Source organism: Saccharopolyspora sp. NFXS83, assembly GCF_026241095.1.
GTDB lineage: Bacteria > Actinomycetota > Actinomycetes > Mycobacteriales > Pseudonocardiaceae > Saccharopolyspora_C.
Genome location: NZ_JAPFGB010000030.1, coordinates 1 through 55916 on the forward strand (window position 1 = coordinate 1; position 55916 = coordinate 55916).

Below are 55916 nucleotides of genomic sequence, written 5' to 3' on the forward strand. Positions count from 1 at the left end.
GCGAGGAAGCCGCTGAGGTTCCGCCACCCGCCCCCAAAGCAAAAAGACCCCGACCCCCGCAGACGTGCGGACCCCCGGCCCGGTTCGGGGCAGGGCCGGGGGAGCCGCGCCCCGTGCGGTGTCCACCGCACGGGGCAGGAGTGGGTGGCCGGTTCGGGGTCGCACCGTGAGGCGGTCCGTAGGTCATCCGGGCCGCCCGCCACCAACTCCTATAAACGAGAATGCCGGGTCTAGCTTCTGGTCGAAGCCGTGCGATTACCCGAGTACTACCTAGCCCGTCCGAGTGATCAGGACGCGCAGGATCAGGGATGGTCGGTCGCGCGGTCGGCCTCGCGGCGGGCGGCGGCGAGCTTGGCTCGGCGCCTGCGCAGCACGGCGAACGCGCCGGCGACGACGATGCCCGCGACGGCGAGCAGGGTCAGCGGTCCGCCGACGGTGCCGTACATGGGGGAGGACGGTTCGTCCACGTCGGCCGCGGCCTGCGGTTCCGGTTCGTGCTCGGCCTCCGACGTCGGCGACGGCTCGGTCACCAGCTCGCCCACCGCGGCGTCGCGCGGCAGCGAGAACCCGTAGTCGAGCAGGTGCATCGTGTGCTGGGACTGCTTGACGGGCTTGTTCTCCCCGCGCATCAGCACCGCGACGAGCCGCCTGCCGTCGCGTTCGGCGGCGGCGATGAAGGTGTGCCGCGCGTCGTCGGTGAAGCCGGTCTTGCCGCCCAGCGCTCCCGGGTAGTTCCACAGCACGGCGTTGTCGCTCTCCACCGGGATCGGTGGTTCACCCGGTTTGCCGGGCAGCTGGATCTCCCGGGTCGCCTCGGCGCTCGCGAACTCGGGGTGGCGCATCGCGGTCCGGAAGATCAGCGCCAGGTCGTAGGCGGAGGTGCTCATGCCCGGACCGTCCAAACCGGATGGTGTGGCGGTGCGGGTGTCGTGCGCGCCGATCTCGGCGGCGAGCGCGTTCATCTTGTGGACGGTCTCCTCGACGCCGCCGAGCTTCATCGCGAGCGCGTGCGCGGCGTCGTTGCCGGACTGCATGATCAGCCCGGCCAGCACCTGCCGCACGGTGTAGACGACGCCGGGTTCGAGCCCCACCCGGCTGCCTTCCTGGTCGGCGTCGGCCTGGGTGGCGATGATCCGGTCGTCCAGGGCGAGTTCCCGGATCGTCACCAGCGCGGTGAGCACCTTGATCGTGGAGGCAGGTCGGTGCCGCGCGTGCGGATCGCGCGCCGCCACGACCTGCCCGGTGTCCAGGTCGGCGAGCACCCAGGACTGGGCGGCGACCGGGTCGATCGGCGCGGGCGGAACGCCGGGCGGCCGGACTTCCCCGCATTCGGCGAGCCGCGGGCCGCCGACGGGTTCGTCGGGGATCGGCAGCGGTTCCGGGGCGGGCACGCCCGGCGGCGGCACCTCGGAGGTGTCCACGGCCGCCGGTGGCGCGGCGGCGTTCGGGCAACCGCCGCCCGGTGCCGCGGGGGCGGCCGTCGCGGTCAGCGGCACGGGCCCCAGCAGCAGGAGCGCGGCGCATCCCGCGACGGCGAGCCGCAGGCCCGTCGAGCTCGGCCGGTGGTCCGAAGGCGATCTGCGCCGATCCGCGAACGATCCCGCTTCCGAGGCATTCGGCAGGAATGCCGGATTCCTCGGCTGAGACGGGGTTGTGCGGACCGGGGCGACCGGGCGGTGAGCTCTCACGGGCACGAGCTCAGGCTAGCGAACGCGGCGGCGCGATGATCCCCGGTCCGCGGAGATCATCACGAGCCGCCCCGGCGGAGCCACCGCCCGGCGGACCACCGGGCCGCGCCGGGAGACCTGGCCCACCTGCGGGCCGGGGCGCTCGAGCCTGCCACCAGGGCAGGGTGATACTGGGCCGCGTGACGTTCTCCCGCCGTACCGCCCTGTTCCTGCTCGCTTTCGGCGTCTGGTCCTGGTTGTTGTGGCCGACCTTCTTCCGCAACATCTGGATCAGCGAGAACTCCTGGCAGGCGGGCGCGCCCACGCCGTTCCTCTACGTGCACTTCGCGATCGCCGCGGTGTCGCTGGTGCTCGGCACCGCCATCGGCGTGCTCGGCTGGCGGGCGTTCCGCGCGACCCGCGGCTGAACGGTTCGCGCGCGGTCAGCCCGCCCGCGGTTCGCCGCGCAGCGCGGCGAGCGTCAGCACGTCCCCGCCGACCCCCCAGCCGCCGTCGGCGACGTCCTCCACGAGCACGAGGGTGGTGGCGCGGGCCCGTTCGCCGTAGATCTCGGCGTACAGGTCGGTGACGCGGTGCACGAGCCGTTCCTTCTGCTCGGCGTCGAGCGATCCGGCGGGCACCTTCAGGTTCGCGAACGGCATGGTCTTCTCCTCCGGTCCGTGGATCACTCGCCGTGGGGGTCGGCGGCGTTGAGCGCGGCCACCACCTGGTCGTAGTCGCCGCGCGCCTCCCCGTAGCGGAGGAACTTCACCCGCTCGACCAGGACCTCGCGGGCTTCGGGCTGGGATTCGAGCAGCGCGACGACCTCGTCGGCGAATTCGTCGAGCGGCATCGCGTGCGGGCTCTCCTGGTGGCCGGGCAGCAGTTCGGTGCGCACGGCCGGTGGTGCGAGCTCCTGCACTCGCACGCTGGTGTCCGCCAGCTGCAGCCGCAGCGATTCGGTGAGCATGTGGATCGCGGCCTTCGACGCGTTGTAGCTGGGCGTGGCGCGCAGCGGGGTGAACGCGAGCCCGGAGGACACGGTGAGGATGGTGGCGTCCGGCCGCGTCCGCAGGTGCTCGATGAACTCGGCGATGAGCCGGATCGGGCCGAGCACGTTGGTGGCGATGACGTCTTCGGCCGAGTCGAGGAAACCGGCGGGCGCGTGCCAGTCCTCGACGCGCATGATCCCGGCCATCGGGACGAGCACGTTGAGGCCGGGGTGCCGCGCCAGCACCGCTGCGGACGCGTCGCGGATGCTCGCCGGGTCGGTGGTGTCGATCGCCGCGGTGTCGATGCCGGGGTTCTCGGCGGCGATCCGCGCGAGCAGTTCCTCGCGGCGACCGCCGATGATCACTGTGTTGCCCTTGGCCTGGAGGCGCAACGCGAGGGCGAGGCCGATGCCGCTGCTGGCGCCGGGGATGAAGATGGTGTTGCCGCTGATGTGCATGCCACGAGTCTCAGCGGGCGGCGGTGCCACGTGCAGAGACCGGTCATCGGGGGATCCGCGGTCCCTGGTCGGCGCCGTCGGCCGGGGCCATGCTGGTGGCATGGACCGCGCCGAGCTCGCCACTTTCCTGTCCCGCCGCCGGGCGGCGTTGCGCCCCGCCGACGTCGGCCTGCCACCGGGTGCGCGCAGGCGCACTCCGGGGTTGCGGCGGGAGGAGGTGGCGTCGCTGGCGGGGATGTCCACGGACTACTACACCCGGCTGGAGCAGCGCCGCGGCCCGCACCCCAGCGCGCAGCTGCTCACCGCGCTGGCCAGGGCGTTGCGGCTGACCGACGACGAGCGGGACTACCTGTTCCGCGTGGCCGGGCACAACGCCCCGACGTCGGTGGTCGCTGCGACGCACGTGGCGCCCGCGCTGCTGCGGGTGCTGGACCGGCTCGACGACACTCCGGCGCTGATCCTGTCCGCGCTGGGGGAGACGCTGGTGCAGAACCGGTTGGCGGTCGCCCTGCTCGGCGACCGCTCCGGCTACACCGGGCTGTCCCGCAGCGAGATCTACCGCTGGTTCACCGCCCCGGAGCACGAGCGCCGGATGTACCCGGAGGACGACCGGGCCCGGCAGAGCCGCGCGCAGGTCGCGAACCTGCGCACCAGCTACGGGATGATGGGCGACGCCTCCGCCGCCGGCGACCTGGTGCGGGCGTTGCACAGGGAGAGCGCGGAGTTCGCCGAGCTGTGGCAGCGCCACGAGGTCGCGAAGCGCTTCGCCGACCACAAGACGCTGCTGCACCCCGAGCTCGGCGCGATCGAGCTGGACTGCCAGGTCCTGTTCACCGAGGACCAGTCCCAGGCGCTGCTCGTGCTCACCGCCGCCCCGGGAACCGAGGGCCACGCCAAGCTGGAACTCCTGGGCGTCGTCGGCCACGAACGCTTCACCGACGCCCAGTGACCGGGGCACGATCGTGTCCGGCCCGGAGAGCGGTTCGGGACGTCGTCAGTTCGGCCGGACCCGTGGAACTCCGCCCTTGCGGCCGAGGTCGAACGTGATGCGGTAGATGTCCGGCAGGTCAAGCATCCCGCTAGTGCGCCGTTTCATCACGCCCAGCTCGATCAGCTCTTCGACCAAGCTCTCCGCACGGTGGTTGCGGGGACCGGCCGAAACCTGTTGCTTCGTTTCCTGGCGCCCCTGCTCGCTGGACTGGGCCCGCTGGTGCTCGTCAAGGAGCTTCGGGAGGTCCACTTCGCCCCAGCGCGCGGCGACGTCGGCCTGCGAGATGGGGACCTGCTTTCCCGCCAGCGGCTTGATCGTCACAGGAACCCACCTGATGTCCTCGGTCAATTCCCCTACCCGCGTCTCGGACGCGGCCTGCACGCCTTTTTTGATCGCGTCCCAGTGCAGGGCGTGCTCATATCCGGCGTGTTGAGCGCCCGAGCTCTCCCCCGCGCGGCGCAACGCTTCCAGGAAGCTGCGTGGGCTGATCTGGTCGGTGCCATCTGCGAGGTGGTTGGGCAGCCAGGTGTAGGTGTGGCCCTTCCTGTGGTTCTGCCCCATGTACGGCCCTGCGATCGCTATGAAGGTCGCGTTCTGCCTCTCGCGGTCGCCGGTCAGCGCGTCGGGCGCCACGTAGCGGTGCTGGGATTCTCGCCAGCGGCCGGTGGAGGACCGAAACACCTCGGCGTGGTCGCTTTCCGCATTGCCCAGCTGGTGGAAGAACAGCCCGTACAGGTTGGACCGGGTCCACGTGAGCTCGGCCGCGTTCGAGATGAGTTTCGAGGAGTCGGCGAAGTTGAGCGAGAGGTTGTTCAGCATGTCGGGCCGGATGAAGACCTTCGCCCGCAGGTGCCGCGTCATCATCCGGAGTTCCAGTGCGACCCGCAGGATCGCGGTGGCGAGGCGGTCTGCTTGCGACCGCTCCTGGTGGGTCCGCTCCAACGCGTCGAACATGACCAGCTCGGTGCGGCCCGCACGCTCGGCTTCTTCATCGGCGCGGGCGAGCGCTCCCGCTCTGTCCTCCGGGTTGTCCCGCACCCATTCCACCCGTGCCGACCACTTCGGGAGAGCTCGGACCTCCGGCACCTCCAGTGCTTGCAAGACGACCGCGTACCAGATGTCCCTCGGTTCTGCTCCGCGATCGAGCATCGCCCGGATGGTGTCCGCGTCCGGGTATCGGGCAGGCAGCAGTGCCGCCCCGTGCCCGGGGTGGGGAACGATCCGGCGCAGCTGGGGGAGGCGGTACTCCTCGGCCGCCAGTTCGCGCAGCTGGTCCTTCTGCAACGCTTGGAACCACACCGACTTCCCGACTCCGCGCCCGCCCCTGACGATGGTCACGTCCGGATCCAGCGACAGGCGGTGGCTGGATGGGGTGAACAGCGTGCGCGGATCGATCGGACTGGTGTCTGCGTCCACTGTGGAGGGAATTGCCGCCAGGAGTTCCCGGTACTGGTGAGGGGTGAGGCTCATGCCTGCTCTTCCACGGCGAGGTCGCCTGCTTCGCGGAGGAACCGCTCGTAGGCGGCCTTGACGAACGGTTGATCGTGCCAGTCCGGGGCTCCGGCGTGGTCGACCCCGATGAGATCGTTGCTGAACAAGATCGGGAGCGGGAAATGCGGAGCATCCCGATCATCGGGACCGTAGTTGAACGCACCTTCGTCATCCGGGTACGCGTCGTCGTACAAGGTCTCCGCGAAGCACTGCTGGGCGTGGTCTTGGAAGCGTTCCAGCCGTTCCGGCGCCGACGCTGACGGAACCATGGCCGCAACCATCCGCAACCGTTTGCGGATGTCGTCGCGGAGCTCTGCCGGGAGCTGACGCCACTGGTCGAACAGCATCCGGTACCCGGCCCAGGTGTGCGGGTTGTCGTTCGCGAACAGCAGGCTCAGGCTGCTGAGCCGCGTGATCGCGATCGCAGCGATGTCGTGCACTCCGGCCCGGCTGTCCAGGAGGACCACGTCCGGTTCCCGGCTGCGCTCGGCGACCTGCCGTTCGGCCGCGCTGAGCGCGGATTCGAGGCGGTCGGCCAAGGTGCGCGGCGCACCGTTGTCGGCGTCGGGGAGCTCGGCGTACACCCGGTTGAGCTTGGCCAGGTAGTCGCGCTGGTACACGCCCCCGGGTTCCCGGCCGTCGGCGGCCAGCAACCACACTTCGCCGTTGCCGGGCGGCCTGATCACTTCGCTGCGGCTGACCAGGTCGAGCCCGGCCTCGTTGCCCACTGCGGATTCCACGAGGTGGTCGACGAGCCCGTGCGCGGAACGGTTGTCCGGTTGTTGCAGAAGTTCGCCGACACCGGGTGATTCCAGGTCCAGGTCCGCGACCAGGACGCACAGCCCCCGCTCAGCGAGGCTCTTCGCCAGCATGAAGGTCGCGGTCGAGCGGCCGACACCGCCTTTGAAGGCGTAAAGGGTGATTCGGCGAAGTGGCGGTGTCAGGCTCGGGCGTGCCCAGTCGGCGCCGACCACGGTTCGTTCGAGCACGGCGAACCGACCGGAGCCGGTATCGCGGTCCCGGGCGTGCCGAACGATCAGGTCAGGGGAGGTCAGCACTGCCTCCGGAACGAACAGCTCGGACGCGCGCAGCACCGGAGGCCGGGAGCCGAAAGGCCCAGCCGCGATCCGGATCTCGTCCTCCAGGCCGGCCGGGATCTCCTCGCCGCCGGTGTCGTCGAGCACCAGCGTGAGGCGCCCGGTGAGGTCTCGGATCAGCACGGTGTCGAGGCCGGACATCGACGTGTTCTCGGCGACCTGGCACGCGTTCGCCCACGCTTCGTCGAAGCGGATCGTCGTCACGGGAGTGCTCCGTAGATCTGCGCCTGTTGGTGGAACGAGAGTATCTTCCGCGCCTCATCGAGGTGGGTATCAGCGCGGCGGGCGTCGATGTGCGAGCCGTCCGAATAGCGCTCAGCGACATCCCAGCGCAGGAAGGGATTGGTCCCGGTGATCACTTGGTGGAAGGTGCTGCCGGTCCGCCCGGAGGAGATCAATCCCAATTCCCGCCACAAACCCGGTAAGTGGCCGTAACGGGAGTCCGAGTGCTGTGGATGCGTTGGTCTTCCCCTGCGGACGACACCACCGAGGTGCCCGACGAGGATCGCCTTCAACGCACATTCGGCCGCGACGCCGGCGAGGTGATCGGCGTTCGCGAACCGTTGTTCCTCCCGCAACAGCTGGGCATCCCGGTAATGACGATCTGCCGCGTCCGCGAAGCGGGTGGTGTCCGGTGGCTCGAGCACGATCACAGCATACGCATGGTCGTCACGCAGAGTGGTTTCACTTGGAGGCGAAACGGCGCCCGCCTCCGGTGGAAGCGGGCGCCGTCGTAGTGCCGCGGGTCAGCGGCGGCGGAACATCAAGGCTCGCTTGACCTCTTGGATCGCCTTGGTGACCTGGATGCCACGCGGGCAGGCGTCCGTGCAGTTGAACGTGGTGCGGCAGCGCCACACGCCGTCCACGTCGTTGAGGATGTCCAGGCGCTCTTCGGAGGCCTCGTCGCGGCTGTCGAAGATGAACCGGTGCGCGTTGACGATCGCGGCGGGCCCGAAGTAGGAGCCATCCGACCAGTACACCGGGCACGACGTGGTGCACGCCGCGCACAGGATGCACTTGGTGGTGTCGTCGAAGCGCGCGCGCTCCGCGACGGACTGGGTGCGCTCGCGGGTCGGCTCGTTGCCCGAGGTGACCAGGTACGGCTTGATCGCCCGGTACGCCTCGAAGAACGGCTCCATGTCGACCAGCAGGTCCTTGTGCACCGGCAGGCCCTTGATGGGCTCGACGCTGATCGTCGTCTCGCCGTTCTTGGCGAACAGGTCCTTCATGAGGACCTTGCACGCCAGCCGGTTGACGCCGTTGATGCGCATCGCGTCCGAGCCGCAGACACCGTGCGCGCACGACCGGCGGAACGTCAGCGAGCCGTCGACGTACCACTTGATGTAGTGCAGCAGGTTCAGCACGCGGTCACTGGGCAGCGCCGGGATCCGGAAGGACTCCCAGTGCAGGTCCTCGTCGACCTCGGGGTTGAACCGCTGGATGCGGACCGTGACCATGGTCGCGCCCTCGGGGATCGGCGGTGCGTCCGAAGGCAGGTCCGCGGTCTGTTCGGAGTTCGTGACGGTTGCGGTCATCAGTACTTACGCTCCATCGGCTGGTACCGGGTCACGACGACGGGCTTGTAGTCCAACCGGATGTCGGACTGGAAGCCGGTGAGTCCCAGTGGCGCGTTCGGATCCTCGGCGTCGGGCAGCTGCTTGTACGACATGCTGTGGCGCATGAAGTTCGTGTCGTCGCGGGCGGTGTAGTCCTCGCGGGCGTGCCCGCCGCGGGACTCCTTGCGCGCCAGCGCGGCGTTCACCAGCGACTCCGCGAGGTCCAGCAGGAAGCCGAGCTCGATGGCCTCCAGCAGGTCCGAGTTGAACCGCTTGCCCTTGTCGTGCACCGCGATCCGGCCGTAGCGCTCCTTGAGCGCCTGCACGTCCGAGAGCGCCTGCTTCAAGGTCTCCTCGGTGCGGTACACCGAGGCGTTGGCGTCCATCGTCTCCTGCAGCTCGGTGCGGATCGTGGCGACCCGCTCCCCGCCGTGCGCGGTGCGCAGGTGCTCGACCATGCCCTCGACGAGCTTCGCGGGCTCCTCCGGAAGCTCCACGTGCTCGTGGGTGTTGGCGTAGTCCGCGGCGGCGATGCCGGCGCGGCGGCCGAACACGTTGATGTCCAGCAGCGAGTTCGTGCCCAGGCGGTTCGAACCGTGCACCGAGACGCACGCGCACTCGCCGGCGGCGTACAGGCCGGGAATGGTGGTCTCGTTGTCCTTGAGCACCTCACCGACGATGTTGGTGGGGATGCCGCCCATCGCGTAGTGCGCGGTCGGGTACACCGGCACCGGCTCGGTGGTCGGCTCCACGCCCAGGTAGGTGCGGGAGAACTCGGTGATGTCCGGCAGCTTCTGCTCCAGCACGTCCGCGCCGAGGTGCGTGACGTCGAGCAGCACGTAGTCCTTGTTCGGACCGGCGCCGCGGCCTTCCAGCACTTCCAGGGCCATGGAGCGGGCGACGATGTCGCGCGGCGCCAAGTCCTTGATCGTCGGGGCGTAGCGCTCCATGAACCGCTCGCCGTCGGCGTTGCGCAGGATGCCGCCCTCGCCCCGGACCGCCTCCGAGATGAGGATGCCCAGCCCGGCCAGGCCGGTCGGGTGGAACTGGTAGAACTCCATGTCCTCCAGCGGCAGGCCCTTGCGGTAGATGATGCCCATGCCGTCACCGGTGAGGGTGTGCGCGTTGGACGTCGTCTTGAAGACCTTGCCGAAACCGCCGGTGGCGAACACGACGGACTTCGCCTCGAAGACGTGGATCTCGCCGGTGGCGAGCTCGTAGGCGACGGCGCCCGTGCAGACCTGCTCGCCGTTCTCGTCCTCGCTCATGGTGACGTCGAGGACGTAGAACTCGTTGAAGAACTCGACGCCGTGCTTGATGCAGTTCTGGTACAGCGTCTGCAGGATCATGTGGCCGGTGCGGTCCGCGGCGTAGCAGGCCCGGCGGACCGGGGACTTGCCGTGGTCACGGGTGTGCCCGCCGAACCGGCGCTGGTCGATCTTGCCTTCGGGCGTCCGGTTGAACGGCAGCCCCATCTTCTCCAGGTCGAGCACCGAGTCGATGGCCTCCTTGGCCATGACCTCGGCGGCGTCCTGGTCGACGAGGTAGTCGCCGCCCTTGATGGTGTCGAAGGTGTGCCACTCCCAGTTGTCCTCTTCGACGTTGGCCAGCGCGGCGCACATGCCGCCCTGGGCCGCGCCGGTGTGGGAGCGCGTGGGGTAGAGCTTCGTCAGCACGGCGGTGCGGGCCCGCTGGCCCGACTCGATCGCCGCGCGCATCCCGGCGCCGCCGGCGCCGACGATGACCACGTCGTACTTGTGATGTTGCATGGTCGCCTCCTAGGGCCGCTGGCGAGGCCGTCCGCTCACTGCGGGGCCTCGAAGCCTGCGCTGTGTCGTCAGCCGATGTTCGGGTCGAAGGTGAAGAGCACGAAGGTGCCCAGACCGACCGTGAGCAGGACCGAGACGTACAGCAGCATCTTCAGCCAGAACCGGGTGGCGTCCTTGCGGGAGTAGTCGTTGATCACGGTGCGCAGCCCGTTGCCGCCGTGCAGGCCGGCCAGCCACAGCATCGTCAGGTCCCAGAACTGCCAGAACGGCGAAGCCCAGCGGCCCGCGACGAACGCGAAGTTGATCCGGTGCACCCCGCCGTCCAGGAACAGCATGATCAGCATGTGTCCGAGGACCAAGAACAGCAGCAGCACGCCCGACAGGCGCATGAACAGCCAGCTGTAGAGCTCGAAGTTGCTGCGGCGGGCGGCCGGGCGGTGCGGGGAACGCGGCTTGTCGACCGACAGCGGAGCGTCGATGGTGGTCATGGGTCAGTGCCCCCCGAACAGTTCCGTGACGGCGCGCGTGAGCATGCTGATGGCGGCGGGAACGATGAGCACCAGCCACAACACCAGAACGGTCCAGAGCATCGGCTTCTGGTATTTCGGTCCGTTCGCCCAGAAGTCGACCAGCATGACGCGGATGCCGTTGAACGCGTGGAACAGCACCGCCGCGAGCAGACCCAGTTCGAACAGGATCATGATCGGGCTTTTGTAGGTTTCGATGACCGTGTCGTACGCCTCAGGCGATACCCGCACGAGAGCGGTGTCCAACACGTGCACGAACAAGAAGAAGAATGTGAGCACGCCCGTGATGCGGTGCGCTACCCACGACCACATGCCCAAATCACCGCGGTAGAGGGATCCCTTGGCACGAGGGTTGCCCTCGCGCTGGGGGGCCTCCGCCGCGGAGGCGGTGGTGCTGGCCATGGTGGAAGGCCTCCAACGTCGCTGGTGGACTGACGGCCCGTTCGGGAACGTGACGACCGGTCCGAGTCGTCATCATTCGTACGCCCGTCACCGGCCACCTGAACTAGGGCCTGGACTTCTCGGATGCTAGACCCGCGCCATCCTTGCGGCCTACTCGCCTGTGCTCTGTGTGATCGACCAGACAAAGGCCCCAGCCTGGTGGATCGATGTAGAAATCAACTCGTGACACCGCGGCAATGCGCAAGCGGCAGCGTCAAGCCTTAATTTCGAGAGCCACATCACCGGGCGTGCGCCGCGTATCGGGTCGGTCAATTCCTAGCGGAAACACCGAGCCCGTCGCCGGCGGCTTCCAATACCGGCGAGGAACCGGGTCCTCGCTCCGGTCGGCGAGGATGAGTGCGACATTCATCCGGAGAGCGAACGAGATCAGGAGCGGGCATGGAGACGATCAACTGGGAGGCGCTGCGGGCGGCGGCCGTGGAGGCCGCGGCGAAGGCGTACTGCCCCTACTCGAAGCTCCAGGTGGGCTCGGCGGCGATCTGCGACGACGGGCGGCTGGTCATCGGCTGCAACGTCGAGAACGGGTCCTACGGGGTGACGCTGTGCGCCGAGTGCACGATGGCCGGGCAGCTGCGGCTCACCGGCGGCGGCCGGTTCGTCGCCGTCGCCTGCCGCAGCGGCCAGGGCGAGCTGCTCATGCCGTGCGGGCGGTGCCGCCAGCTGCTCTACGAGCTCGGCGGCCCGGACTGCCTGATGGACACCCCGCGCGGCATCGTCTCGATGCGCGATGTCCTGCCGGACGCCTTCGAGCTCTGACGCTCGCGGCGGGTTCTCGACGCGGGCGACAAGTCCGGGCACGAGGTGATCTCATCGGAGCAGCACCCGGCGCTGGCCCGGGGACGGTGAGGGGATCTGGCTGATGGCGCACTCGGTGATCGACGTGATCCGCGCGAAGCGGGACGGCGACCGGCTCGACGACGAGCAGATCGACTGGGTGGTCGACGCCTACACCCGCGGCGCGGTGGCCGAGGAGCAGATGGCCGCCCTGGCGATGGCGATCCTGCTGCGCGGCATGGATCGCGCCGAGACGGCCCGCTGGACCGCGGCGATGATCGGTTCCGGCGAACGGCTCGACCTCAGCGGCGTCCCGCGTTCCACGGTGGACAAGCATTCCACCGGCGGCGTCGGGGACAAGATCACCTTGCCGCTGACCCCGCTGGTCGCGGCCTGCGGCGCGGCGGTGCCGCAGCTGTCCGGCCGCGGGCTCGGGCACACCGGCGGCACGCTGGACAAGCTGGAGTCCATCCCCGGCTGGCGCGCCCGGCTCTCGGCGGCCGAGATCCGCGCTCAGCTCGCCGAGGTCGGCGCCGTGGTGTGCGCGGCCACCGAAGGCATCGCGCCCGCGGACCGCAAGCTCTACGCGCTGCGCGACGTCACCGGCACCGTCGAGTCCATCCCCCTGATCGCCAGCTCCATCATGAGCAAGAAGATCGCGGAGGGCGCCGAATCCCTGGTGCTCGACGTGAAGTGCGGGTCCGGCGCGTTCATGAAGGACTTGGAGCAGGCGCGGGCGCTGGCCGACGAGCTCGTCTCGATCGGCGCCGCGCACGGCGTCCGCACGAGCGCGCTGCTCACCGACATGTCGGTGCCGCTGGGAGCCGCCGTGGGCAACGCGCTGGAGGTCGCGGAGTCCCTCGAGGTGCTGCAGGGCGGCGGCCCGGCGGACGTCGTGGAGCTGACGCTGGCGCTGGCTCGGGAGATGCTCGCGCACGCGGGCCTGTCCGACGTGGATCCGGCGGAGGTGCTGGCCTCGGGCAAGGCGTACGACTCCTGGCGCTCGATGATCGGCGCCCAGGGCGGCGACCCGGACGCGGAACTGCCCACGGCCGCGCACGTGGAGACGTTCGCGGCCCCGGCGACCGGCGTAGTGTCCACTTTGGACGCTTATGCCGTGGGGCTGGCCGCCTGGCGGCTGGGGGCGGGCCGGGCGCGCAAGGAGGACGCCGTGCAGCACGCCGCAGGCATCCGCTGCCTGGCGAAACCGGGGGAGCCGGTCATCGAGGGCGCCCCGCTGCTCGAACTCCACACCGACACCCCCGACAAGCTCCCCGCCGCCCGCGAGGCGCTCGCCGAGGCCGTCGCCATCACCGCCGAAGCCCCCGCCGCCACCCCGCTGATCCTCGACACGATCCGCCCCTGACGCCCCGCGGCGCGGGCTGGGTGAACGGACCGTTCGTCCAACGAGACCGGGCGAACGGTCCCGTCACCCGCAACGGCACCACGCGCCCCGCCGCCTCTGACGACGTCGGGGTGGGTGAACGGACCGTTCGTCCAATCCGGTTGGACGAACGGTCCGTTCACTCCGAAAAAATCCGGCGCCGGACATGCGACAGGGCCGCGGTTCCCGGGTGGGAACCGCGGCCCTGGTCGGTGCTGCGGGGTCAGGCGCTCTCGGCGGCGTAACCCTCGTCGGAGGAGTCGTCCGAACCCAGCGCCTTCGCGTCGCCGTCGCGCTTGGCGCTCTTCGAGCGACCGCGACCGCGCTGCTGGCGGGGCAGCGTGGTGGGCGGCGGCGGGCTGGACGGGCCGCTGCCGCCGAGGATCAGCTCGGCGAACGTGGCCATGGCCTCGTCGAGCTGACCGGCGTGGCGCCGCTCGGTCTCCTCGTTGGCCTGGCGGACCATCGTGTCCACCGCGTCGGAGTCCGGCCGCGACGCGAGCGTGCCGCTGATCTGCGACAGGTTCTGCGCCAGCGTGCCGCCGAGCTCGCCGAGCCCGGACTTGACGCCCTCTTCGACGGTGTCGAGCCGGGTGCTGACGCCCTGCTCGACCGCCTCGATGCGGGTGTGCACGTTGTCCTCGACGTTGTCCAACCGGCCGGAGACGCGGTCGAGCCGCTCGGTGAGCTGCTCCAGGCGCTCGGCCAGCTTGTCGAGCTTCTCGGTCGGGTCGACCGCGGGGCGCTCGGCGAGCGCGTCGAGGCCGGTCTGCAGCTGGTCGCGGCTGCCGGTGACGGCTTCGGTGAGCGCGCCCTGCACGCCGCTGCCGGTCTCGGTGACCGCGCGCTGCAGGGACTCGCGGGTGCCGTCGAGGTGCTCGTGGACGCCCTCGTCGATCTCGGCGAACCGGCCGCGCAGGCTGGTCTCCAGGCCGTCGATGCGCTCGCGGACCTGACCGGTCACCGAACCCGGGATGGCTTCCAGGCGGGTGTCCTGCTTGTCGAGGTGGCCGCCGAGCTCGTCGAGGCGCTTGTGGATGTGCGCGAGCTTGTCCTCCAACCCGTCCATCCGGCCGGCGACGCCGTCGAAGCGTCCGGAGACGCCGTCGAGGCGGCCGTCGAGCTGCGCGAACGGCTTGGCGAGCTTGTCGAACAGGCCGTCCACGGCCAGTTTGACGTCGCCGATGACCCCGTCCTGGGCGTCGATCTTGGAGAGGGCTTCGTCGACCCGCTCGGTCAGCACGCCGAGTTCGGTGCGGTCGGGGAGTTCGGACAGCCGCTTGCGGACGGAACCCAGCGATTCCAGCGGGGACATCCGGGCGTGGATCTCGTCGAGTGCGTCGAAAATCTGCTGCTGCTCGCTCTCGCGGATTTCGGCCGCACGCGTGAGCATGTTCCGCATGCGGTCGAAGGACATGTTCTCGTTCACGGCTCGGACGTCCTTCGTCGAGGGGCAGGGGAGGACCAATGGAGCGTAGCTAGTCGTTTCCCGCGTTCCCAGCCACCCCCGGATACATTGAGTTAGCGCATCGTGAAGCTTCACTCTGAATGATGGCCGGGAACTAGGCCGTTCAGCCCAGCGTTCGTGTATGTCAATAGGGCGCTTGGGTTGCGCTTAGGCTATTCGGGTGACTTCTGGGGCGACGTGCATTCGGGTGGTTTTCCGGCCCTCGCCGCCCGCGCGGAGGGGTCGTGGCCGGGTTGTAACGTAGTGCCATGTCGACACCGGTGAGCTTGGACACGATCCGACTGGCCCCTAAAGTCCTGCTGCACGACCACCTCGACGGTGGTCTCCGCCCGCAGACCGTGATCGAACTGGCCGCTGACGCCGGATACGAGGGGTTGCCGCACCAGGACGCGGAATCCCTCGGTTCGTGGTTTCGGGAAGCGGCGGATTCCGGCTCGCTGGAGCGATACCTGGAAACGTTCGCGCACACCGTCGCGGTGATGCAGACCGCCGATGCGCTGCGCCGGGTATCCGCCGAATGTGCCGAGGACCTGGCGGCCGATGGGGTCGTCTACGCCGAGGTCCGCTACGCGCCGGAGTTGTTCCAGGAAGGCGGGTTGAGCCTGCCGGAGATCGTGGAATCCGTGCAGGAGGGATTCCGCGAAGGGGAACGCCGTGCGGAATCGCAAGGGAAACTTATCCGAATCGGAACCTTGCTCTGCGCGATGCGGCAGAACGCGCGTTCCGCGGAAATCGCGGAACTCGCGGTGCGCTATCGCGACGCCGAGGTGGTGGGGTTCGACATCGCGGGCCCGGAGGCCGGATTCCCGCCCACCCGGAACCTGGACGCCTTCGAATACCTGCGCCAGCGCAACGCGCACTTCACCGTGCACGCCGGTGAGGCATTCGGGCTGCCCTCCATCTGGGAGGCCATCCAGCACTGCGGCGCGGAGCGGCTCGGGCACGGCGTGCGGATCGTCGACGACATCAAGGTCGACGAGGACGGCGAGGTGCACCTGGGCAGGCTGGCGTCCTACGTGCGGGACCGGCGCATCCCGCTGGAGATGTGCCCGTCGTCGAACCTGCAGACCGGGGCCGCGGCCTCGCTCGCCGAGCACCCGATCGGGCTGCTGAGCCGGTTGCGGTTCCGCGTCACGGTGAACACCGACAACCGCCTGATGAGCCACTGCACGATGTCCAGCGAGTTCGCCGCGCTGCACGAGACGTTCGGCTACGGCTGGGCGGACATGCAGTGGTTCACGGTGAACGCGATGAAGTCCTCGTTCCTGGGCTTCGACGACCGCCTGGCGATCATCAACGACGTGATCAAGCCCGGCTACGCCACCCTGGTGGGGTGAGCTCCGGGCGCGAACGAGGAACGGGCCGCCCGATCTGATCGGGCGGCCCGTTGTCACGTCGGGATGTCAGTGCTTGCGCAGGCGCTGGTCCTCGAACTGGGCCACGAGCTCGCGCCAGACCTCCACCTCGGCGTCGAACGGCGGGCTCGGGGGCAGCCGGTTCGGGTTCGGGCGCAGCACGAACGACACCAGCCAGCCGAGCCGCTCCGAGGGCTGCAGCGCCTCGTCCACCGACTTGTCGTCGGCCCAGGTCGCCGCGTCCAGCAGCAGTTCCTCGGCCAGGTCCAGCTGGTTCGGGTCCACTTCGGACGGGCCTGCGGCGAGGTCGTCGTCCAGCCCGGTGAGCACGTAGCTGTTGTCCGGGTCGACCTCGATCTCCAGCTCACCGCCGGTCGCCCGTTGCGTCACCTGCGGCCAGGTCGCGACCCGTGCCAGGTCGTTGTCCTCCAGCGCGTCGCTCTCGGCGAGGAACCGGGCGAGCGCGCGGGGCGAGCCGAACACGTCGATGCGCCCGTCGGAACCGAGGAAGACCGGGTCGTCGTCGAGGTAGCAGCGCAGCGAGTAGAACTCGCCCTGGCCGGTGATGATCCGGATCGGGTCGATGCCGATCTCACCCCAGAAGCCGGGCTCGGCATCCTCGTCCACCGGGTCCACATCGGACTCGGAGTCGGTCTGCTCGGCCTCGTCGTGCTCCAGGGCCTCGGCGAGCTCGGTCTCCGCGGTGGCCACGGCGTCCGCGGGTACCTCGGGGGTGCACACGACGGAGTCGAGCGCGTCGAGCAGCTCGTCCCAGCGCTCGGCGACCACGGCGCACAGCTCGGACCAGCGCTTCTGCCCGTCCTTGCCGGTGAACACCAGGGTGCCCTGGTCGAGCAGGCTGAAGCCGTCCGCGGCGTCGAGCACCTCGTGCACCGTGTCCAGCTCGCACACGTCGGCCAGCGACCGCGCGATCTCCACGATGTCGTGCAGCTCGTTGATCGCCCAGACGTCCGGTGTGTCGGCCACCAGCTCGGGCACGCCCACCAGGTCGAACTGGTGGTCCTCGTCCGGGTTCAGCTCGACCGCGGACAGGGCGGGCACCACGTACCAGGCGGGGTGATCGTCGAGGTCGTGCTCGCGCGCGGTGCGCACGAACGCGGCGAGCCTCGCGGCGTCGGGGAACGCGTAGAGGTCCTCCTCGTGGCCGAGGAAGGCCTCCCAGTCCTCGCCGTCCTCACGCCATCGCGGTGCCCACAGGGTGACCACGTCACCTTGCGGGAGCCCCAGTTCGATGGGGACGATGTCCTGCGCCATCTTCCTACCTCCGGTCGCCGAACCAGACGTCCGCGAAGCCTACGGGTTGCCCGACGCACGCCTGCCGTCCGGTCGGGCTGCCTACCGTATCGACCTTGTCGAGAGCCGTCGCAACCGAATGGGTTCGAGCGGTCGTCCGAGGTGAGCAGCGGCGCGCGGTCACGGTTGGCGGTACCGGCCTCCGGTCGCCCCGTCGATCATGGTTCGAATGGATGTCACGGAGCTGTGGACGAGAATCGTGCTTTGGTTGGGTGAGCACGCGCCGGTGACCGCAGCGGCCCTGCTTCCGCCTTCGCCGCCGCCGGATTTCGCCGAGCTGGAAACGGAATTCGAGATCCGGTTGCCGGAGGAGCTGCGGGAGTGGTGGACCAGCTGTGGCGGCACCGACGGTGACGTCCTCGCCGATGTGCTGCCGCCGTTCTACACGCCCTACAGCGCGCAGCGCGCGTGGGAAGTGTGGAGCGGGCACCGCAAGACCTGGGCGGCGCAGTGGGAACGGCCCGCGTGCGACTACTACGCGGGCGCGCCGGGGTCGAGCTACCACCCGGCGTGGATTCCCATCGCCGGGGACGGGTTCGCCGACGAACTGGTGGTGGACCTGCGGCCGGGGCCGCTGCGCGGGTGCGTCCTGGAATGGGAGCAGGAGGCCGGGCAGGTGCAGCGCCCGGAGTGGCGCAGCATCTCGGCGATGCTCACCGACGTGCACCGGTCGCTGACCGAAGGGGCCTCCGCCGGGCACAGCCACCCGACGGTCACCGAGGACGGCAGGCTGGACTGGCAGATCCGCTGAGGAATTCCCTCGCGGTGGTCCGCGTACCGGTCGAGTAGCGGAACCTCAGCGGTTTCCTCGCCGCGGGATCGATCGCGCACGTGGCTGCGTCACGAGCGAATTCGCGGTCCTCTCGAGGAAACCGCTGAGCCCCCACCGGTCACGCATTTCACCGCAAGGGTGGTTTGCACGATCGAGCGATCGGGTCAGGTACCGATGGGGTGCCAGACGGTTTTGAGCTCGGTGAAGGCGCGGAGGCGTTCCAGGCCGGGGGAGGCGGTCCAGTCCGGTTCGGTGCGGCCGGTGCGGAGCACGCGCGTGACGGTGCCCGCCGCGGCCCGTTCCAGCTCCGGACGCAGCTCGGCGGGGGCGCCGGTGAGGTCGAGGGCGTTGACGTCGGCGTGCGACGCCAGCCGCGGCGCGAGCTCGGAGGTCGTGCCCGTGAGCAGGTTGACCACGCCGCCGGGCACGTCGGAGGTCGCGAGCACCTCGGACAGCGCGATCGCGGGCAGCGGGCGCTCGGCGCTCGTCACGACGACGGCGGCGTTGCCCGCCGCCAGCACCGGAGCGAGCACGCTGACCAGCCCCAGCAGCGAGGAGTCCTGCGGTGCGAGGACGCCGACGACCCCGGTCGGCTCGGGCACGCTGAACGAGAAGTACGGCCCCGCCACGGGATTCGCCGCGCCCAGCACGCCGGTGATCTTGTCGGTCCAGCCGGCGAACCACACCACCCGGTCGATCGCCGCGTCCACCACCGCCGACGCCGCGTCGAAGCCGATCCCCTCGGCGGCGGCGACCTCGGCGCCGAACTGCGCGCGGCGGCCCTCCATCACCTCCGCGATGCGGAACAGCACCTGGCCGCGGTTGTAGGCGGTGGCGCCGGACCAGCCGGGGAACGCCTTGCGCGCGGCGGCGACCGCGTCCCGCACGTCCTTGCGGGAGGCCAGCGCCGCGTTCGCCAGCAGCGCACCGTCGGCGGCGCGCACCGGGTACACCCGGCCCGACTCGGAACGCGGGAACTTGCCGCCGACGTAGAGCTTGCAGGTCTTGGCCACCGCGACCCGACCTGCCGGGGACCGCCCCGTCGAACCCTGTTCGCGGGACGCGCCGCCACCGTCCGACGCCGTCCCGCCGTCCGGTGCGAGGCCGTTCTGCGGGCTGTGCTCAGACGTCAAGGTATGCCTCCAGACCTGCGCGACCGCCTTCGCGGCCGAACCCGGATTCCTGGTAGCCGCCGAACGGGGCGGTCGGGTCGAACCGGTTGAACGTGTTGGCCCACACCACGCCGGCGCGCAGCTGCTGCGCTGCCCACAGGATGCGGGAGCCCTTCTCCGTCCACACGCCCGCGGACAGGCCGTACGGGGTGTTGTTGGCCTTGCTGATCGCCTCGTCCGGGGTGCGGAAGGTCAGCACCGACAGCACCGGGCCGAAGATCTCCTCCCGCGCGATGCGCATCGACTGCTGCACCTCGCCGAAGACGGTGGGGGAGAAGAAGAAACCCCGTTCCGGCAGCGGGCACGAGCTGCTCCAGCGCGACGCGCCCTCGGCCTCCCCGGCTGCGACGAGCTCGGTGATGCGGGCGAGCTGCTCGGCGGAGTTGATGGCGCCGACATCGGTGTTCTTGTCCAGCGGATCGCCCACCCGCAAGGTCTCCATCCGGGCGCGCAGCTTGCCGAGCAGTTCCTCCGCGACGGATTCCTGCACCAGCAACCGCGATCCGGCGCAGCACACCTGGCCCTGGTTGAAGAAGATGCCGTTGACGACGCCCTCGACCGCCTGGTCCAGCGGCGCGTCGTCGAACACGATGTTCGCGGCCTTGCCGCCGAGCTCCAGCGTGAGCTTCGAGCCGGTGCCCGCGAGGGTGCGCTGGATCTCCTTGCCCACCGCGGTGGAACCGGTGAACGCGACCTTGTCCACGTCCTGGTGCGCGACGAGCCGGGCTCCCACGTCACCGGCGCCGGGCAGGATGTTCACCACGCCCGGTGGCAGCCCGGCCTCCTGGCACAGCTCGCCGAACACCAGCGCCGTCAGCGGCGTGGTCTCGGCGGGCTTGAGCACGACGGTGTTGCCGCAGGCCAGCGCCGGGGCGATCTTCCAGGCCAGCATCAGCAGCGGGAAGTTCCACGGGATGATCCCGGCGGCCACGCCCAGCGGTCGCGGATCGGGGCCGTACCCGGCGTACCCGAGCTTGTCGGCCCACCCCGCGTGGTGGAAGAAGTGCGCCGCCGCCGTGGGGATGTCGGTGTCGCGGGCCTCCTTGATGGGCTTGCCGTTGTCCAGCGTCTCCAGCACGGCCAGTTCCCGGCCGCGTTCCTGGATGAGCCGGGCGATGCGGAACAGGTACTTCGCGCGTTCCGCGCCGGGCATCGGGCCCCAGGTCCGCTCGAAGGCGCGCCGCGCCGCCCGAACCGCGGTGTCCACATCGGACTGATCGGCGGTGGCGACTTCGGCGAGCGGTTCCCCGGTCGCCGGGTTGATCGTCTTGAGCGGATCGCCCGCGCCGTCGACGAACTCGCCGCCGACGAACATCCGGTACCGGTCGCGCAGATTCGCCACGGCCGCCGATTCCGGCGCGGGCGCGTACTCCCAGAAGCTCATGCGTCCACCGCCACGTAGTCCGCGGCCGAGTAGTGGCCGGTGCGTTGCGTTCGTCGTTGCATCAGCAGATCCCCCAGCAGGCTCGACGCGCCGAAGCGGAACAGTTCCGGGGTCAGCCACTCCGGCCCGGCCACCTCGTGCACCGCGACCAGGTAGCGCATCGCGTCCTTCGTGGTCCGGATGCCGCCCGCCGGTTTCACGCCGCGCAGCTGCCCGGTGCGGTCCCGCCAATCCCGCACGGCCTGCAGCATCAGCGTCGTCACCGGCAACGTCGCCGCGGGGGAGACCTTGCCGGTGGAGGTCTTGATGAAGTCGCCCCCGGCCAGCAGCGCCAGCCACGAGGCCCGCCGCACGTTGTCGCAGGTGGCGAGCTCGCCGGTCTCCAGAATGACCTTCAGGTGCGCCGAGCCGCACGCCGCCTTCACGGCCCGGATCTCTTCGAAGACCTGGCCGTAGCGGCCGGACAGGAACGCGCCCCGGTCGATCACCATGTCCACGTCGGACGCGCCCGCGGAGACCGCGAGCTCCACTTCGCTGAGCTTCACCTGCCGGGAGGACCGCCCGGACGGGAACGCGGTCGCGACGGAGGCGACGCCCACGCCGGAACCGGCCAGCGCCTCGACCGCCGTCGCCGCCAGGTCCGGGTAGACGCACACCGCGGCGACCGGCGGGACGTCCGGGTAGTCGGCGTCGGGGCGGCGCGCCTTCGCCGCCAGCGCGCGGACCTTGCCCTCGGTGTCGGCGCCTTCCAACGTGGTCAGGTCGACCATGCCGATCGCCGCGTCGATCGCCCAGGTCTTCGCGTCCTTCTTGATGCTGCGGGTGGCCAGGCCCGCGGCCCGCTGCTCCAGCCCCACCTGGTCCACTCCGGGCAGCCCGTGCAGGAACCGCCGCAGCGAGCGCTCGTCCCTGGTGGCCTCGGCGAGTTCAGGCGGCAACGAGCCCGCGTGCTGCTCGCCTGACGACGACGTCGGCAGTGGTTCGACCATGCGCGCAGTCTAAGTCAGCGACCGCCCGGCCTCGATGCCTTCGCTCGGGTGATCGCGCTCCCGCGAGCCGCTGTGGGCCCGCCGCGCGGCCACCCGAGCGAGGCGGCGCGATCACGGGTGCAGGACGACCTTCGTGTACCCCTCGATGCGCTGGTCGAACTTGGTGTAGGCGTCGGGGGCCTCGGACAGCGACAGCTCGTGGGAGACCACGAAGCTCGGCGCGGCCCGGCCCGCCGTGATCATGTCGCGCAGCTGCCGGTTGTAGCGCTTGACGTTGCACTGCCCGGTGCCGATGACCTGGCCCTTCTCGAACATCTTCCCGATCGCCACCAGCAACATGCCCTGCTTGGCGTTCGCGTCCGGTCCGCCGGGATCGGCGGGCACGTACAGGCCCGGCACGCCGAGCCTGCCGGTGGCCCGCACGGTGTGGATCAGCGAGTTGAGCACCACGGCCGGTTCCTCGCCGGACGCGTCGCCGGTCTGCGCCTGGTAGCCGACGGCGTCGATGCCCTTGTCGGTGCCGATCCCCTCGGTGCGGTCCTTGATCTGCTCGACCGGGTCGCCCGCGCTGAAGTCGATCGGGACGGCGCCGATCTGCTCGGCCTTCGCCAGCCGCTCCGGGATCCGGTCGACGCAGAACACGCGGGAGGCGCCGCGCAGCAGCGCCGAGTACGCGGCCATCAACCCGACGGGCCCCGCGCCGTAGACCACGCAGGTCTCGCCCGGCGACACCTGGGCGAGTTCGCAACCGTGGTAGCCGGTGGGGAAGATGTCGGCCAGCAGCACGTAGTCGGTCTCCTTGCTGGAGTCCGGCGGCAGCACCAGGCAGTTGAAGTCGGCGAACGGCACCCGCAGGTACTCGGCCTGCCCGCCGGTGTAGGGCCCCATCGCCACGTAGCCGTAGGCGCCACCCGCGAAGCCGGGGTTGACGGTGAGGCAGAACGCCGTGTCGCCCGCCATGCAGTTCATGCAGAAGCCGCAGGCGACGTTGAACGGCATCACCACGCGGTCGCCGCGGTTGAGGCCGACGACCCCGGCACCGACCTCGTCGATGATCCCGAGGTTCTCGTGCCCGAACACGATGCCGGGTTCGGCGGCGGTGCGGCCTTCGTACATGTGCAGGTCGGAACCGCAAATCGCGGTCGAGGTGACGCGCACGATGACGTCGTTGGGGTGCTCGATCTTCGGACGGTCGACTTCGTCGACGGCGACTGCGAACGGCTCTCGGTAGACCACTGCCTTCATGGGAAACACCTCCGCCGGGTACCGGTTCCCGGCATGCTGCCGGGCCGACGCGCACGTGCCGGTATGCGCATCGCTTCCGGACTACCCGGCACGCGCGCTCCTACTGTCACTCGTTCGAGTGGGCATCCGTCGTCGGCGGGAGAAGACCGGAACGCTGCCGCGAGGGTGCGGACGGCTCGGCGGGACGTGGGGCACATCGGGTGGTCGCCGTTGCTCGGGGCCGGACCGGAGCCGGTTAGTGTGCTCGGCCATGGACGTTCGGGTCGTGGACCACCCGCTGGCGAAGTCGAGGCTGTCGACCATGCGCGACGCGCGCACGGAGAACGCCGCCTTCCGGGCAGCGCTGCAAGAACTCACCCTCATGCTGATCTACGAGGCGACCCGCGACGCCGAAGTCGCCGAAGCGCCGATCCACACGCCGGTCGCCCGCACCACCGGTTACCGGCTGGCGAACCCGCCGCTGCTGGTGCCCGTGCTGCGCGCCGGGCTCGGCATGGCCGACCAGGCGCACCGGCTGATCCCGGAGGCGCAGATGGGCTTCGTCGGGCTCGCCCGCGACGAGGAGACGCTGCTGCCGACGCCGTACCTGGAGTCGCTGCCGAAGGACCTCTCCGGGCTTCCGGTGCTGGTGCTGGATCCGATGCTGGCCACCGGCGGCTCGATGCTGCACACGATCCACCTGTTGGTCGAGCGCGGCGCCACCGACGTCACCGCGATCTGCACCCTCGCCGCGCCGGAAGGGATCCAGCACCTGGAGGAATCCGGGCTGCCGCTGCGGGTCGTGACGGCCAGCGTCGACGAGCGCCTCAACGAATCCGGCTTCATCGTGCCGGGCCTCGGCGACGCGGGGGACCGCGAGTACGGCGCCGTGTAGCACCACTCCCACGCTGGGAAAAGGGGCAGGACGACACCTTGGTCCGGGTGGTATCAGCGAGATACCATCCGGGCCATGGCGATGACACTGCGGCTGACCGACGAGGAGAGCGATCGGTTGGCGGAGCTCGCCGCCGCCGAGGGTCGCTCGAAGCAGGAGATCGTGCGCTCCGCGCTCGCCGAGCGGTGGGCCCGGCAGTGCAAGGACCAGCAGCTCGGCGAAGTGATGCAGCGGGTGCTGCCGCATTACCGGGGATTGCTGGACAAACTCGGACCCGCATGATCGATTATTGATCGGTGCTCGTATACCTCGACGCTTCCGATCTGCTGCTGCTCGCGACCGCCGTCACGCGAGGTGACCTGGTCGTGCGGGACAGCGGCCTGCTCGATTCGGCGGCGTACCGGCCGCGCGCCGAAGTGCTCGGAGTGCCCGCCTACGAGACGTTGTGGCTGAAGTCGGCTGCCCTGCTGGACTCCCTGGTGCGCACCCGGCCGCTGTCGGAGGGCAACTGGCGCCTCGGCTGGATCGCCGCGGTCGCGATGTGCGACGTCAACGGCTGGTGGATCGAGGCCGACGAGGACGAAGCGCTCACCCTGGTCCGTGAGGTCGGCCGGGACCAGCGGGAGATCGCCGAGGTCGCGGACTTCCTGGAACGTTCCGCCAAACCCAAGGACTGATCTCCGCCACCGGTCGCGGGAGCGGGACCGCGGCCGGACTCGCGAAGTTACCGAGGTGTTCGCGTGCGCGATCTCGGGTGTTTCGCCCGTTTCGTGGCAGGCTGGGGTGGTGGCTCCACGTAGAACCGCCGTCGTGACCGCCCTGCTCGGTGGCGCGGTCGCGGGGGCTTGCTATCGCAGCGTCCGCACGGTGCGCCAGGTCCGTTCGCTCGTACCGCTGCACGAGGCACCGCCCAGCAGCGTCATCCCGGCCGTGGTCACCGTCGTCGTCCCCGCCCGCAACGAGTCCGCGGTGCTCGACGACTGCCTGCGCGGAATCCGCTCGCAGACCTACGGAGACGGCGATGCGTCCGCGCTGCGCGTGGTGCTGGTCGACGACGGCTCCACCGACGGCACCGGCGACATCGCCCGCACCCACGCGGCGGTCGACGACCGGGTGCGGGTCGTGCGGGTCGACGGTCCGCCGCCCGGCTGGGCGGGCAAGGTGCACGCCATGCACGTCGGCGTCGAAGCCGCCGGGCCGCCCGGAGCCGGGGAGTGGCTGCTGTTCGTCGACGCGGACACCGTGCTCGCCCCCGACCTGCTGTCGCGACTGCTGGCCACCGCCGACGCGGTCGACGCCGACCTGGTCTCCACGCCCGGCGGGCCCCCGGCCGACCGCTCGGCGGCCTGGCCGCTGCTGATGCCGCCGGGACTGCAGATGATCGGGGAGAACGCCGCCCCGGACGGCCGCGGGAGCAAGGCGTTCGCGATCGGGCACTGCATCCTGCTGCGCCGCTCGCACTACGAGAAGGTCGGCGGCTGGAGCTCGCTGGCCGCGCTGCGCAACGAGGACATCGCGATCGCCACGTCGGTCCGAGACCACGGCGGCGTGACCCGCATGGTGGACGGGCTCGATCACGTCACGACCACCGGCATGGACCCGTTCTCGCAGGGCTGGGCGTCGTTCCGGAAGAGCTTCGTGGCGGGCACCCGGCAATCGGTGCCGGTGCTGCTGGGAGGCGGCCTCGGGCAGATCGCGCTGTCGCTGGCGGCGCCCGCCGCCCTCGCGGTCGGGGCTCGCCGCCGACGGCCGCTGCTGGCGGCGCTCGGCGCGCTCGGCTGGATGGCGCAGGGCGTCGCGCACGCGCACACCGCGCGCTACATGCGGGCCGAGCCGAAGCTGGCGCCGCTGGCCCCGTTCACCGGAGCGCTGTTCGGCGGGGTGCTGCTCGACGGTGCGGTGCGCGTGCTGCGGGGAACCGTGTCGTGGAAGGGGCGCCGCAGCAGGAGCTGAGCGGCTTCCCGGGGTGTGGCCCGCTCCCGGAGGAACGGGCCACACGGTGGGCGGATGACGTCAGCGATCAGTCTTCGACGTGATCCGTTTCATGCTTGCGGAGGGCGAGTGGCGCGCCGGCCAGGTCTTCTTCGTTGCAGAGCAACTTCAATTCGTAGTACGGCGCACCTTTGCGGTCGTCGTAGTCCAAGTGGACTGCGATGACATCTACGGGCTCGCCCAACCAGGACTGTGCTTCGCGCAGCCAGCGGGCGGACCGTTCCAATGCGGTCGGCAGATCGTCGTCGCGGAACTCGACCGGCCGGTAAGGCACTCCGTGGACCTGGTCCCGCGGGTGGGCGGGCTTCGGAAGATCAACGGAGACGCCGGAGTCGTCGAGTTCGAGTTCGATCGTTTCCTCACTCACCGTGAAAGGGTAACGCGTAGCCGGTGACCTGGTCGAATGTCGGTATGGTAAGCGGTTGTCCCGCGTCAGAGCAGGTTTCGGCGAGCAGCGGGCGCGGTCGTGGGCCGCGGCGCCGGTTGGCTCGGATCCGGGGTGTTCGCTTCGGGGGGACGCCCTGAACTCGACACGACAGTTGAGGGAAGGCGGGCCGTCATCCAGGGCGTCCCGTTCGCCGCGCGGGTGCGCGTCCCGGCGACCTTGATCACCTTACCGGGTGATCTTCGATCAAGATCAACAGGGGCGGTTTCGGCTCTGCTGGGGGAAAATCCACGCGCGTGCCCTCGCCTGGGCGGAGATCGCACGGGCGGCCCGATGGTCGAGCGCAAGATCGGAATTCCGGCGTCCGGACGTCAGGGAGCCCATCCCGCCGCGACCGCGGCGCCCGGTCCCCGGCACGCGGACAGGCCCGCCGAATCGGGTTGGCCGGACAGGCGGAGCGGCTCGGCGGCCTGCGTCCAGGGCGGTCCCGTGTTGATCGTCGTGATGGCGCGCACAGCACCTTCGGCGCCTTCGTTTCCGTGCGCGTAACACGCGAACGGGCGACCCACGGTCGAGTCGAGGCGCGGGTAGTAGACGGTGTCGAAGAAGTGCCCAGCGACGAGCGCTGTCCCAGGGGGCCTTTCCCCGCCCGTTCGGGCTCGGTGGGCATGGCGATCCAGCAGTTGTACGGGTTTTCAGGTAGCCGGGGCGGCCTACCTCGTCGATTCGATTGGAATCTCATGCGCACTGGATACGTGTGGCGTGTTGATGGCCTGGCGTGACACGGGCACGTCGGCTGGCGTGTTCAGCTCACCGCGACGGCGACCACGAGTCCCAGGGCGAAGTGCCCGGCCCCGACGATCAGGCTGACCGGGGAGAACCGGTCGGCCTGGAGCACGCGTCCGATGTCTATGCCAATGATCCGCTCGAGCAGTCGGACCGCGAGTACCTGCACGGCGATTCCCGCCAGGCCGAAGATCATCGACGTGAGTAGTCCTTCGAGCAGGCGGTTAGAGGTGGAGTAGATCGCCACCACGACGATCAGCGCCATGCTCACCAGGCCCATCGCGGTCACCACGACCGCGTTGGGTGCTCCTTCCCGCACCATGTGGCCCAACCGGCCGGGTGTGGTCACGTCTATGGCGTAGAAGCCGATGATCATCAGCGCCAGGCCGACGAGCGCGTAGAGCAGGATCGCACCGACACCGCGGCCGATGGCTTCGAAGAAGCCGGGCGCGAGCGTCAACTCGTCCTGCTCGGTGAGCGCCGTGATCATGTGCTGCCCCATTTCGCGGAGAACGTCCTACATCCGGCGGATCATGGTGGGGTCGGCCGAAGCGTCGCCGTGCTCACCGCTGCCCGCGGACCGCCTCCAGCGTGAGCTACGACCTGCTCCCGCGCCGCACGAACGCGCATGGTCTGCGCTGGAGCGCCGTTACCGCCAACCGAGCGGTCGCGACTTCTTCGGTTCCCGTGGGCGGTCAAGGGACCACCACCTCGTCCACACCGGTCAGGCGGCGTTGGCGCTTGCGCACAGCTTTCGGTTCGAACGAGTTCCCGGCCCCTGGGCGCCACGGCAGGCCAGCAGGAACCACATCCGCACCAACGAGGTGCCATCGGGTAGCCAACGTTTCGCAGCCGGCGGAATTGGTTTGGCTGGTCGGCGGCGAAAAGCCAGCGTTCCCATCCGCGCCGCGCTCGCGACGAACAGCGCGGCCTGCAGCGCTGCCGGGAGCACCGGCGGCAGAAACATCGCCACGATGCCGATGCCCATCGGACATGGGCGGCGCGTCGAGGCATTAGGGCTCTGGTCGAGACCGGCGCTGCGGGTCAGCGTTGGCGTGACGAGTAGGGGAGTAGTCATGCCACTGGAGAAGAAGAGCCTGGACAAGCCGGACGGCACTCGCGAGTTCCCGAACGGGCAGATGGTCGTGGTGGAGTTGCCCGACGTGACGGTGGGGCGCGCCGTGATGCGGCCGGGCTGGAAGTGGTCCAGCGACGTGAAGCCGATCGTCGAGACCGACAGCTGCCAGCAGGCCCACACGATGTACGTGATGCAGGGGCGGCTGCACATCGCGATGGACGACGGCACGGAAAGCGAGGTCGGCGCCGGTGAGGCCGTGGTCGTTTCGCCAGGCCACGATGCCTGGGTGGTGGGCGACGAGGACTTCATCGCCCTCGACTGGTCCGGCGCCGCGACCTACGCCAAGCCCGCGCAGTGACGAACCCACCGACTGGGCCGGGACGACGAAGACGATCAAGGGGCTGTTCAACGATCTCGAACGCGGGCACCGCCTTCACCTGGAACGACATCGCGGTGCTGGCGGGCACGACTCGTCTTCCGGCGTGGATCAAGGGCGTGCTGGCTCCTGAAACGCAGAGGCCCTGCGAACGTGACCATTGCACCTGGTCAACAAGGGTGACCGGCGAGTCTTCGTCGCGTCTCGTTAGGCTTATCGCCGGCACTATCCTTGTGATGCCGCAGGCGAAGGAGCACGACCGTGGGAACGTCCAGTTCTGCTGACGACATCAGCGACGAGGTCCGCGGTCGTATCGACGCCGGTGCCCGACACCTTCGCAATATTCATGACGCCCCGCACCCGGAGCAGAAGAAAAAAGCGACAGCCAGTTTGGCGGAAACCATGCTCTGGCTTCGAAAGAACTGTCGACGCCTCGACGGGGAAATGGATCTGCGCGGCAAGTCGAGGCAGTACAAGGAAGCGATTGGCCGTATCCGCGCGGAAGCTGGTGAGCCCGGTTCGCCATTAGGCGTTCCGGCGGGCGTGAAGTACAAGGTCAGTGAACTTCTTTTTCAAGATCCCGAGATCGGCGAAGAAACTCGTAGCGCGTACGGATTCGGTTCCGCGCCTTCGCATATCGCCGCCCGGCAGAAGTACGATAATCGCCGATCGCGTGATCGTGCGTTTCGGCGCTCAAGTTTGGTCGATAACCTCGCCGGACTGATTTGCGACGTCGAACAGCTCGAACTCTCGAAACTGATCGATGCAGACGAATCGGAACGCGAGAAAGTGGTCGAACAGCTGATCCGGTTGGAAACCTCGGTCCGCGAGCGGCGTGACGAGATCGGCGAGATCGTCTAGCGCTGAGCCGCGACAACCACTCGCTTCCCTATTGGAGGAAGCGGGTTTTTTCGTCGCACGACACTGGTCCATGCGAGTGAACACGTGCTTCGACGTGCCCACTGCCCGCGGCGTAGCACCCGTGCTGCACCTTCGCCCCGAAGGATGGCGGCTCGCCCCCGTTCGCGTGGACGAAGAAGTGTTGAGGAACTCCCGTGCACGAGTCCGCGCAGTCGACCGGATCGCAGCGACGGAAAGCGAAGCACTGAAATTGGTCACCAGCCACGTCGGATCTTCATCCCTGACGGGGCGTCCGAGGGCGCTCCATCTATGGCATGAGCCCGGCTGCGACTGTTGCGCCGAGTTCCCAGCACGCCTGCAAGTCGTCCTTGCTTGGCTGCGCGGTCACGGAGACGTTCGGCGTTGCCTTCTGCCAGCCGAGTCCGGTGGTGATCGACTCGATGCCCCGGACCGCGCCGGTCGTGTCGTCGTTGCCGTGTACGTACAGGCCGTAGGGGCGTCCTCGCGTCGAGTCCAAGCACGGGTAGTAGGCAAGATCGAAAAAAACCTTGAGCGCTCCACTCATCATGCCGAGGTTGGCCGGCGTACCAAGCACGTAGCCGTCGGCGTCGAGAGCGTCGGAAGGGGTTGCCTCCAAGGCTGCGCGTCGCACGACTTCGATGTCTTCGACCTCGTCGGTGGTGGCGCCCGCGACGACGGCTTCGAACATGGCTTGCAGGTTCGGCGACGGGGTGTGGTGAACGATCAGCAACCTGGGCACTAGCTGACCTTCTCGCGGGCGGTCTGCGGTTGGCAAGTCGTCGCCCTGCCGCGCCCCACAGCTGGCTCATCCGAAACGGGCGTATCGTTTCCGCAGGTCGACGTGAATGCTGTTTCATCGCCTTGTCACCGCTGATGTACCCGAGGTTCGCCGGAGTGCCCAGCAGGTGACCGTCCGCGTGCAGCACGTCCGAGGCGGTCGCCGCCGGCGCGGCCTTGCGGACCACCTCGACGTCCTCGTTCTCGTCGGTCGTCGCTCCCGTCACGACCTGCTCGAACATGGCCTGCGTCCCCGGCGGCGGCGTGTGGCCGACGATCAGCAATCGGGGTGGCGAGGGCGAAGGGGGCGTGCGTCCCGGCTCAGACGTCCGGGCGGACGAGGACCGAGACGGCGGCGTGCAGCAGCGCGAGGCGTTCGTCCGCGCGCTGCTCGGCGGCTGCCAGGTCGGGCTCGGCGGCCTCCACCACCTGGAAGTAGCACTTGAGCTTCGGTTCGGTGCCCGAAGGCCGGACCACCAGGCGCAGCCCGCCGGGACCGGTGATCAGCAGCGCGTCGGTCTCCGGCAGCTGGTCCCGGACCGACACCTCGGTCCCGATCAGCGCGCTCGGCGGGTCGGCGCGCAACCGCCGCATCGTCTCCGCGATCACCCCGAGGTCGGTGACGCGCACCGACACCTGCCCGGTGCGGTGCACGCCGTGCTCAGTGGAGAGCTCGTCGAGCAGGTCGGGCAGCCCGCGTCCCCGCTCCTTGAGCGTCGCCGCCAGGTCGCAGGCCAGGACCGCCGCCGAGATGCCGTCCTTGTCCCGCACCCGCTCCGGGTCGACGCAGTGCCCCAGCGCCTCCTCGTAGGCGTAGACCAGCCCCGTGCCGCTGCCGTCGCCGGAGCGGACCAGCCACTTGAAGCCGGTGAGCGTCTCGTCGAAGCGGACGGCGTGGCGGTCCGCGATCGAACGCAGCATGGTCGCCGAGACGATCGTGGTCGCGACCAGCGGATCCGGGACGACGGAGCGGTCCAGCGTCGACAGGACGTGCTCGCCCAGCAGCACGCCGGTCTCGTCGCCGCGCAGCATCCGCCAGCCGTCCCGGTCCCGGATGCCGAGCGCGCAGCGGTCCGCATCCGGGTCCAGCGCGATCGCGAGGTCGGCCGAGGTCTCCGCCGCCAGCGCGAGCAGCAGGTCGGTCGCTCCCGGCTCCTCCGGGTTCGGGAAGCCGACGGTGGGGAAGTCCGGGTCCGGTGCGGACTGCTCGGCCACCCAGTGCACGTCGGTGAAGCCCGCGGCGTCCAGCGCGCGTTGCAGCGGGCCCGCGCCGACCCCGTGCAGCGCGGTCGCGGCCACCCGCAGCGTTCGCGCGTCACCGCGCGGCAGCGCCGCCACCGGAGCCAGGTAGTCCGCGAGCGCCCGCTCGTGCACCGACCACGTCCGCTCCCGGGGGACTGCGGACGCGGCGGGGCTGCGCGCGATGCGCTGCTCGATCTCGGTGTCGGCGGGACCGATCAGCTGGGCGCCGCCCGCCAGGTAAAGCTTGTAGCCGTTGTCCTGCGGCGGATTGTGCGAGGCGGTGATCTGCACCCCGGCGACGGCGTCGAGCGCGCGGGCCGCGTGCGCGAGGACCGGGGTGGGCAGCGGCTCGGGCAGCACCCGGACGTCGAACCCGGCCGCCGCGAACACCCCGGCGGTGTCCTCGGCGAACTCCCGCGAGCCGTGCCGCGCGTCCCGGCCCACCACGACGACCCCGCCCCGGTGGCCCTGGTCGAGCAGCCAGCGGGCGACGCCGGCGGTGGTGCGCACGACGACGGCCCGGTTCATGCCGTTCGCCCCGGCCCGGACGGTGCCGCGCAGCCCCGCCGTGCCGAAGGTCGGCAGCCCGGACATGCGCTGCGCGAGCTCGTCGGCCGCCGCGGACTCTCCGGCGGACGCGGCGTCGAGCAGCTCGGTGAGTTCGGCCCGTGCCGCCGGGTCGACGTCGTCGTCGATCCAGTTCCGGGCGGCGTCCACCAACCCCTGGTCGAGGTGCTGATCGGTGACCACGACGTCACATCCTTCAGTGAGTGTTCCGCGCCGGCGATCCGGTGAGCCCGCCGGCGTGCATCAACGGCGGCGCCGCGCCTCGCGGCGAAGCGCGGCTCGCCTGCACGACCCGACCACCGAGGGTTCCGCTACCGGGTCCCCGCGCGGGATGAGCCCAACGATGAGAAGAGGATCAAGACCGCTCGACCAGGGCGTGGAGCAGCTTGCCCATCCGGCCTGCTGCCGCACGCCCGGCGTCGAGCACTTCCTGGTGGTTCAACGGCTGACCCGACAGTCCGGCGGCCAGGTTCGTCACCAGCGACAGCCCGAACACCTCCGCGCCCGCGGCGCGCGCGGCGATCGCCTCCGCGACGGTCGACATGCCCACCAGGTCCACGCCGTTGCCGCGCAACATGCGGATCTCCGCCGGAGTCTCGAAGTGCGGGCCCGGCAGCCCGGCGTACACGCCTTCCTCCAGCGACTCGTCGATCTCGCGGGCGAGCCCGCGCAGCCGCGGCGAGTACAGGTCGGTGAGGTCCACGAAGTGCGGGCCGACCAGCGGCGACCGGGCGGTGAGGTTCACGTGGTCGCTGATCAGCACCGGCTGCCCCACGGACATGCCCTCGCGCAGCCCGCCCGCGGCGTTGGTGAGCACCACCGTCTGGCACCCGGCGGCGACCGCGGTGCGCACCCCGTGCACCACCGAGTCCATGCTCTTGCCCTCGTAGAGGTGGGTGCGGCCCAGGAACACCAGCACCTGCTTGCCCGCGACGGACACCGACCAGATCCGCCCGCTGTGCCCGCTCGCGCTCGGCGGTTCGAAACCGGGCAGGTCGGACATGGTCACTTCGGCGCCGGGGCTGCCGATCTCCTCGGCGGCGGGCCGCCAGCCGGAGCCCAGCACGACGGCCAGGTCGTGGTGGGCCGCTCCGGTGCTCTCGGCGAGCGCAGCGGCGGCGGCGCTGGCGGTGGCGAACGGGTCAGAGGTCGAAGAAGACGTCACGATCGACCAGCGTAGTCATCTCCCCGCCGCCGGGTGGGTAGCCGGAGGAACCTGGGATCGCCGTCTTTCCCGGACACCGCCGCGCGGCAGGAGCGCTCAGGCCCCGGTGAGGCGGAAGCTGTTGAGCGCGGTGGTGAACAGCTCGTCGTTGTCGGCGGGCCGATCACCGGGACTGGTCACGCGCAGCACCCACAGGTCACCGTTGCGCGGCATCACCTGCGAGCTGGTGATGCGCCCCTCCGCCGTCGAAGCCGGGCCGATCAGCCCGCCCTGGCGGCTGGTGTAGCGCAGGTGCCGGTCCGCCTCCCCGCTGGTGCTCTCGACGGCGCCGGCCGTTTGGTCCACTTCCAAGGAGTACTGGCCGTGCTGGCCCGCGGAACGCTGCTTGAGCGCGTCGACGTACTCCTGCGCGGTGTGGCCGTCGCTGTAGTAGTCCTGGAACCGCTCGACGGCGACCTCGGAGGCCCCGTCCGGCGACACCAGGTACACGATCATGCTCTCGGTGGGCTGGTTTCGGCTGCCGCGGAACGACGACCAGCCTTCCGGGGCGGTGACCTCGAAGGCGCCCCGGCCGTCCTCGGTGCGCTTGGCCTCGTCGACGTAGCGGGCCAGCCGCGGTGCGGTGGGGCCGACGGGAGCGGGGCGGTCGAGTTGCGGCAGCACGTCGCGCCCGGCGAGCACGCGGGTCGCCGCGAAACCGCCCGCGGCTGACCCGGCGAACAGCACGACGGCCGCCAGCACCAGCGCCACCGCCCCCCAGCGGAAGCGCTTGCGCGGCGCGGGCGGTGGATCGGTCAGCATGAACGGCAACGGCCCCGGATCTGCGGCCAGCTGTGCGGGCTCCTCCTCGGCCTGCGCTTCGGTGCTGCTCTGCGCGGTGCTCGCGGGCTTGCGCACCCGCACCGTCGGGGCGTCCGGGTCCAGCAGCATCTCGAACGGGCGGGAACCGGACGGCGGCAGCAGGCCCTGCACTTGCCTGCGCACCTCCTGCGCCGGCATCCGCTGCGCCGGATCCTTGATCATCAGGCTCGCGATGATCTCCGCGATCGGACCGGCCCGGTGAGCGGCAGGCACCGGGCCGCGCACCACGGAGGTGATCGTCGCCAGCGGGTCGTCGTCGGTGCCGTAGGGAGCCGCGCCCTCGGACGCGGCGAACAGGGTCGCGCCCAGGCCCCACAGGTCCGCGGCGTCGGTGACGGCTTCCCCGGATGCGATCTCGGGCGCGATGAACGCGGGAGTGCCCAGCATGATCCCGGTGCTGGTGATCGTGTGCTCGGAGACGTTGCGCGAGATGCCGAAGTCGCTGAGCTTGATGCGGCCGTCGTCGCCGATGAGCACGTTGCCGGGCTTCACGTCCCGGTGCACGATCCCGGCCCGGTGCGCGGCGTCGAGCGCGGCGGCGACGCCGTCGGCGACCAGCGCGAGCTGCGGATCGTCGAGCGCGCCGTGCTCGCCGAGCACCGCCGCGAGGCTCTGCGAGGGCACCAGCTCCATCACGACGAACGGCTCGCCCTCGTGACGGGCCACGTCGTAGAGCGTCACCACGTTCGGATGGGTGACCAGCGCGATGGCCCGCGCCTCGCGCAGGGCGCGTTCGCGGAGCTCGGCGGCCTCGCCCTCGGGCATGCCCTTGGGCAGCAGGACCTCCTTCACAGCGACCGGCCTGCGCAGCAGTTCATCGGTGCCGGCCCACACGATGCCCATGGCGCCGCCGCCGATGCGCTGTTCCAGCCGGTAGCGGTCGGCGATCAGCCGATCCGCGCCTGCGGAGGTCTCTTCCTCAGTCGTGGGCACGCGCTCATTCTCCATCCAGCGCCGTCGTGCTCGGTCGAAACCCGGTCCTTCGCCGACCATCAGCGGGTATCACTCAGCGTGATCGGATGGGCCCGTTGAGCAGGATAGCGGTGTTACCGGTAGTGAAGTTTCCCACGCGGGCGGTTCCGTCCCGTGGCCACCGCAGGTGTCCAAGATTATTTCGTCGCAACGAAAAACCCCTCCGGACGGGCTCTGTCCCCGGACGGACGCCGCAGCTCGGGATTATGGCCGGACGGGGCGATTCGGATAAGTTGGGCGCGGCCGGGACCACCGCCAGCGGGAGCAAACCGTTCGGCGACCCCGTCACGCACCACTCGGCGTCCGTCTTCGGTCGGCGAGAGTGTCCTGGAGGCCCCACCGGCTCGTCGGTGGGGTCGCGCGATGGTGGGCGCAGCGTGAGTGACGAACAATTCCACGGGGTCGCCTGGTCCACGGTCGTTGATCACCGGCTCGCCGAGGAGGTGCCCTTGTCCGCGTTCGTCCTCGTCCATCTGCTGGTGGCTCTGGCTTTGCCGGCGGTAGCCCGGCGCAACACGCGAGCGGCTTTCGCGATCGCCGCCGTGCCACCCGCGGCGGCGCTGACCTGGGTGCTGGCGCGCTCGGGTTCGGTGCTCAGCGGGGACGCCATCGTGGAGCAGATCCCGTGGGCGCCGCTGCTCGGCCTGGAGTTCACCTTCCGGCTCGACACCCTCGCGCTGCTGATGACGCTGCTCGTCGCGGGCATCGGCGTGCTGGTGCTGGTCTACTCGATCGGCTACTTCCAGCCGGGTAGCGGTGACGCCCGGCGTTCCGCCCCGCTGCTGCTCGCGTTCGCGGGCGCCATGTTCGGGCTGGTGCTCGCCGACGACCTGCTGACCGCCTACGTGTTCTGGGAACTGACCACGATCTGCTCGTTCCTGCTGGTCGGGCAGGCGGGCATCAGCCGCGAGTCGCGGCGCTCGGCGCTGCAGGCCCTGATGATCACCACCATGGGCGGGCTGGTGATGCTGCTGGGCTTCGTGGTCCTGGGCGAATCCGCCGGGACCTACCGGATCTCGGAGATCATCGACAAGCCGCCGGGCGGCACACCGCTCGCGGTCGCGGCGACGCTGATCCTCGTCGGCGCGCTCACCAAGTCCGCGCAGATGCCGTTCCACAACTGGCTGCCCGCGGCGATGGTCGCGCCCACCCCGATCAGCGCCTACCTGCACGCGGCCTCGATGGTCAAAGCGGGCGTCTTCCTGGTCGCCCGGCTCGGCCCCGTGTTCGTCGGGGTGCCGCAGTGGTGGGTGCCGACCCTGGTGTTCGGCCTGTTCACGATGGTCCTCGGCGGGTGGCGCGCGCTGCACGAGACGGACCTCAAGAAGCTGCTCGCCTACGGCACCGTCAGCCAGCTCGGCTTCCTGATGGTGCTCGTCGGGCAGGGCACCTACGCGGCGGCGCTGGCCGGAGCGGCGATGCTGCTGGCGCACGGCATGTTCAAGGCCACCCTGTTCCTGGTGATCGGCGCCGTCGACCACCAGGCGGGCACCCGCGACGTGCGGGAACTGTCGGGGCTGGGCCGCCGGATGCCCGCGTTGGCGATCATCGCGCTGCTCGCCGCCGCCTCCATGGCAGGCCTGCCGCCGATGCTGGGCTTCCTCGGCAAGGAGGCCGCGTTCGGCGCGTTCCTCGGCACCGGGGGAGGCGGGCTGCTCGTCGATCTCGTCCTGGTGCTCGGCTCGGTGTTCACCGTCGCCTACAGCGCCCGGATGCTGTGGGGCGCGTTCGGCGACAAGCCGGGAGTGCACCCGACCGCGGCGAAGCCGCCGAACGCCCTGCTGCTGGTGCCCGCCGCGGTGCCCGCGTTCGCGGGTGTCGTGCTCGGCGTCGGCTACCCGCTGACCGATGAGCTCGCCGGTTCCTACGCGGCGGTGTTCGGCGCCGGCTCCGGCGCGCCCCACTTGGAGTTGTGGCACGGCTTCGAGCTGCCGCTGCTGTTCTCCGTGATCGCCGTGGCCGCCGGGTTGTGGGCGCACGCGGCGCGCGCCCGGCTCACCGCGGTGCGCAACCGGCTGCCGAAGCTGCTCGACGCGCAACGCGGCTACGAGCGGATGATGGCGCTGCTGGAGCGCACGGCGGTCGGCGTCACCGGGCGCACGCAGGTCGGTTCGCTGCCGACGTACCTGGCGATCATCCTGCTCACCGTGCTCGCGGTGCCCGGCTCGGTGCTGATCTACCACGCGCACATCCCCGATGACATGCGGCTTTACCACAACCTGCTGCAGGTGCCGCTGGCCGTTCTGGTGATCATCGCGGCGATCGCGGCGGTGCGGGCCAAGCGGCGGCTGACGGCCGTGGTCGTCGTCGGCGTGATCGGCTACGGCATCGGCGGGCTGTTCATCGTCGACGGCGGACCGGACGTCGCCTTGGCGCAGTTCCTGGTCGAGACGCTCACGATGGTCGCGTTCGTGTTCGTGCTGCGGCGGTTGCCCGCGCGGTTCACCAAGGGCGACACGGCGCGCTCGCTGCGCTGGCCGAAGCTGGCCCTGTCGGTGGCGGGCGGCGTGGTCATCGCGCTCGCGGCGGTGCTGTTCAGCGCCGCCCGGCAACGGCCACCGGACGTCAGCGCCGACTTCATCGCGCAGTCCGAGCAGGGCGCGGGCGCCACGAACGTCGTGAACGCGATCCTGGTCGACTTCCGCGCGTTCGACACCGTCGGGGAGATCTCCGTGCTCGCCGTCGCCGCCACCGGTGTCGCCAGCCTCGTGCTGGCCTCCCGGTTCGACCGCAGGCGCCGCAGCACCCGCCGCGGTGCCTCGGCGGCGCCCGCCGAGCGGCCGAACGCGGTGCTCAGCGGGAACGGCCACAGCCACGAGGAGGTGCAGGAATGACCGATCCCAGGATCACCGCTCCCCAGAACGGCCAGGCCAACCGCGGGCCGTGGACGGGGTGGGACGCGCCCCGGGAGCGCTGGCTGCTGTCCGGCTTCCCCCGGGACGGCCGGGAACGCGCCATGCTGCTCGAACTCGCGGCCCGCATCGTGTTCCCCACGGTGCTGGTGCTGTCGATCTACCTGCTGTTCGCCGGGCACGACCGCGCGGGCGGCGGGTTCAGCGGCGGCCTCGTCGCCGGGCAGGCGTTCGCGCTGCGCTACCTCGCGGGCGGCCGGATGGACGACAGCGCGATCATCTCGCTGCGGCCACCGGTGCTGATCGGGCTCGGCCTCACCATCGCCACCCTCACCGGGTTCGTCCCGCTGATGTTCGGCAACGAGCTGTTGGAGAGCGCCATCTACAAGATCGGCGTCCCGCTGCTGGGGCAGATCAAGTTCGTCAGCAGCATCGTGCTCGACATCGGCGTGTACCTGCTGATCATCGGAGTGGTGCTGGACCTGCTGCGCACCCTCGGATCGGGAGTCGAAGCCGACGCGGCGGCGGCGGAGAGGGGACAGGCATGACCGACGACCTCACCGTCAACTTCACGATGGCCGTGGTGCTCGCCGCGCTCTACTCCGCCGGGTTCTACCTGATCATGCAGCGCTCGCTGATGCGCATCCTGATCGGAACCGTGATCGTCGGGCACGGCGCCAACCTGCTGCTGCAGCTCGCCGGTGGGCCGCCGGGACGGGCACCGATCCTCGGTGACGCGGCACCGGAGCAGATGACCGACCCCTTGCCCCAGGCCATGGCGCTGACCGCGATCGTCATCACCTTCGCGCTCACCACGTTCCTGCTCGCACTCGCCTACCGCTCGTGGGTGCTGCTCGGCCACGACGAAGTCCGCGACGACGTCGAGGACCGCCGGATCCGGCGGCTGGAGCGCAGGCTCGCCGAGTCCGAGGACGAGGCCCAAGAAGAGGAACTCGAACGGGAGGCCACTCAGTGACCGTCCTCGTGGCCCTGCCCGTCCTGCTTCCGCTGGCGGCTGCGGGGATGTCGCTCGCGCTGGGCCGGTTCGCCGACTTCCAGCGGATCATCGGGCTCGTCGTGCTCGCCGCGATCATCGTCGATGCCGGTGTCCTGCTCTACGCCACCGACCGCACCGGCCCCGTCGTGCTGCAGGTCGGGGGCTGGGCGGCGCCGGCGGGCATCACGCTGATCGCCGACCGGCTCTCCGCGCTGCTGCTCGTGGTCTCGGCGGTGGTGACCTTCGCGGTGCTGATCTACTCGATCGGCCAGCGGCTCACCGACTACGGCCGGGAGCGCGCCAGCACGACGTTCCACCCGATGTACCTGGTGCTGTGCGCGGGGGTGTCGCTGGCCTACCTCGCGGGCGACCTGTTCAACCTGTTCGTCGCGTTCGAGATCATGCTGTCCTCCTCGTACGTGCTGATCACGCGGCGCACCACGGCCAGCCGGGTGCGCGCGGGCATGACCTACGTGATCGTCAGCCTCACCTCGTCGCTGCTGTTCATCACCATGATCGCGCTGGTGTACGCGGCGACCGCGACGGTGAACCTGGCCGACCTCGGCGACAAGGTCGCGCTGCTGCCCGAAGGTCTCCAGGTGGCGCTGGGCCTGCTGATGGTCATCGTGTTCGGCGTGAAGGCGGCGATGGTGCCGCTGCACTTCTGGCTGCCCGACAGCTATCCGACCGCGCCCGCGCCGGTCACCGCCGTGTTCGCCGGGCTGCTCACCAAGGTCGGCATCTACGCGCTGATCCGCACCCAGACCCTCGTGTTCAGCCACGAACAACCGTGGACGCTGATGCTGGTGATCGCGCTGATCACCATGCTGGTCGGGGCGCTGGGCGCGCTCGCGCAGAACGACCTCAACCGGATGCTGTCGTTTCTGCTGGTCAGCCACATCGGCTACATGTTGTTCGGGCTCGGCGTCTACGACATCATCGGGCTCACCGGCGTGATCCTCTACGTGGTGCACCACATCACCGTGCAGGCGACGCTGTTCCTGGTCAGCGGTCTGATCACCCGGCACACCGGCACGGTGGCGCTGAGCCGGATGGGCGGGCTGGCGAAGGCCGCACCGATGATCGCCGTGCTGTTCGCGCTGCCCGCGCTGAGCCTCGCCGGGGTGCCCCCGTTCTCCGGGTTCGTGGCGAAGCTGGCGCTGCTCCAGGCCGGTGCGGGCGCCGGGAGCTGGGCGGCGTACGCGGTGACCGGGGGAGTGGTGTTCACCAGCTTGCTCACCCTGTACGCGATGGCGCGGGTGTGGACGCGGGCGTTCTGGGGCCAGGTCCGCGCGCCGGAACCGGACCCGGACCCCGACGACGAGCTGGTCGTCGGTACCGGGAACTCGACCCGCCCGATGGTCGCCGCCACCGGGGTGCTGGTCACCGCGAGCGTCGTGATCGCCCTGTTCGCCGGGCCGCTGGCCGGAGTCAGCGAGCGGGCCGCGGACGACCTGATGCACGGCGAGACCTACCGCGAAGCGGTGCTGGGAGGTGCGCGATGACGCGATTCGCCCGCCGCACGCTGCGCCGCCTGCCGCTGGTGCTGTGGCTGACCGCGGTGTGGATCATGCTGTGGGGCACGCTGGACCTGGGCACCCTCGTGTTCGGCCTGCTGGTGGCCCTGCTCGTGACGACCATGTTCCCGCTGCCCTCGGTCACCACCCACATGGTGGCGCGCCCGCTGCCGCTGCTGCGGTTGGTCTGCTACCTCGCCGTCGACCTGGTCATCTCCACGCTGCGCGTGTCGTGGCAGGCGATCCGGTACGGGCCGCGCACCACCGCGGGCATCGTGCAGGTGACCCTGCTGACCGACTCCGACCACCTGACGGCGATGGTCGCCAACGCCGTGTCGCTGGCGCCCGGCAAGTTCGTCATGCAGATCGACCGCGGGCACCGCATCTGCTACGTCTACGCACTCGGGATGCAGGCCGGGGGAGAGGAAGCGGTGCGGCGGGAAGTGCTGGGCCTGGAGCGCCGCATCGTCCGGGCCGTCGGTTCCGCGCGCGAGCTCGAGATCGTCGGACGCGTCGCGCGGGACGCGGGCATCAAGGAGGCCTCCTGATGGATGTGGTGTTCGTCGTGACCTTCGCGCTGCTGTGCGTGGCGGGGTTGCTGACGCTGATCAGGCTGATCCTGGGCGCGTCGACGCTGGACCGCATCGTGGCGCTGGACGTGCTGCTGACGCTGATCGTCGCCGGGACCTGTGTGAGCATGGGTTGGTTGCGCGACGGTTCCAACATCGCACTGCTCGCGGCGTTCGCGCTGCTGACGTTCATCGGTTCGATCAGCGCGGCCCGCCTCGTCGAGAAGAAGGAGCCGTACCGGTGAACTGGCTCGATGTGGTCTCCGCCTGCTGCCTGATCTTGGGCGCGCTGTCCTGCCTGTTCGGGGCGATCGGGTTGCTGAGCTTCCCGGACGTCACCGCGCGGCTGCAGGCCGCGACGAAACCGCAGACGCTCGGGCTGATCCTGATCCTCATCGGCACGGCCCTGCGGCTGGACTTCCACTACTCGCTGGCGCTGGTGCTGGTGGCGTTGTTCCAGATGCTCACCGCGCCGGTGCTGGCGCAGCTGGTGGGGCGCGCGGCGTACCGGACCGACAGCATCCGCAGGGAGAACCTGGTCGTCGACGACCTGGGTGAGCGCATCGGCCGCGAGCAAGATCGGCGGTGACCGCCGCACCGGGTGCGGTCGCCGGTACCGTTCCTGGGCAGAGCGCCCGAGGAGATCGGCGGCTGTGTCGTGGCTCACTTTCGATTACTCGGAGGGTGCGACGCGCGTCCTCCCTCGTGGCAGGGCGGACCCAGTGAACGAGGAGCGACCATGCGTGCCCGACTGATCGCCGGATCGATGATCGCGGGGCTGTGCCTCGCGGGATGCGGCGCCGCACCCGAGTCCGCGCCCGCCCAGCAGCCGCCCGCGGTGGTGACCCTGCCGAAGGCCCTCGAGCCCCCGCCGCCCACCGCCGACGCGGCCCCCAGCGGCCCCGCCGAGCCGTCGGCGACCGGCGAGACGCCCGCCACCGCGTCGGTGACCACCGGCGACCGGCCGTCCACGACGCCCACGTCCGACACCGGCGAGTCGACCGCTCCGCCCGACACCGGCGACACCGACTGCGGCGAGATCACCAACCGCGCGGGCGTCACGTACCGGCTGTTCGCGGAGAACGACTCGGGGAAGACCTTGGGCTGCGCCGAGGCCGAGCGCGTGATGACCAAGTACCTCTCGCTGCCGGCGGACGAGTACCAGGGCAGCGGCCGGTTCGCGAACTTCGAGGGCTACGGCTGCGCGTCCACGCCCCAGGAGCGGGAGAAGGCGCTGTGTGCGAAGCAGGGGATCTCGACGTACATCACGGCCTGACCGGAGGCGTTGCGACGATCCGGGCAACCTGCCCTGGACGCGAGCGTCCCCCGGCCGCGATGTGATCAAATGACCTGGTGCGGCGGCCCGTCGCCGCGTAGCGCTGCGTGGAAAGGTGTGGAGTGCTGATGGCACGCATGGGGCGACTGCTCGCGGTCCTGACGCTCGGCGGGGTCCTCCTGCTCTCGCCCGCGGCCGGTGGCACCGCCGTCGCCGCGACCGAGCAGGTGCCGGTCGCCGCGACCGCGCTGGTCGCGCAGGAGCCCACGGCCCCGCCTGGGCCGGACCTCAACGGCGACCAGCAGAGCGCGATGGACGACAAGCAGCGGCTCGCGGTCGGCATCGGTGGCTTCGTGCTCATCGCGGCGGTGCTGTTGTCCCGGAAGGCCCGCAAGCGCCCGATCCTCAGCTTCAAGTGGAAAAAGTAGGGCAACCCCTCACTTAGCGGTCCGTGAAAAAGGGCAACGGGGTCGGTTTTCGGCATTCTTTTCGAAGATTTCCCGCTATGGACTAGACCTGGCGGGCTAACCTGTGGGATTTTCACAACTGCACGGGATGTGCGAGCCGGGTTCGGCGCACTCCGCACTCCCGGCGGGACGGTGCACTACTTGGGGTCGTGACCCCTCGCAGACGTGGGCCGGCACCGGGAAGCCCCCCGACCGGTGCCGGCCCACACCCTCTTTCAGCCCGTCTTCGGCGCTTTCGGCGTGACCTGTTCGGGTGCCGCGCCAGGCCTGTGGCGGCGGTGTCCCAGTGGCGGAAAGCGTTCCGCCGCTTGGGTAATCGCCCGCGAGGAGCCGCGTCGGCCGGTCGACCGCGCGGCTCGCGGAATCGTGCGCGCGCAGTCGTGGCCTTCGGCGAGTTCCGCTTTCCACGCGCATCCCGGTCCCGCATTGCGTTTCGCATCGGAGTTCTGCTTCCGGTGCGGCGCACTCGGATGCGTTGCGCGGAGTTCGGAAAGCTCGCGAAGAAGTTGAATCTGGAACTTCTACTCCGCGGCTGATCACACGGTGCCGCTGAGCGCAATCCGCCGACCGGCTGGCGGACCGTCGTGGAGACTGCGGCTTCAGCGCTCCGGAATCGTGCAGGATGGTCGCCACATGAACCAGGACCCATCCGCGCGAGAGGCCGCACCGCGCTCCGAAACCCGCGCCACCTGCCGGGAGGCCGTCCGGCGCCACGAGCACGCGCTCGTCGAGCTCGCGCGCAGCCTGCACGCGGAACCCGAGACGGCCTTCGCCGAGCACCGCAGCGCCGCCAAGGTGAGCGCGCTGCTGGCCGAGCACGGCTTCACCGTCCGGGCGCCCCTCGCCGGGCTGGACACCGCCTTCTCCGCGGAACGCGGCCACGGCGATCTCGTGATCGGCATCTGCGCCGAGTACGACGCGCTGCCCGAGATCGGCCACGCCTGCGGGCACAACGTGATCGCCGCGGCGGCCGTCGGCGCCGCGCTGGCGCTGGCGGAGGTCGCCGACGAACTCGGCATCACCGTCCGCGTCCTCGGCACCCCGGCCGAGGAACTCGGCGGCGGCAAGGTGCTGATGCTGGAACGCGGCGCGTTCGACGGCCTGGCGATGGCGATGATGGTGCATCCCGGTCCGGAGGAGGTCTGCGCGCCCAGATCGCTGGCCATCAACGACCTCGAAGTGCGCTACGCGGGCAGAGCGGCGCACGCGGCGGCGGCTCCGGAGCTCGGCGTGAACGCCGCCGACGCGCTGACCGTCACCCAGGTCGCGATCGGATTGCTGCGCCAGCACCTCGAATCCGGCCAGATGGTGCACGGTATCGTGACCGCAGGCGGCGCCGCGCCGAACGTCGTTCCCGCTCACACTGCGGCGATGTACAACCTGCGCGCCGCCGAGTCGCTTTCCTTGGAGCGCCTGGAGAACCGCATCCGGGCCTGCTTCGAGGCGGGTGCGACGGCGACCGGCTGCTCCCACGAGGTCGTGCAGGTCTCCCCGGTGTACGCCGAACTGTCCTGCGACGACGAGCTCTCCGAGGCGTACCGCGCGGCGATCACCGAACTCGGCCGGCGGCCGGTTCCTCGCGCCGAGCAGGCCGCACGGGTCATCGGCAGCACCGACATGGGCAACGTGACGCAGGTGCTGCCCGCGATCCACCCGATGATCGCGCTGGACTGCGGCGACGCCGTGACCCACCAGGCCGAGTTCGCCGCCGCGTGCGCGTCGCCGTCGGCCGATCGCGCCGTGCTCGACGCGGCGGTGGCGATGGCGTGGACGGCCGTCGCGGCGGCGACCGAACCCGGCCTGAGATCGCGGCTCGCGGCCTCGGCAGAAGACCGCCCGGTGCGAACCGGGAAGCACAACGCCGCCGGGCCCGGGGCTGCTCCGAGCTCGGCGCGACGGCGACACACGTCGGGAGGCGTGGCGTGACGGTAGTGGATTCTCGCGGCCCCGAGCCGCGCAAGACATCGAACAACGGCGGCCTGGAAGACGCGGACGCGTGGCGGGAGGCCGAGCTGGGCGCCAGGCCGCCCGGCGAGCCGATCGGCGGCAGCGGCGACACCATGTCCGGCGTGGGGTCCGATGGTCACGGCGCGCTGGAAGACCTGGGTGCCGGACGGGGCCCGGCCTGGCTCGACGCGTGGCTCACCGCGAACGCGGGGCACGTCCTGTCGTGGCGCAGGCACATCCACGCCCACCCGGAGCTCTCCCGCGCCGAGCACGGCACGACCGCGTTCCTGGCCGAGCGGCTCACCGCGGCCGGGTTGAGCCCGCGCGTGCTGCCGGGCGGCACCGGGCTGCTCTGCGACCTGGGCCCGGAGAACGCGCAGCCGCGGCGCACCATCGCGTTGCGCGCCGACATCGACGCGCTGCCGCTGACCGAGGCGACCGGGCTGCCGTTCTCCTCGACCGCGGACGGCGTGGCGCACGCCTGCGGCCACGACGCGCACACGACGATCCTGCTGGGCACGGCCCTGGCGCTGGCGACGGGGCCGGAGCTGCCCGGCCGGATCCGGTTGATCTTCCAGCACGCCGAGGAGGTCATGCCGGGCGGCGCGCTCGACGTGCTCGCCGCCGGTGGGCTCGACGGCGTGGAGCAGATCTTCGGGCTGCACTGCGATCCGCGGCTGCCGGTCGGCCGGGTCGGGGTGAAGGCCGGCGCCATCACCTCCGCCAGCGATCTGCTGGAACTGCGGCTGAACTCGCCCGGCGGGCACACCTCGCGACCGCACCTGACCGCGGACCTGGTGCACGCGCTGGGCACCGTGATCACCGGGCTTCCGACGTTGCTGTCCCGCCGCGTCGATCCCCGCACCGGAACGGTGCTGACCTGGGGCGCGGTGCACGCGGGCGAGGCGCCGAACGCGATCCCGCAGACCGGTGTGCTCACCGGCACGCTGCGCACCGGCGATCGGGGGACGTGGGCGGAGCTGGAGCCGCTGACCCGCGAACTGGTGTCGGGGTTGCTGGCGCCGCTGGGCGTGGGCTTCGACCTGCAGCACCGGCGCGGTGTGCCGCCCGTGGTCAACGACGCGGCGAGCACCGAGCTGATGTCCGCGGCGATCCAGGCCGCGTTGGGCGAGCACGCGGTCACCGGCACTCCGCAGTCCTCGGGTGGCGAGGACTTCGGCTGGTACCTGGAGCACGTGCCGGGTTCGTTCGTGCGGCTCGGCGTGCGTTCCGGGCAGGCGCGGGCGCGTGACCTGCACCAGCCGACGTTCGACCTGGACGAGCGGGCGTTGCTGGTCGGGATCCGGGTGATGGTCGGGACGGCGCTGGCGGCGCTGACCAGGTGACGCGTCGGGCGAGACGTCTCGCCTGGTCTTGACGTCTCCGGGCGGGGCCTCGGCGGCCTTCGCGTTGCGGGACCGCCCCCGAGGGGCGGTCTTCGCCCGGAGGCGGCCGGGAGTTCCGGCCGCGGCGTTCACTCGAACGAGATGTATCAGTTCCGGGGTTCGCGCCCTCTTGTAGGTATGACCGCGAACCTGCTGCTTCCCACGGCTCCTCCCGAGGTCCCCGCCGAGCGGCGCGAGCCGGCTCCATCCGGCCGCGCCGAGCGGATCGCCGCCGCGCCGCGTCCGAAGCCCGAGGTCCCGGGCGGAACGCTGCACGGCGCGCTTCGCCGGTCCAGCGCGGAACGCGCGTTCGGCGCGGACGGATTACGAGCGGCGCTGGACGACGGCCGGTGGATCGAGCCGTGGTCCGGTGTGGTGCTGCCGTCCGAACGAGCCGGAGACCCGCTGGTACGAGCGGAGGCCGCTCTGCTGCGCGCCGGACCGCACGCGGTGCTCAGCGGTCCGACCGCCGTCGCGATGCACGGCTGCACCGAGGCGGTCGCCGACCGGACGGTGCACGTCGCGGTGCCCTACGACCGCCAGATCCGCCCGGTGGCGGACCTGGCGATCAAGCAGACCTGGATCCGCGAAGCCGACGTGATCGAACTCGACGGACTCCGGGTGTACGCGCTGGACGTGGCCCTGGCGGAGATGCTCTGCACGGGTGAGCGCCGGACCGCGCTGGCCTGCTTGGAACAGGCGTTGGAGGCGCTGGGCTCGGCCGCGGTCCGGTTCCACGCGGTCGTGACCGAGCAGGTGGCCCGGCGCCGTGATCGGCGAGGTACCCGGCGCGCCGCCGAACTGCTGGAGCTGGCCCGCCTCGGCCCGTCCGGAGCGGTTCCCGTCGTCGCCCGCATCGAGGCGGCCCTGCCCACCGGAGGTGGATTGTGAACAGGCTCCGGAACATCACACGAACGGCTGTGATGACCGCATTCGAATGCGTTATGTTCAGCGAGGAGCCCGGCATTCCGGCCCGAGCCGACGTCGGCGTCCGCCGCTTCGGCGTGCGGATTCAGCGGGTCCGCGGGACGAGGAGGACGCGAAGTGTCACGGCAGAGCGAGAAGTCCCCCGGCGAGTTCCCGGCTCCGGAGCCGGCCGCCGCGCCCGCGCACTCCGGGCCGGGATCGGCGGTGGCGCCCGCGGCGCCCGGCGAGCGGATCGAACTGGTCCTGCTGGACGTGGGCGGGCCGATCTACGACGACTCCTGGTACCGGGAAGCCCTGCTGCGGGCGACCTGCGAACTGGTCGCGGAGAACGGCGGAGTGCTGCTCGAAGCGGACTTCCAGCGGGTCTACGACGCGCGGCGGCAGTCGCAGGAAGGCTCGTTGCGCACCGCGATGGCCGAGCGCTTCCTGCGCGAGGGGGACCGGCAGCGGTTGTCCGACCGCGCCGAGAGCTACTGGTTCTACCCGCCCTCCGCGCTGCAGCCCGATGTGCTGCCCGCGCTGCGGGAGCTCTCCGAGCGCTACAAGATCGCCGTGGTGGCCAATCAGCGAGCCTTGGTGGTGGACGCGTTGCGCCGCGACGGCGTGGCCTCGTTCATCGACTACTGGGCCATCTCGGAGCTGGTGGGCGCGTCCAAGCCGGATCCGGCGATCTTCCAGCACGCGCTGGACCGGGCGGGGGTGTCACCGGCGCGCGCGGTGCACGTCGGCAACCGGCTGGACTCCGACGTCCGCGGCGCGCAGCGGCTGGGGATCCGCACGGTCTGGGTGGTCCGCGGGGAGGCGCCGCCCGATCCGACGCGGGAGCAGCTCGACGAGCCCGACATCGCGGTGTTCTCGCTGGCCGACGTGCCGGCCGCGGTGGAACGGCTGCAACGGGCCAGGTAGTTCGCGCGGACGCCGGATCAGGCCTCGGCGATCTCCACGGCCACGCCGCGACCGCGCAAGCCTTCGACCACCGGAGGCGGTGTGTCGACGTCCACGATGACCAGGTCGAAATCGGTCAGCGGCGCCAGCTCGTGCACGGCCCGGCGCTCGAACTTGGAGTGGTCGGCCAGCAGGATGCGGGTGGCCGCGGTGCGCATCAAGGCCCGCTTCACCTGCACCGTCTCCTGCGACCGGTGCAGGCAGTGCCCGTCGGCCACGGCGGTCGTCGACAGCAGCAGCACGTCCGAGCGCAAGGTGCCCGCCATGTCGGCGGCGTGCAGGCCGAGGAACGCGTCGAAGCCGGGGTGGTAGTCGCCGCCCAGGCCGATCACGTGCAGCCCGTTCTCCCCGCTGAGCAGGTTGATCACCGGCAGGAAGTTGGTGACGACGGTCAGCGGAGCCGCCGGGGCGAGCAGTTCGGCGACCGCCAGCCCGCTGGTGCTGTCGTCGATCGCGACCACCTGGCCGGAGGTGATGTGGCGCAGCGCGTGGCGCGCGATCCGGGCCTTCGCGTCCGCGGCGTCGGAGCGCCGCGCGCCCACCGACCTCGCCAGCAGCGAACCCGGCGTGGAAGTGGCTCCGCCGCGGATCTTGCGCAACCAGCCCTGGCGTTCCAGCAGGTCCAGATCGCGGTGGATGGTCATACCGCTGACGCCGTGCTCCTCGACGAGCCGTTCGATGCGCACGTGGCCGTGGGCGAGCACGTCCTGCCGGATCTGCTCGCGCCGCTGCTGCTGGGACACCGTCCCGTCGACCTGGGCCACACCCACCTCACCCACGACGTGTGCCGTCGGTGTGATTATCACACGCGGGATGTGGCGCCAGGATCGCTCGACGGCGGCGAGCCGATCACGGTCCGATGTTGCCGCAGGGCCGGGTCCGCAGCTTCGACACGTAGTCCTCGGGGGCGCCCGCCGCTTCCGCGGCGTCGGCCATCACCCCGAGGTAGCGCGCCGACGGCAACCCGCCCTCGTAGGCGTCGAGCACGTACAACCAGGCGAGCACCGGGCCGTCGAGGGTCTGCACGCGAAGCCGCAGCTTCTTGTGCATCCGCAGCTCGGAGCCCTCCCAACGGTCGAGCTGGCGTTCGTCCTCGGGGCTGACGTCATACAGCACGGTGAAGACCTGTTCGCCGGGGTGCTCGACGATCGTCGCCAGCGCACCTTCCCAGCCGTAGTCCTCACCACCGAAGGTCAGCCGCCAGTCCATCAGCCAGCCCGTTCCCGCCATGGGGGAGTGCGGGGCTCGCTCTGTCATCTGGGCCGGGTCCATGTTGGACCCGTACGCGGCGTACAGCGGCACGCCCCACAGGGTAGCGATCGATCCGCCCGATGTCGGAGTGGACCGCGTCACCGTCGACGGCGAGTCGTGATCGGAACGCGACGAACCGGTGGGTACCGCCCGAATCGGCGGGAGCGCGTGCGACATAGGGTGGCTCCGGCGCCCACAAGGCTCGGATTTTCGGGAGGAACGCGAAGTGACCCGCATCGTGATCATGGGAGGTGGGCCGGCCGGTTACGAGGCGGCCCTGGTCGCAGCGCAGAACGGCGCCGACGTCACGCTCGTCGAATCGGACGGGCTCGGCGGCGCGTGCGTGCTCTACGACTGCGTCCCGTCCAAGACGTTCATCGCGTCCGCGGGTGCGCGTTCCTCCGCGCGCGACGTCAGCGAGCTGGGCATCCGCACCAGCCCCGAATCCGTCGCGGTCGACGTCGCCGTGGTGCACGGCCGGGTCAAGGGACTCGCGCTGGCGCAGTCCGCGGACATCCGTGCTCGGGTCCGCCGGGAAGGCGTCAAGATCATCGCCGGCCGGGCCCGGTTCACCGACCGCGAACACGGCATGGCCCAGCACCACATCGGTGTCGAGCGGGCCGACGGCGGCTCCGAGGAGCTGATCGGCGACGTGGTGCTGATCGCCACCGGCGCCACTCCGCGCGTGCTGCCGGGCGCGGTGCCCGACGGCGAGCGGATCTTGAGCTGGCGGCAGCTCTACGACCTGCCGGAGCTGCCCGAGCACCTCGCGGTGATCGGGTCCGGGGTGACCGGCGTGGAATTCGCCTCCGCGTACACCGAGATGGGCGTCAAGGTCACGATGATCTCCAGCCGGGACCGGGTGCTGCCGCACGAGGACGCCGACGCGGCCGGGGTGCTCGAAGAGGTCTTCGCCGAGCGCGGCACCGAGGTGGTCAAGCACGCCCGCGCCGAGCGCGTCGAACGCACCGACAAGGGCGTGATCGTGCACCTCGCCGACGGCAGGCAGGTGGAGGCCAGCCACGCCCTGATGACGGTCGGTTCGGTGCCCAACACCGAGGACATCGGCCTGGAGCGGCTCGGCCTGGAGACCGACCGCGGCGGCTACGTCAAGGTCGACCGGGTGTCCCGGACGAAGGTGCCCGGCGTGTACGCGGCCGGTGACTGCACCGGCCTGCTGCTGCTGGCCTCCGTCGCGGCCATGCAGGGGCGCATCGCGATGTGGCACGCGCTGGGCGAAGGCGTCAGCCCGATCAAGCTGAAGACTGTCGCGGGCAACGTGTTCACCCACCCCGAGATCGCCACGGTCGGCATCAGCCAGCAGGCGATCGACTGCGGTGACGTGCCCGCGCGGATCGTGACGCTGCCGCTGGCGACGAACCCGCGGGCGAAGATGGAAGGGCTGCGCCGGGGCTTCCTCAAGGTCTTCTGCCGCCCGCAGACCGGTGTGGTCATCGGTGGCGTCGTCGTCTCCCCGAACGCCAGCGAACTGGTGCTGCCGATCGCACTGGCCGTGCAGAACCAGGTCACGGTGGAGAACCTCGCGAACACGTTCTCGGTGTACCCGTCGCTGTCGGGCTCGCTGACCGAGGCCGGGCGCCAGTTGATGCGCCACGACGACCTCGACTGATCCCGCTCGCGGCTCCCGCCGCGGGTTCGACGGGCGTTCCCGGAACGGGGACGCTGGAAGGCGGGAGGCGCGAAACATGGCGACACCGGTTCTGATCTACGACGGCGACTGCGGGTTCTGCACCCGCAGCGTGCGGCTCGCCGAGAGGTTGCCGCTGCGGGCCCGCATCGTCGCGTGGCAGGAGGCCGACCTGGCGGCGTTGGGCATCACCGAGCAGCGCGCCCGGCACGAGGTGCTCTGGGTGGGCGAGCGCAGTCGCGTGCGCGGTGGCGCGGACGCGGTCGCCGCGCTGTTCCGGCACTGCGGTTTCCCGTGGTCGGTGCCGGGAACGCTGCTGTCGTTGCCGGTGCTGCGTTCGCTCGCCGCGTTCGCGTACCGGTGGATCGCCGCGAACCGCTACCGGCTGCCGGGGTCCACACCGGCGTGCGCGCTGCCCGCTGACCAGCGGCCGGGGGCCTGACCAGGAATTCCCCGCCGGTGCTGGGTGCCCGGCCCGGCCACGATTGATCGACAGGTCAGCGCACTCGGGCCGAAAGTATGAGAACGGCCCGCTTCCACGGCCTATCGATCGACTTCAACCGCGCCACTTCGGCCGATCCGGACGGCCCGTGCCCGCGCCTAAATTCATTCGTGCAAGGGGTGCGGAGGGGTGCGGGTGGCCACTGCCACGGGGCATCAGCGGTGGCCACCCGTATCGGCGACGACAGCGCCGAGCATCGGCGATCAGGCAAGTGAGGCGGACTCGAATGAACGGCAACAAGGCGTTCGCACCGGAATACCAAGGCGCGCTGCGGGACATGTCCGTGAACACGGCGTACGAGGACGTCCTCGGGCAGGCGCGAATCCGGGAGCAGTGGGCGTCCGAGGAAGGCACGGCGCTCGACGTCGCGCAGGCGAAGCTGGCCGTCGCCGAGTCCTGCCGCAGGCTGGGGCACCTGGAAGAGGCCGAGCTCGCGTGGAAGGCCAGCTACCGCGCTGCCCGCACCGCCGACGACACCGCCGCGCGGGCGTGGGCGCTGTGGAGCGGGGGCACGCTGGCGCGCCAGCGGGGCGAGCTGAACCTGGCGCTGCGCTGGCTGAGCCAGGGGCGGGACCTGGCCGCGGCAGCGGGGGACATCGTCGCCTACGGCTACACCTTCGCCGGTGTCGCCGAGACGGTGCGCATCCAGGGCGATTTCGAGCAGGCGCGCGGATTGCACGAGCACGTGCTCACCGAGGCGCGCAAGCGGAAGGAATCCCGGCACATCGTGTGGGCGCTGGAAGGACTCGCGCAGATCGAGCGCAACACCGGGGACCTCGAATCGGCGGCGCAGCGGTTCGAGGAGGCCGCGCGCGTCGCGGAGGACTCCGGCGACGATCGCGGCCACGCGTGGGCGCTGCGCGGACAAGCGGACGTGCTGTCGCTGCGCGGCGAGCACGACCAGGCCCTGCAGCTGCTGACGAGCGCGGAAGGGACCTGCCGCCGGATGGACCTGTCCAGCGCCCTGGCCTACAACCGCAAGATGCGCGGCAACGTGCACTTCCGGGCGGGCCGGTACGGCGACGCCGCCCGCACCTACCGGGACGCGCACGGGAAGTTCCGCGCCATCCGGGAACCGCGCGGCATGGCGCTGGCCCAGCTGGGGCTGCTCAAGAGCCTCGACGAGCTGGGCCGTCCGTCGGAGGCGACCATGGCGGACCTGGTCGCGCTGCGCGACGAGGTCAACGGCAACGAGCTGTGGCAGACGCGCCGCATGGTCGAAAACGCCATCGCCGAACGCACCGCCTGAGCCGGTCACCGCAGGTCGGTGCGGTGGCGAAAATGACGCGACGGCACCGGCGCGGCCCGGTTAAGGTTCCGGCATGTTCTGGCACCAGTACTACCTCTGATTCCCGCCCACCTGCGGAACATCACCCGTGACGTGCCCGCGCGAGTTCGCCGCATCCGGCTGAACCGCGCGGCCCCGCACCGCCCGCTGTCCGGGTTCGGGTCCGCGCGTGATGCGCAGGTGCTCGCCGACATTCCGAGCTCGCCCCCGTCCGAGCGGGCGGCTTTCCGAATCGTGGAGTGAATCAGGGATGAATCAAGTGCCGAAGAACAGCCGTGCGCACATCGCCTTCATGGCCGTGCCCGCGCACGGCCACATCAACCCCGGTCTGGGGCTGGTCGCTGAACTGAGCGCCCGAGGCCACCGCGTCACCTACGCCGTGACCGAGGACTTCGTGCCGCAGGTCGTCGAGGTCGGAGCCGCGCCGGTCCGCTACGAGTCGACGTTGCCCTCCGCGGCCACCCAGGAGCAGTGGCCGGAGGAGCAGGCCGCCGCGGTGCTGCTGTTCGTCGAGGAGATGATCACGGTGCGGGCGCAGCTCGCCCCCGCCTACGACCAGGACCGGCCGGACCTGATCGTCTACGACATCGGCGCGCTGCAAGCGCCGGTGCTCGCGCACCAGTGGGGCGTCCCGGCGATCTGCCTGTCCTCGACGCACGTGCGGTTCGAGGGAATCGAAGAGGTCTTCGGTTCGCAGGACAGCCCGGAGCTGAAAGCGGTCCACGCCCGTGCCGACGAGTTCTTCGCCGAGCAGGGCGTGCCGATGACGTTCGAGAAAATGGATCCCGAGCGTTGCGTGGTCGCCCTTCCGCGCTCGTTCCAGTACAACGGCGATTCGGTCGCGGACAATTACACCTTCGTCGGGCCGATGCTGACCGAGCGTTCCTTCCAAGGCGAATGGGAGCCGTCCGACGAGCGGCCGGTGCTGCTGATCTCGATGGGTTCGGCCTACACCGATCAGCTGGAGCTGTACCGCTCCTGCCTGGCCGCCTTCGGCGGTCTCGACTGGCAGGTGGTGCTCACCATCGGCAAGGTCATCGACCCGGCGGAGCTGGGGGAGATCCCGGCGAACGTCGAAGTGCACCGGTGGGTGCCGCAGCTCAACGTGCTGTCGCAAGCGGATGTGTTCATCACCCACGCCGGGATGGGCGGGTCGATGGAAGGCCTGTACTCCGGCGTGCCGATGATCGCGATTCCGCAGGCCGCGGACCAGTTCGCGAACGCCGAGCGGATCGAGCAGCTCGGCATCGGGGTGCGGTTGTCGAAGGAGGAGGCGACCCCGGAGGCGCTGCGCGCGGCGCTGGACGAGGTGTGCGACGACCCAGCGCTGCTCGCCAGGTCGCGGGCGATCCGGCAGGAGATCCACGAGGCCGGTGGTGTGCGCACCGCGGCCGACATCGTCGAGCAGGCGCTCTCCTGACGGCACTGGTGAGGGGGCGGCCGTCCCGCCTCCTCGCCAGTGCACCACGAGCGTCCGGGGCCGTCGCTCCGCTCTCGATTCCGGGACGCCTTCAGTTCGTTTCGCCGCCGTCGGCGATGAATTCACGCCGTTCGAGCACGGGTTCGATGATATGTCAAAAAGATCGGCAGATGAAAAAGTCGGCATTCGGTCAATGTGATTCTTCGAATGGGGAGAATCGGGGCGGGCGTTTCTCGTTTCGGTGTACGGTCGCGCTCGCCGGCCCGGTCGAGTGATCCCGGGCCGAATTCGAATTCCGACTGGGGAGTGGCGATGACGGTGCTGGTGACCGGTGCGACCGGATCGATCGGACGGGGCGTGGTCCGCCGCCTGCTGGCGGCCGGCGAGCAGGTGCGGGCGGTGACGCGCAGGCCGGAGACCGCACGGCTGCCCGCCGAGGCGGACGTGGTCGCGGGAGACCTGGCCGACCCGGGCGCGTTCCGCGAGGCACTGCGCGGGGTCCGGGCGGTGTACCTGTTCCCGGTGCCGGAGACGGCTCGGGAGTTCGCCGACCTGGCGGTGCGAAGCGGGGTGCGGCGGATCGTGGTGCTCTCCTCGCTGGCCGCCTCCGGCGGACCCGAGGGGAACATGAGCGCCGCGACGCATTCCGCCGTGGAGCGCGCCGTCGAGGAGTCCGGGGTCGCGGAACGGACGTTCCTGCGGCCGGGGGCGTTCGCCTCGAACGTCCTGGGCTGGGCCGAGTCGATCCGCGCGGAGGGCGTGGTGCGCGCCCCGCACGGTTCGGCGGCGCAGGCGTTGATCCACGAGGAGGACATCGCGGAGGTCGCGGCGGCGGCCCTGCTCACCGACGACCACGTGGGGGCGACCTACGAGCTCAGCGGCCCGGCCGCGGTGTCCCAGGTCGAGCAGGTCGCGGCGATCTCGGTCGCGATCGGCGAGCCGCTGCGGTTCGAGGAGCTCGCACCGGAACAGGCTCGGCAGCAGTGGTCCGCGCGGGGCATGCCTCCGGAGGTCGCCGCGATGCTGCTCGACTACCTGGCCGAGGCCGTGGACTCCCCGGACGTGCCGCTGCCCGCGGTGCGGCAGGTGACCGGTCACCCGGCCCGCGCGTTCGCCGACTGGGCGACCGACCACGCGGCGGACTTCCGGTGACCGAGCGGGTGATCCGCTCAGGCGGGGTGCGGTTGTGGAGCGAGTCCGCGGGCGACCCGGCCGATCCGGTGTTGCTGCTGGTGGCGGGCGATGCGACTTCGGCGTTCGGCTGGCCGGACGAGTTCGTGTCGCTGCTGGTGGACGGCGGGTTGCGGGTGCTGCGCTACGACCACCGCGACACCGGCCGTTCCGCGCACCGCGACTTCGCCGCGCACCCGTACGGTTTCGACGATCTGGCGGCGGACGCGGTCGCGGTGCTCGACGGGTGGGGAGCGGAGTCGGCGCACCTGCTGGGCATGGGGCTCGGCGGCGGCCTCGGGCAGCTCATCGCCGTGGCCGAACCGGACCGGCTGCGCAGCCTGACACTGCTGGCCACGCACGGGCTGGGAGTGGACTTCGCCGGGAACTGGGCGCTGGCGCGCGCAGGGGAGCCCAGCGGGACCGGGTTTCCGACTCCCCGGCCGTGGTTCGTGCGCGGGGCGGAGGAACCGTCGCGCGCGGTCGACGCGGAAACCGCGCTGGCGGAGCGGGTCGAGTGGCATCGGCTGTGCTCCGGCGACGGGTTGCCGTTCGACGCCGCGGAGTTCCGCCGCTGGGAGTCGCGCGACGACGAGCACACCGGCACGTGGCGGCGGCCCGCGGTGCACCCGCACGGCTTCATGCCGCACGTGCTCGCCGAGCGCGGCGATGACCTGGCGAAGATCAGCACTCCGACGCTGGTCGTGCAGGCGCCGCTGGATCCGATCAACCCGCCGCCGCACGGCAAGCTGCTGGCCGAGGCGATCAGCGGCGCCCGGTACGCGGAGATCGACGGGATGGGCTACGCGCTGCCGAACGCGGCGCACCGCCCGCTCGTGGACCGCGTGCTCGACCAGGTGCGGCTCGCCGGACTGCACTAGCCGGGGCCCTCGCGGGAAAACCGGTACCGCTCGGGAGCGGAGTGCAGCAG

General features: G+C 70.6%; 56 protein-coding genes and 1 pseudogene. 31 read left to right on the plus strand and 26 right to left on the minus strand.

The genetic code is table 11. The annotated features are described in order from the left end of the window. Nucleotides 1-302: 302 nt before the first annotated feature. Complete coding sequence (locus tag OOZ19_RS25095; protein ID WP_266092619.1) at nucleotides 303-1496, minus strand: D-alanyl-D-alanine carboxypeptidase family protein; 1194 nt, start codon at nucleotides 1494-1496, stop codon at nucleotides 303-305. A 371-nt stretch (nucleotides 1497-1867) separates the two neighbouring features. Between OOZ19_RS25095 and OOZ19_RS25100 the strand changes: the two genes are divergently transcribed. Then, entirely contained in the window at nucleotides 1868-2095 is a 228-nt protein-coding gene (locus OOZ19_RS25100) for an SCO4848 family membrane protein (RefSeq protein ID WP_266092620.1), read from the plus strand. 15 nt (nucleotides 2096-2110) lie between these two features. Here OOZ19_RS25100 and OOZ19_RS25105 read toward each other — a convergent pair whose 3' ends face one another. Together OOZ19_RS25105 and OOZ19_RS25110 are read right to left on the minus strand one after the other, a co-directional pair. Next, nucleotides 2111-2329 carry a tautomerase family protein gene (locus tag OOZ19_RS25105; RefSeq protein WP_266092621.1) on the minus strand — a complete coding sequence of 73 codons (219 nt, stop codon included), beginning with the start codon at nucleotides 2327-2329 and terminating at the stop codon, nucleotides 2111-2113. A 23-nt stretch (nucleotides 2330-2352) separates the two neighbouring features. Further along, entirely contained in the window at nucleotides 2353-3117 is a 765-nt protein-coding gene (locus OOZ19_RS25110) for an SDR family oxidoreductase (RefSeq protein WP_266092622.1), read from the minus strand. Nucleotides 3118-3217: 100 nt separating this feature from the next. On the opposite strand from OOZ19_RS25110, the gene OOZ19_RS25115 reads away from it, so the two are divergent. Next, nucleotides 3218-4066 (plus strand): helix-turn-helix transcriptional regulator, encoded by an 849-nt coding sequence (locus OOZ19_RS25115; protein WP_266092623.1) that lies wholly within the window; start codon nucleotides 3218-3220, stop codon nucleotides 4064-4066. Between the two features lie 45 nt (nucleotides 4067-4111). Here OOZ19_RS25115 and OOZ19_RS25120 read toward each other — a convergent pair whose 3' ends face one another. From OOZ19_RS25120 to sdhC, 7 genes are all read right to left on the minus strand, one after another. After that, entirely contained in the window at nucleotides 4112-5578 is a 1467-nt protein-coding gene (locus OOZ19_RS25120) for a hypothetical protein (RefSeq protein ID WP_266092624.1), read from the minus strand. Then, nucleotides 5575-6900 carry a KGGVGR-motif variant AAA ATPase gene (locus OOZ19_RS25125; protein ID WP_266092625.1) on the minus strand — a complete coding sequence of 442 codons (1326 nt, stop codon included), beginning with the start codon at nucleotides 6898-6900 and terminating at the stop codon, nucleotides 5575-5577. Before OOZ19_RS25125 ends, OOZ19_RS25120 begins: the two co-directional genes overlap by 4 nt. Next, nucleotides 6897-7349 carry a hypothetical protein gene (locus tag OOZ19_RS25130; protein WP_266092626.1) on the minus strand — a complete coding sequence of 151 codons (453 nt, stop codon included), beginning with the start codon at nucleotides 7347-7349 and terminating at the stop codon, nucleotides 6897-6899. The genes OOZ19_RS25125 and OOZ19_RS25130 overlap by 4 nt, the downstream gene beginning before the upstream one ends. A 93-nt stretch (nucleotides 7350-7442) precedes the next feature. Then, nucleotides 7443-8231 (minus strand): succinate dehydrogenase iron-sulfur subunit, encoded by a 789-nt coding sequence (locus OOZ19_RS25135; RefSeq protein ID WP_266092627.1) that lies wholly within the window; start codon nucleotides 8229-8231, stop codon nucleotides 7443-7445. After that, the gene (sdhA, locus tag OOZ19_RS25140) at nucleotides 8231-10021 is read right to left on the minus strand and encodes a succinate dehydrogenase flavoprotein subunit (protein WP_266092628.1); all 1791 of its coding nucleotides are present in this window, start codon (nucleotides 10019-10021) and stop codon (nucleotides 8231-8233) included. The genes OOZ19_RS25135 and sdhA overlap by 1 nt, the downstream gene beginning before the upstream one ends. A 68-nt stretch (nucleotides 10022-10089) precedes the next feature. Next, on the minus strand, nucleotides 10090-10509 hold the full coding sequence (locus tag OOZ19_RS25145; protein ID WP_184482606.1) for a succinate dehydrogenase hydrophobic membrane anchor subunit: 420 nt from the start codon (nucleotides 10507-10509) through the stop codon (nucleotides 10090-10092). A 3-nt stretch (nucleotides 10510-10512) separates the two neighbouring features. Further along, the gene (gene sdhC, locus OOZ19_RS25150; RefSeq protein WP_184482603.1) at nucleotides 10513-10950 is read right to left on the minus strand and encodes a succinate dehydrogenase, cytochrome b556 subunit; all 438 of its coding nucleotides are present in this window, start codon (nucleotides 10948-10950) and stop codon (nucleotides 10513-10515) included. Nucleotides 10951-11388: 438 nt separating this feature from the next. Here sdhC and OOZ19_RS25155 point away from each other — a divergent pair, with 438 nt between their 5' ends. Together OOZ19_RS25155 and OOZ19_RS25160 are read left to right on the plus strand one after the other, a co-directional pair. After that, entirely contained in the window at nucleotides 11389-11766 is a 378-nt protein-coding gene (locus OOZ19_RS25155; RefSeq protein ID WP_266092629.1) for a cytidine deaminase, read from the plus strand. Between the two features lie 103 nt (nucleotides 11767-11869). Further along, the gene (locus tag OOZ19_RS25160) at nucleotides 11870-13150 is read left to right on the plus strand and encodes a thymidine phosphorylase (protein ID WP_416309498.1); all 1281 of its coding nucleotides are present in this window, start codon (nucleotides 11870-11872) and stop codon (nucleotides 13148-13150) included. Nucleotides 13151-13391: 241 nt separating this feature from the next. On the opposite strand, the gene OOZ19_RS25165 is transcribed toward OOZ19_RS25160, so the two are convergent. After that, the gene (locus OOZ19_RS25165; protein WP_184482597.1) at nucleotides 13392-14597 is read right to left on the minus strand and encodes a hypothetical protein; all 1206 of its coding nucleotides are present in this window, start codon (nucleotides 14595-14597) and stop codon (nucleotides 13392-13394) included. A 287-nt stretch (nucleotides 14598-14884) separates the two neighbouring features. Here OOZ19_RS25165 and OOZ19_RS25170 point away from each other — a divergent pair, with 287 nt between their 5' ends. Beyond that, nucleotides 14885-15973 carry an adenosine deaminase gene (locus OOZ19_RS25170; RefSeq protein WP_266092630.1) on the plus strand — a complete coding sequence of 363 codons (1089 nt, stop codon included), beginning with the start codon at nucleotides 14885-14887 and terminating at the stop codon, nucleotides 15971-15973. A gap of 66 nt (nucleotides 15974-16039) precedes the next feature. On the opposite strand, the gene OOZ19_RS25175 is transcribed toward OOZ19_RS25170, so the two are convergent. Next, nucleotides 16040-17266: a SatS C-terminal domain-containing protein gene (locus OOZ19_RS25175; RefSeq protein WP_266092631.1), complete on the minus strand. Its 1227-nt coding sequence runs from the start codon at nucleotides 17264-17266 to the stop codon at nucleotides 16040-16042. Between the two features lie 238 nt (nucleotides 17267-17504). Here OOZ19_RS25175 and OOZ19_RS25180 point away from each other — a divergent pair, with 238 nt between their 5' ends. Beyond that, nucleotides 17505-18056, plus strand: coding sequence for an SMI1/KNR4 family protein (locus tag OOZ19_RS25180; protein WP_266092632.1), 552 nt, complete (start codon nucleotides 17505-17507; stop codon nucleotides 18054-18056). Nucleotides 18057-18241: 185 nt separating this feature from the next. On the opposite strand, the gene OOZ19_RS25185 is transcribed toward OOZ19_RS25180, so the two are convergent. The 4 genes from OOZ19_RS25185 to OOZ19_RS25200 form a co-directional block, all read right to left on the minus strand. Beyond that, a complete protein-coding gene (locus OOZ19_RS25185) occupies nucleotides 18242-19090 on the minus strand; it encodes an aldehyde dehydrogenase family protein (protein WP_266092683.1) in 849 nt (282 codons plus the stop codon). Between the two features lie 109 nt (nucleotides 19091-19199). Beyond that, on the minus strand, nucleotides 19200-20633 hold the full coding sequence (locus OOZ19_RS25190) for an aldehyde dehydrogenase family protein (protein WP_266092633.1): 1434 nt from the start codon (nucleotides 20631-20633) through the stop codon (nucleotides 19200-19202). Then, complete coding sequence (gene deoC / locus OOZ19_RS25195) at nucleotides 20630-21622, minus strand: deoxyribose-phosphate aldolase (RefSeq protein ID WP_266092634.1); 993 nt, start codon at nucleotides 21620-21622, stop codon at nucleotides 20630-20632. The genes OOZ19_RS25190 and deoC overlap by 4 nt, the downstream gene beginning before the upstream one ends. 111 nt (nucleotides 21623-21733) lie before the next feature. After that, on the minus strand, nucleotides 21734-22867 hold the full coding sequence (locus OOZ19_RS25200) for a glutathione-independent formaldehyde dehydrogenase (protein ID WP_266092635.1): 1134 nt from the start codon (nucleotides 22865-22867) through the stop codon (nucleotides 21734-21736). Nucleotides 22868-23117: 250 nt separating this feature from the next. Between OOZ19_RS25200 and upp the strand changes: the two genes are divergently transcribed. The 4 genes from upp to OOZ19_RS25220 all read left to right on the plus strand — a co-directional run bounded on the left by upp (nucleotide 23118) and on the right by OOZ19_RS25220 (nucleotide 25694). Then, nucleotides 23118-23741, plus strand: coding sequence for a uracil phosphoribosyltransferase (gene upp, locus OOZ19_RS25205; RefSeq protein ID WP_184482534.1), 624 nt, complete (start codon nucleotides 23118-23120; stop codon nucleotides 23739-23741). A 75-nt stretch (nucleotides 23742-23816) separates the two neighbouring features. Further along, a complete protein-coding gene (locus OOZ19_RS25210; RefSeq protein ID WP_184482531.1) occupies nucleotides 23817-24023 on the plus strand; it encodes a type II toxin-antitoxin system VapB family antitoxin in 207 nt (68 codons plus the stop codon). 14 nt (nucleotides 24024-24037) lie between these two features. Continuing rightward, the gene (locus tag OOZ19_RS25215) at nucleotides 24038-24418 is read left to right on the plus strand and encodes a type II toxin-antitoxin system death-on-curing family toxin (protein ID WP_266092636.1); all 381 of its coding nucleotides are present in this window, start codon (nucleotides 24038-24040) and stop codon (nucleotides 24416-24418) included. Nucleotides 24419-24551: 133 nt separating this feature from the next. Next, on the plus strand, nucleotides 24552-25694 hold the full coding sequence (locus tag OOZ19_RS25220) for a glycosyltransferase family 2 protein (RefSeq protein ID WP_266092637.1): 1143 nt from the start codon (nucleotides 24552-24554) through the stop codon (nucleotides 25692-25694). Between the two features lie 67 nt (nucleotides 25695-25761). Here OOZ19_RS25220 and OOZ19_RS25225 read toward each other — a convergent pair whose 3' ends face one another. The 3 genes from OOZ19_RS25225 to OOZ19_RS25235 all read right to left on the minus strand — a co-directional run bounded on the left by OOZ19_RS25225 (nucleotide 25762) and on the right by OOZ19_RS25235 (nucleotide 27892). Continuing rightward, complete coding sequence (locus OOZ19_RS25225; RefSeq protein ID WP_184482521.1) at nucleotides 25762-26100, minus strand: hypothetical protein; 339 nt, start codon at nucleotides 26098-26100, stop codon at nucleotides 25762-25764. An 823-nt stretch (nucleotides 26101-26923) separates the two neighbouring features. After that, a complete protein-coding gene (locus OOZ19_RS25230; protein WP_416309499.1) occupies nucleotides 26924-27406 on the minus strand; it encodes a DUF350 domain-containing protein in 483 nt (160 codons plus the stop codon). Nucleotides 27407-27628: 222 nt separating this feature from the next. Next, nucleotides 27629-27892 carry a hypothetical protein gene (locus OOZ19_RS25235; protein ID WP_266092638.1) on the minus strand — a complete coding sequence of 88 codons (264 nt, stop codon included), beginning with the start codon at nucleotides 27890-27892 and terminating at the stop codon, nucleotides 27629-27631. A gap of 88 nt (nucleotides 27893-27980) precedes the next feature. Between OOZ19_RS25235 and OOZ19_RS25240 the strand changes: the two genes are divergently transcribed. Both OOZ19_RS25240 and OOZ19_RS25245 read left to right on the plus strand, forming a co-directional pair. After that, entirely contained in the window at nucleotides 27981-28340 is a 360-nt protein-coding gene (locus tag OOZ19_RS25240; protein WP_266092639.1) for a cupin domain-containing protein, read from the plus strand. Between the two features lie 279 nt (nucleotides 28341-28619). Beyond that, entirely contained in the window at nucleotides 28620-29219 is a 600-nt protein-coding gene (locus OOZ19_RS25245; RefSeq protein WP_266092640.1) for a hypothetical protein, read from the plus strand. Between the two features lie 307 nt (nucleotides 29220-29526). On the opposite strand, the gene OOZ19_RS25250 is transcribed toward OOZ19_RS25245, so the two are convergent. The 5 genes and pseudogenes from OOZ19_RS25250 to OOZ19_RS25270 all read right to left on the minus strand — a co-directional run bounded on the left by OOZ19_RS25250 (nucleotide 29527) and on the right by OOZ19_RS25270 (nucleotide 34785). Continuing rightward, nucleotides 29527-29979 (minus strand): flavodoxin family protein, encoded by a 453-nt coding sequence (locus tag OOZ19_RS25250; protein WP_266092641.1) that lies wholly within the window; start codon nucleotides 29977-29979, stop codon nucleotides 29527-29529. A gap of 127 nt (nucleotides 29980-30106) precedes the next feature. Continuing rightward, nucleotides 30107-30259: pseudogene (locus OOZ19_RS25255) on the minus strand (flavodoxin family protein); the annotation flags it as partial. Nucleotides 30260-30338: 79 nt separating this feature from the next. Next, nucleotides 30339-32009, minus strand: a complete 1671-nt coding sequence (locus tag OOZ19_RS25260) for a phospho-sugar mutase (protein WP_266092642.1) — start codon at nucleotides 32007-32009, stop codon at nucleotides 30339-30341. A gap of 172 nt (nucleotides 32010-32181) precedes the next feature. Continuing rightward, nucleotides 32182-32991 carry a purine-nucleoside phosphorylase gene (locus tag OOZ19_RS25265; RefSeq protein WP_266092643.1) on the minus strand — a complete coding sequence of 270 codons (810 nt, stop codon included), beginning with the start codon at nucleotides 32989-32991 and terminating at the stop codon, nucleotides 32182-32184. Nucleotides 32992-33087: 96 nt separating this feature from the next. Continuing rightward, a complete protein-coding gene (locus OOZ19_RS25270; protein WP_266092644.1) occupies nucleotides 33088-34785 on the minus strand; it encodes a serine/threonine-protein kinase in 1698 nt (565 codons plus the stop codon). 488 nt (nucleotides 34786-35273) lie between these two features. On the opposite strand from OOZ19_RS25270, the gene mbhE reads away from it, so the two are divergent. The 13 genes from mbhE (at nucleotide 35274) to OOZ19_RS25335 (ending at nucleotide 47667) form a co-directional block, all read left to right on the plus strand. Continuing rightward, a complete protein-coding gene (gene mbhE / locus OOZ19_RS25275) occupies nucleotides 35274-37658 on the plus strand; it encodes a hydrogen gas-evolving membrane-bound hydrogenase subunit E (RefSeq protein WP_416309502.1) in 2385 nt (794 codons plus the stop codon). Further along, nucleotides 37655-38224, plus strand: coding sequence for an MnhB domain-containing protein (locus OOZ19_RS25280; protein WP_266092646.1), 570 nt, complete (start codon nucleotides 37655-37657; stop codon nucleotides 38222-38224). Before mbhE ends, OOZ19_RS25280 begins: the two co-directional genes overlap by 4 nt. Then, entirely contained in the window at nucleotides 38221-38652 is a 432-nt protein-coding gene (locus OOZ19_RS25285) for a Na(+)/H(+) antiporter subunit C (protein ID WP_266092647.1), read from the plus strand. Before OOZ19_RS25280 ends, OOZ19_RS25285 begins: the two co-directional genes overlap by 4 nt. Further along, nucleotides 38649-40178 carry a Na+/H+ antiporter subunit D gene (locus OOZ19_RS25290; RefSeq protein ID WP_266092648.1) on the plus strand — a complete coding sequence of 510 codons (1530 nt, stop codon included), beginning with the start codon at nucleotides 38649-38651 and terminating at the stop codon, nucleotides 40176-40178. Before OOZ19_RS25285 ends, OOZ19_RS25290 begins: the two co-directional genes overlap by 4 nt. Next, nucleotides 40175-40738: a Na+/H+ antiporter subunit E gene (locus OOZ19_RS25295; protein WP_266092649.1), complete on the plus strand. Its 564-nt coding sequence runs from the start codon at nucleotides 40175-40177 to the stop codon at nucleotides 40736-40738. The genes OOZ19_RS25290 and OOZ19_RS25295 overlap by 4 nt, the downstream gene beginning before the upstream one ends. Next, nucleotides 40738-41004: an MrpF/PhaF family protein gene (locus tag OOZ19_RS25300; RefSeq protein WP_266092650.1), complete on the plus strand. Its 267-nt coding sequence runs from the start codon at nucleotides 40738-40740 to the stop codon at nucleotides 41002-41004. Before OOZ19_RS25295 ends, OOZ19_RS25300 begins: the two co-directional genes overlap by 1 nt. Next, nucleotides 41001-41348, plus strand: coding sequence for a monovalent cation/H(+) antiporter subunit G (gene mnhG, locus OOZ19_RS25305; protein ID WP_266092651.1), 348 nt, complete (start codon nucleotides 41001-41003; stop codon nucleotides 41346-41348). Before OOZ19_RS25300 ends, mnhG begins: the two co-directional genes overlap by 4 nt. A 150-nt stretch (nucleotides 41349-41498) precedes the next feature. Then, nucleotides 41499-42035, plus strand: coding sequence for a hypothetical protein (locus OOZ19_RS25310; RefSeq protein WP_266092652.1), 537 nt, complete (start codon nucleotides 41499-41501; stop codon nucleotides 42033-42035). A 128-nt stretch (nucleotides 42036-42163) separates the two neighbouring features. Beyond that, a complete protein-coding gene (locus tag OOZ19_RS25315; RefSeq protein WP_266092653.1) occupies nucleotides 42164-42463 on the plus strand; it encodes a hypothetical protein in 300 nt (99 codons plus the stop codon). Nucleotides 42464-43135: 672 nt separating this feature from the next. Continuing rightward, nucleotides 43136-44428 carry an amidohydrolase gene (locus tag OOZ19_RS25320; RefSeq protein WP_266092654.1) on the plus strand — a complete coding sequence of 431 codons (1293 nt, stop codon included), beginning with the start codon at nucleotides 43136-43138 and terminating at the stop codon, nucleotides 44426-44428. After that, entirely contained in the window at nucleotides 44425-45795 is a 1371-nt protein-coding gene (locus tag OOZ19_RS25325; protein WP_416309500.1) for a M20 family metallopeptidase, read from the plus strand. Before OOZ19_RS25320 ends, OOZ19_RS25325 begins: the two co-directional genes overlap by 4 nt. 177 nt (nucleotides 45796-45972) lie before the next feature. Continuing rightward, on the plus strand, nucleotides 45973-46725 hold the full coding sequence (locus OOZ19_RS25330; RefSeq protein WP_266092655.1) for a hypothetical protein: 753 nt from the start codon (nucleotides 45973-45975) through the stop codon (nucleotides 46723-46725). 153 nt (nucleotides 46726-46878) lie between these two features. Continuing rightward, on the plus strand, nucleotides 46879-47667 hold the full coding sequence (locus OOZ19_RS25335) for an HAD family hydrolase (protein ID WP_266092656.1): 789 nt from the start codon (nucleotides 46879-46881) through the stop codon (nucleotides 47665-47667). A 17-nt stretch (nucleotides 47668-47684) separates the two neighbouring features. Here the strand turns inward: OOZ19_RS25335 and OOZ19_RS25340 are convergent, their stop codons facing one another. Both OOZ19_RS25340 and OOZ19_RS25345 read right to left on the minus strand, forming a co-directional pair. Further along, complete coding sequence (locus OOZ19_RS25340) at nucleotides 47685-48485, minus strand: DeoR/GlpR family DNA-binding transcription regulator (RefSeq protein WP_266092657.1); 801 nt, start codon at nucleotides 48483-48485, stop codon at nucleotides 47685-47687. Between the two features lie 70 nt (nucleotides 48486-48555). Then, a complete protein-coding gene (locus tag OOZ19_RS25345) occupies nucleotides 48556-49008 on the minus strand; it encodes a gamma-glutamylcyclotransferase (RefSeq protein ID WP_266092658.1) in 453 nt (150 codons plus the stop codon). 175 nt (nucleotides 49009-49183) lie between these two features. Here OOZ19_RS25345 and OOZ19_RS25350 point away from each other — a divergent pair, with 175 nt between their 5' ends. The 6 genes from OOZ19_RS25350 to OOZ19_RS25375 all read left to right on the plus strand — a co-directional run bounded on the left by OOZ19_RS25350 (nucleotide 49184) and on the right by OOZ19_RS25375 (nucleotide 55866). After that, nucleotides 49184-50587 (plus strand): NAD(P)H-quinone dehydrogenase, encoded by a 1404-nt coding sequence (locus OOZ19_RS25350; protein WP_266092659.1) that lies wholly within the window; start codon nucleotides 49184-49186, stop codon nucleotides 50585-50587. Between the two features lie 76 nt (nucleotides 50588-50663). Continuing rightward, nucleotides 50664-51047: a thiol-disulfide oxidoreductase DCC family protein gene (locus OOZ19_RS25355; RefSeq protein ID WP_266092660.1), complete on the plus strand. Its 384-nt coding sequence runs from the start codon at nucleotides 50664-50666 to the stop codon at nucleotides 51045-51047. A gap of 286 nt (nucleotides 51048-51333) precedes the next feature. Beyond that, on the plus strand, nucleotides 51334-52356 hold the full coding sequence (locus OOZ19_RS25360; RefSeq protein ID WP_266092661.1) for a tetratricopeptide repeat protein: 1023 nt from the start codon (nucleotides 51334-51336) through the stop codon (nucleotides 52354-52356). A gap of 331 nt (nucleotides 52357-52687) precedes the next feature. Then, the gene (locus OOZ19_RS25365; RefSeq protein ID WP_416309503.1) at nucleotides 52688-53815 is read left to right on the plus strand and encodes a macrolide family glycosyltransferase; all 1128 of its coding nucleotides are present in this window, start codon (nucleotides 52688-52690) and stop codon (nucleotides 53813-53815) included. Nucleotides 53816-54127: 312 nt separating this feature from the next. Beyond that, the gene (locus OOZ19_RS25370) at nucleotides 54128-54967 is read left to right on the plus strand and encodes an NmrA family NAD(P)-binding protein (RefSeq protein WP_266092663.1); all 840 of its coding nucleotides are present in this window, start codon (nucleotides 54128-54130) and stop codon (nucleotides 54965-54967) included. Then, complete coding sequence (locus tag OOZ19_RS25375; RefSeq protein WP_266092664.1) at nucleotides 54964-55866, plus strand: alpha/beta fold hydrolase; 903 nt, start codon at nucleotides 54964-54966, stop codon at nucleotides 55864-55866. The genes OOZ19_RS25370 and OOZ19_RS25375 overlap by 4 nt, the downstream gene beginning before the upstream one ends. The last annotated feature ends 50 nt before the right edge of the window (nucleotides 55867-55916 follow it).

Coding starts and splice junctions, on each gene's coding strand:
- OOZ19_RS25105 (WP_266092621.1), bottom strand. CDS start 2,329: ATGCCGTTCGCGAACCTGAAGGTGCCCGCCGGATCGCTCGACGCCGAG.
- OOZ19_RS25110 (WP_266092622.1), bottom strand. CDS start 3,117: ATGCACATCAGCGGCAACACCATCTTCATCCCCGGCGCCAGCAGCGGC.
- OOZ19_RS25115 (WP_266092623.1), top strand. CDS start 3,218: ATGGACCGCGCCGAGCTCGCCACTTTCCTGTCCCGCCGCCGGGCGGCG.
- OOZ19_RS25120 (WP_266092624.1), bottom strand. CDS start 5,578: ATGAGCCTCACCCCTCACCAGTACCGGGAACTCCTGGCGGCAATTCCC.
- OOZ19_RS25135 (WP_266092627.1), bottom strand. CDS start 8,231: ATGACCGCAACCGTCACGAACTCCGAACAGACCGCGGACCTGCCTTCG.
- sdhA (WP_266092628.1), bottom strand. CDS start 10,021: ATGCAACATCACAAGTACGACGTGGTCATCGTCGGCGCCGGCGGCGCC.
- OOZ19_RS25145 (WP_184482606.1), bottom strand. CDS start 10,509: ATGACCACCATCGACGCTCCGCTGTCGGTCGACAAGCCGCGTTCCCCG.
- sdhC (WP_184482603.1), bottom strand. CDS start 10,950: ATGGCCAGCACCACCGCCTCCGCGGCGGAGGCCCCCCAGCGCGAGGGC.
- OOZ19_RS25155 (WP_266092629.1), top strand. CDS start 11,389: ATGGAGACGATCAACTGGGAGGCGCTGCGGGCGGCGGCCGTGGAGGCC.
- OOZ19_RS25160 (WP_416309498.1), top strand. CDS start 11,870: ATGGCGCACTCGGTGATCGACGTGATCCGCGCGAAGCGGGACGGCGAC.
- OOZ19_RS25170 (WP_266092630.1), top strand. CDS start 14,885: ATGTCGACACCGGTGAGCTTGGACACGATCCGACTGGCCCCTAAAGTC.
- OOZ19_RS25175 (WP_266092631.1), bottom strand. CDS start 17,266: ATGGCGCAGGACATCGTCCCCATCGAACTGGGGCTCCCGCAAGGTGAC.
- OOZ19_RS25190 (WP_266092633.1), bottom strand. CDS start 20,633: ATGAGCTTCTGGGAGTACGCGCCCGCGCCGGAATCGGCGGCCGTGGCG.
- deoC (WP_266092634.1), bottom strand. CDS start 21,622: ATGGTCGAACCACTGCCGACGTCGTCGTCAGGCGAGCAGCACGCGGGC.
- OOZ19_RS25200 (WP_266092635.1), bottom strand. CDS start 22,867: ATGAAGGCAGTGGTCTACCGAGAGCCGTTCGCAGTCGCCGTCGACGAA.
- upp (WP_184482534.1), top strand. CDS start 23,118: ATGGACGTTCGGGTCGTGGACCACCCGCTGGCGAAGTCGAGGCTGTCG.
- OOZ19_RS25210 (WP_184482531.1), top strand. CDS start 23,817: ATGGCGATGACACTGCGGCTGACCGACGAGGAGAGCGATCGGTTGGCG.
- OOZ19_RS25230 (WP_416309499.1), bottom strand. CDS start 27,406: ATGGGGCAGCACATGATCACGGCGCTCACCGAGCAGGACGAGTTGACG.
- OOZ19_RS25235 (WP_266092638.1), bottom strand. CDS start 27,892: ATGGGCATCGGCATCGTGGCGATGTTTCTGCCGCCGGTGCTCCCGGCA.
- OOZ19_RS25240 (WP_266092639.1), top strand. CDS start 27,981: ATGCCACTGGAGAAGAAGAGCCTGGACAAGCCGGACGGCACTCGCGAG.
- OOZ19_RS25280 (WP_266092646.1), top strand. CDS start 37,655: ATGACCGATCCCAGGATCACCGCTCCCCAGAACGGCCAGGCCAACCGC.
- OOZ19_RS25285 (WP_266092647.1), top strand. CDS start 38,221: ATGACCGACGACCTCACCGTCAACTTCACGATGGCCGTGGTGCTCGCC.
- OOZ19_RS25295 (WP_266092649.1), top strand. CDS start 40,175: ATGACGCGATTCGCCCGCCGCACGCTGCGCCGCCTGCCGCTGGTGCTG.
- OOZ19_RS25300 (WP_266092650.1), top strand. CDS start 40,738: ATGGATGTGGTGTTCGTCGTGACCTTCGCGCTGCTGTGCGTGGCGGGG.
- OOZ19_RS25310 (WP_266092652.1), top strand. CDS start 41,499: ATGCGTGCCCGACTGATCGCCGGATCGATGATCGCGGGGCTGTGCCTC.
- OOZ19_RS25315 (WP_266092653.1), top strand. CDS start 42,164: ATGGCACGCATGGGGCGACTGCTCGCGGTCCTGACGCTCGGCGGGGTC.
- OOZ19_RS25320 (WP_266092654.1), top strand. CDS start 43,136: ATGAACCAGGACCCATCCGCGCGAGAGGCCGCACCGCGCTCCGAAACC.
- OOZ19_RS25330 (WP_266092655.1), top strand. CDS start 45,973: ATGACCGCGAACCTGCTGCTTCCCACGGCTCCTCCCGAGGTCCCCGCC.
- OOZ19_RS25355 (WP_266092660.1), top strand. CDS start 50,664: ATGGCGACACCGGTTCTGATCTACGACGGCGACTGCGGGTTCTGCACC.
- OOZ19_RS25360 (WP_266092661.1), top strand. CDS start 51,334: ATGAACGGCAACAAGGCGTTCGCACCGGAATACCAAGGCGCGCTGCGG.
- OOZ19_RS25365 (WP_416309503.1), top strand. CDS start 52,688: ATGGCCGTGCCCGCGCACGGCCACATCAACCCCGGTCTGGGGCTGGTC.
- OOZ19_RS25370 (WP_266092663.1), top strand. CDS start 54,128: ATGACGGTGCTGGTGACCGGTGCGACCGGATCGATCGGACGGGGCGTG.